Source organism: Streptomyces sp. NPDC041968, from assembly GCF_055589025.1.
On record NZ_JBVJCB010000012.1, the window covers coordinates 220,967 to 275,949 of the forward strand.

General features: G+C 72.7%; 50 protein-coding genes, 1 tRNA gene and 2 pseudogenes (2 of these 53 running past the window's edge). 28 read left to right on the forward strand and 25 right to left on the reverse strand.

Annotation, left to right across the window (positions count from 1 at the left end; all coding sequences use genetic code 11):
- Positions 1–186 carry the beginning of a sigma-70 family RNA polymerase sigma factor gene (locus tag ACZ6EG_RS27730; RefSeq protein ID WP_361015559.1) on the reverse strand. The gene continues 405 nt to the left of window position 1, outside the view, so only the first 186 of its 591 coding nucleotides appear in the window; the start codon lies at positions 184–186; its stop codon lies off the left edge, out of view.
- A 372-nt stretch (positions 187–558) separates the two neighbouring features.
- On the opposite strand from ACZ6EG_RS27730, the gene ACZ6EG_RS27735 reads away from it, so the two are divergent.
- The 3 genes from ACZ6EG_RS27735 (at position 559) to ACZ6EG_RS27745 (ending at position 2,553) form a co-directional block, all read left to right on the forward strand.
- Positions 559–939: an STAS domain-containing protein gene (locus ACZ6EG_RS27735; RefSeq protein ID WP_053132806.1), complete on the forward strand. Its 381-nt coding sequence runs from the start codon at positions 559–561 to the stop codon at positions 937–939.
- A gap of 134 nt (positions 940–1,073) precedes the next feature.
- Positions 1,074–1,586 carry an EF-hand domain-containing protein gene (locus tag ACZ6EG_RS27740; RefSeq protein ID WP_391971203.1) on the forward strand — a complete coding sequence of 171 codons (513 nt, stop codon included), beginning with the start codon at positions 1,074–1,076 and terminating at the stop codon, positions 1,584–1,586.
- A gap of 493 nt (positions 1,587–2,079) precedes the next feature.
- Positions 2,080–2,553 carry an ATP-binding protein gene (locus ACZ6EG_RS27745; protein WP_391971378.1) on the forward strand — a complete coding sequence of 158 codons (474 nt, stop codon included), beginning with the start codon at positions 2,080–2,082 and terminating at the stop codon, positions 2,551–2,553.
- A 375-nt stretch (positions 2,554–2,928) separates the two neighbouring features.
- Here the strand turns inward: ACZ6EG_RS27745 and ACZ6EG_RS27750 are convergent, their stop codons facing one another.
- Entirely contained in the window at positions 2,929–4,026 is a 1,098-nt protein-coding gene (locus ACZ6EG_RS27750) for a GlxA family transcriptional regulator (protein WP_469608491.1), read from the reverse strand.
- Positions 4,027–4,097: 71 nt separating this feature from the next.
- Here ACZ6EG_RS27750 and ACZ6EG_RS27755 point away from each other — a divergent pair, with 71 nt between their 5' ends.
- A complete protein-coding gene (locus ACZ6EG_RS27755; protein WP_469608494.1) occupies positions 4,098–5,414 on the forward strand; it encodes an MFS transporter in 1,317 nt (438 codons plus the stop codon).
- A gap of 52 nt (positions 5,415–5,466) precedes the next feature.
- On the opposite strand, the gene ACZ6EG_RS27760 is transcribed toward ACZ6EG_RS27755, so the two are convergent.
- Entirely contained in the window at positions 5,467–6,669 is a 1,203-nt protein-coding gene (locus tag ACZ6EG_RS27760) for a flavin-containing monooxygenase (protein WP_469608497.1), read from the reverse strand.
- A 113-nt stretch (positions 6,670–6,782) separates the two neighbouring features.
- On the opposite strand from ACZ6EG_RS27760, the gene ACZ6EG_RS27765 reads away from it, so the two are divergent.
- Complete coding sequence (locus ACZ6EG_RS27765; RefSeq protein ID WP_391971199.1) at positions 6,783–7,391, forward strand: GNAT family N-acetyltransferase; 609 nt, start codon at positions 6,783–6,785, stop codon at positions 7,389–7,391.
- A gap of 37 nt (positions 7,392–7,428) precedes the next feature.
- Here ACZ6EG_RS27765 and ACZ6EG_RS27770 read toward each other — a convergent pair whose 3' ends face one another.
- The 3 genes from ACZ6EG_RS27770 to ACZ6EG_RS27780 all read right to left on the reverse strand — a co-directional run bounded on the left by ACZ6EG_RS27770 (position 7,429) and on the right by ACZ6EG_RS27780 (position 9,349).
- Positions 7,429–8,100 (reverse strand): pyridoxine/pyridoxamine 5'-phosphate oxidase, encoded by a 672-nt coding sequence (locus tag ACZ6EG_RS27770; RefSeq protein ID WP_469608501.1) that lies wholly within the window; start codon positions 8,098–8,100, stop codon positions 7,429–7,431.
- 66 nt (positions 8,101–8,166) lie between these two features.
- Positions 8,167–8,592: a pyridoxamine 5'-phosphate oxidase family protein gene (locus ACZ6EG_RS27775; RefSeq protein WP_469608504.1), complete on the reverse strand. Its 426-nt coding sequence runs from the start codon at positions 8,590–8,592 to the stop codon at positions 8,167–8,169.
- Positions 8,593–8,713: 121 nt separating this feature from the next.
- Positions 8,714–9,349 (reverse strand): TetR family transcriptional regulator, encoded by a 636-nt coding sequence (locus ACZ6EG_RS27780; protein WP_356608703.1) that lies wholly within the window; start codon positions 9,347–9,349, stop codon positions 8,714–8,716.
- A 134-nt stretch (positions 9,350–9,483) separates the two neighbouring features.
- Here ACZ6EG_RS27780 and kbpA point away from each other — a divergent pair, with 134 nt between their 5' ends.
- Together kbpA and afsK are read left to right on the forward strand one after the other, a co-directional pair.
- Positions 9,484–10,263, forward strand: a complete 780-nt coding sequence (gene kbpA / locus ACZ6EG_RS27785) for an AfsK-binding protein KbpA (protein WP_391971196.1) — start codon at positions 9,484–9,486, stop codon at positions 10,261–10,263.
- A gap of 192 nt (positions 10,264–10,455) precedes the next feature.
- Positions 10,456–12,852, forward strand: coding sequence for a protein serine/threonine kinase AfsK (gene afsK, locus ACZ6EG_RS27790; RefSeq protein ID WP_391971195.1), 2,397 nt, complete (start codon positions 10,456–10,458; stop codon positions 12,850–12,852).
- A 101-nt stretch (positions 12,853–12,953) separates the two neighbouring features.
- Here the strand turns inward: afsK and afsS are convergent, their stop codons facing one another.
- The 3 genes from afsS to ACZ6EG_RS27805 all read right to left on the reverse strand — a co-directional run bounded on the left by afsS (position 12,954) and on the right by ACZ6EG_RS27805 (position 16,867).
- A complete protein-coding gene (gene afsS / locus ACZ6EG_RS27795) occupies positions 12,954–13,139 on the reverse strand; it encodes a regulatory protein AfsS (RefSeq protein WP_469608509.1) in 186 nt (61 codons plus the stop codon).
- A 233-nt stretch (positions 13,140–13,372) separates the two neighbouring features.
- On the reverse strand, positions 13,373–16,324 hold the full coding sequence (afsR, locus tag ACZ6EG_RS27800) for an SARP-family global regulator AfsR (RefSeq protein ID WP_391971193.1): 2,952 nt from the start codon (positions 16,322–16,324) through the stop codon (positions 13,373–13,375).
- A 102-nt stretch (positions 16,325–16,426) separates the two neighbouring features.
- Positions 16,427–16,867 carry a nitroreductase/quinone reductase family protein gene (locus tag ACZ6EG_RS27805; protein ID WP_391971192.1) on the reverse strand — a complete coding sequence of 147 codons (441 nt, stop codon included), beginning with the start codon at positions 16,865–16,867 and terminating at the stop codon, positions 16,427–16,429.
- A gap of 95 nt (positions 16,868–16,962) precedes the next feature.
- Here ACZ6EG_RS27805 and ACZ6EG_RS27810 point away from each other — a divergent pair, with 95 nt between their 5' ends.
- On the forward strand, positions 16,963–17,778 hold the full coding sequence (locus ACZ6EG_RS27810) for an endonuclease/exonuclease/phosphatase family protein (RefSeq protein WP_469608514.1): 816 nt from the start codon (positions 16,963–16,965) through the stop codon (positions 17,776–17,778).
- 30 nt (positions 17,779–17,808) lie between these two features.
- Here ACZ6EG_RS27810 and ACZ6EG_RS27815 read toward each other — a convergent pair whose 3' ends face one another.
- The gene (locus tag ACZ6EG_RS27815; protein ID WP_469608518.1) at positions 17,809–19,323 is read right to left on the reverse strand and encodes a CehA/McbA family metallohydrolase; all 1,515 of its coding nucleotides are present in this window, start codon (positions 19,321–19,323) and stop codon (positions 17,809–17,811) included.
- Positions 19,324–19,542: 219 nt separating this feature from the next.
- Here ACZ6EG_RS27815 and ACZ6EG_RS27820 point away from each other — a divergent pair, with 219 nt between their 5' ends.
- Positions 19,543–22,137 (forward strand): bifunctional FO biosynthesis protein CofGH, encoded by a 2,595-nt coding sequence (locus ACZ6EG_RS27820; protein WP_391971189.1) that lies wholly within the window; start codon positions 19,543–19,545, stop codon positions 22,135–22,137.
- Between the two features lie 96 nt (positions 22,138–22,233).
- The gene (locus ACZ6EG_RS27825) at positions 22,234–22,791 is read left to right on the forward strand and encodes a hypothetical protein (protein ID WP_391971188.1); all 558 of its coding nucleotides are present in this window, start codon (positions 22,234–22,236) and stop codon (positions 22,789–22,791) included.
- Here the strand turns inward: ACZ6EG_RS27825 and ACZ6EG_RS27830 are convergent.
- The 3 genes from ACZ6EG_RS27830 to ACZ6EG_RS27840 form a co-directional block, all read right to left on the reverse strand.
- Positions 22,775–23,287 (reverse strand): DUF2165 domain-containing protein, encoded by a 513-nt coding sequence (locus tag ACZ6EG_RS27830; protein WP_391971187.1) that lies wholly within the window; start codon positions 23,285–23,287, stop codon positions 22,775–22,777. The genes ACZ6EG_RS27825 and ACZ6EG_RS27830 overlap by 17 nt on opposite strands.
- Before the next feature lie 126 nt (positions 23,288–23,413).
- On the reverse strand, positions 23,414–23,614 hold the full coding sequence (locus ACZ6EG_RS27835) for a DUF397 domain-containing protein (RefSeq protein WP_469608523.1): 201 nt from the start codon (positions 23,612–23,614) through the stop codon (positions 23,414–23,416).
- Complete coding sequence (locus ACZ6EG_RS27840) at positions 23,611–24,423, reverse strand: helix-turn-helix domain-containing protein (RefSeq protein ID WP_469608526.1); 813 nt, start codon at positions 24,421–24,423, stop codon at positions 23,611–23,613. Before ACZ6EG_RS27840 ends, ACZ6EG_RS27835 begins: the two co-directional genes overlap by 4 nt.
- A 116-nt stretch (positions 24,424–24,539) precedes the next feature.
- Between ACZ6EG_RS27840 and ACZ6EG_RS27845 the strand changes: the two genes are divergently transcribed.
- The 5 genes from ACZ6EG_RS27845 to ACZ6EG_RS27865 all read left to right on the forward strand — a co-directional run bounded on the left by ACZ6EG_RS27845 (position 24,540) and on the right by ACZ6EG_RS27865 (position 28,346).
- The gene (locus ACZ6EG_RS27845) at positions 24,540–24,971 is read left to right on the forward strand and encodes an ATP-binding protein (RefSeq protein WP_391971376.1); all 432 of its coding nucleotides are present in this window, start codon (positions 24,540–24,542) and stop codon (positions 24,969–24,971) included.
- A gap of 225 nt (positions 24,972–25,196) precedes the next feature.
- Complete coding sequence (locus tag ACZ6EG_RS27850) at positions 25,197–26,030, forward strand: helix-turn-helix domain-containing protein (RefSeq protein ID WP_469608529.1); 834 nt, start codon at positions 25,197–25,199, stop codon at positions 26,028–26,030.
- Between the two features lie 156 nt (positions 26,031–26,186).
- Complete coding sequence (locus ACZ6EG_RS27855; protein ID WP_469608532.1) at positions 26,187–27,302, forward strand: ADP-ribosylglycohydrolase family protein; 1,116 nt, start codon at positions 26,187–26,189, stop codon at positions 27,300–27,302.
- A 150-nt stretch (positions 27,303–27,452) separates the two neighbouring features.
- Positions 27,453–27,578: a hypothetical protein gene (locus tag ACZ6EG_RS27860; protein ID WP_391971182.1), complete on the forward strand. Its 126-nt coding sequence runs from the start codon at positions 27,453–27,455 to the stop codon at positions 27,576–27,578.
- A 357-nt stretch (positions 27,579–27,935) separates the two neighbouring features.
- Positions 27,936–28,346, forward strand: a complete 411-nt coding sequence (locus ACZ6EG_RS27865; RefSeq protein ID WP_053132733.1) for a VOC family protein — start codon at positions 27,936–27,938, stop codon at positions 28,344–28,346.
- Between the two features lie 51 nt (positions 28,347–28,397).
- Here ACZ6EG_RS27865 and ACZ6EG_RS27870 read toward each other — a convergent pair whose 3' ends face one another.
- The 3 genes from ACZ6EG_RS27870 to ACZ6EG_RS27880 form a co-directional block, all read right to left on the reverse strand.
- Positions 28,398–29,981 (reverse strand): sodium:solute symporter family protein, encoded by a 1,584-nt coding sequence (locus tag ACZ6EG_RS27870; protein ID WP_391971181.1) that lies wholly within the window; start codon positions 29,979–29,981, stop codon positions 28,398–28,400.
- A gap of 202 nt (positions 29,982–30,183) precedes the next feature.
- Positions 30,184–32,046, reverse strand: coding sequence for an MFS transporter (locus ACZ6EG_RS27875; RefSeq protein WP_391971180.1), 1,863 nt, complete (start codon positions 32,044–32,046; stop codon positions 30,184–30,186).
- A gap of 195 nt (positions 32,047–32,241) precedes the next feature.
- A complete protein-coding gene (locus tag ACZ6EG_RS27880) occupies positions 32,242–34,719 on the reverse strand; it encodes a D-alanyl-D-alanine carboxypeptidase (protein WP_469608536.1) in 2,478 nt (825 codons plus the stop codon).
- A 178-nt stretch (positions 34,720–34,897) separates the two neighbouring features.
- On the opposite strand from ACZ6EG_RS27880, the gene ACZ6EG_RS27885 reads away from it, so the two are divergent.
- From ACZ6EG_RS27885 to ACZ6EG_RS27895, 3 genes are all read left to right on the forward strand, one after another.
- The gene (locus ACZ6EG_RS27885) at positions 34,898–35,659 is read left to right on the forward strand and encodes a GOLPH3/VPS74 family protein (protein ID WP_356608263.1); all 762 of its coding nucleotides are present in this window, start codon (positions 34,898–34,900) and stop codon (positions 35,657–35,659) included.
- 308 nt (positions 35,660–35,967) lie between these two features.
- Complete coding sequence (locus ACZ6EG_RS27890) at positions 35,968–36,825, forward strand: helix-turn-helix domain-containing protein (protein ID WP_356608261.1); 858 nt, start codon at positions 35,968–35,970, stop codon at positions 36,823–36,825.
- Positions 36,826–37,066: 241 nt separating this feature from the next.
- Positions 37,067–37,258, forward strand: coding sequence for a DUF397 domain-containing protein (locus ACZ6EG_RS27895; RefSeq protein ID WP_356608259.1), 192 nt, complete (start codon positions 37,067–37,069; stop codon positions 37,256–37,258).
- A gap of 92 nt (positions 37,259–37,350) precedes the next feature.
- Here the strand turns inward: ACZ6EG_RS27895 and ACZ6EG_RS27900 are convergent.
- The 3 genes and pseudogenes from ACZ6EG_RS27900 to ACZ6EG_RS27910 all read right to left on the reverse strand — a co-directional run.
- A pseudogene (locus tag ACZ6EG_RS27900) lies at positions 37,351–37,521 on the reverse strand (MerR family transcriptional regulator); the annotation flags it as partial.
- Between the two features lie 124 nt (positions 37,522–37,645).
- On the reverse strand, positions 37,646–38,167 hold the full coding sequence (locus ACZ6EG_RS27905) for a glutathione peroxidase (RefSeq protein ID WP_391971178.1): 522 nt from the start codon (positions 38,165–38,167) through the stop codon (positions 37,646–37,648).
- A 9-nt stretch (positions 38,168–38,176) separates the two neighbouring features.
- Positions 38,177–39,178, reverse strand: a complete 1,002-nt coding sequence (locus ACZ6EG_RS27910; RefSeq protein ID WP_391971177.1) for an ArsR/SmtB family transcription factor — start codon at positions 39,176–39,178, stop codon at positions 38,177–38,179.
- A gap of 144 nt (positions 39,179–39,322) precedes the next feature.
- On the opposite strand from ACZ6EG_RS27910, the gene ACZ6EG_RS27915 reads away from it, so the two are divergent.
- Complete coding sequence (locus ACZ6EG_RS27915) at positions 39,323–40,540, forward strand: MFS transporter (protein ID WP_391971176.1); 1,218 nt, start codon at positions 39,323–39,325, stop codon at positions 40,538–40,540.
- 25 nt (positions 40,541–40,565) lie between these two features.
- On the opposite strand, the gene ACZ6EG_RS27920 is transcribed toward ACZ6EG_RS27915, so the two are convergent.
- On the reverse strand, positions 40,566–41,318 hold the full coding sequence (locus ACZ6EG_RS27920; protein WP_469608587.1) for a DUF5701 family protein: 753 nt from the start codon (positions 41,316–41,318) through the stop codon (positions 40,566–40,568).
- A gap of 86 nt (positions 41,319–41,404) precedes the next feature.
- On the reverse strand, positions 41,405–42,301 hold the full coding sequence (locus ACZ6EG_RS27925) for a Vgb family protein (RefSeq protein WP_391971175.1): 897 nt from the start codon (positions 42,299–42,301) through the stop codon (positions 41,405–41,407).
- A 67-nt stretch (positions 42,302–42,368) separates the two neighbouring features.
- Here ACZ6EG_RS27925 and ACZ6EG_RS27930 point away from each other — a divergent pair, with 67 nt between their 5' ends.
- From ACZ6EG_RS27930 to ACZ6EG_RS27965, 8 genes and pseudogenes are all read left to right on the forward strand, one after another.
- Positions 42,369–43,013, forward strand: coding sequence for a TetR/AcrR family transcriptional regulator (locus ACZ6EG_RS27930; protein ID WP_469608545.1), 645 nt, complete (start codon positions 42,369–42,371; stop codon positions 43,011–43,013).
- 170 nt (positions 43,014–43,183) lie between these two features.
- Positions 43,184–44,713, forward strand: a complete 1,530-nt coding sequence (locus ACZ6EG_RS27935; protein WP_469608589.1) for an MFS transporter — start codon at positions 43,184–43,186, stop codon at positions 44,711–44,713.
- 112 nt (positions 44,714–44,825) lie between these two features.
- Entirely contained in the window at positions 44,826–45,185 is a 360-nt protein-coding gene (locus ACZ6EG_RS27940; protein ID WP_391971173.1) for a hypothetical protein, read from the forward strand.
- 536 nt (positions 45,186–45,721) lie between these two features.
- A complete protein-coding gene (gene kdpF, locus ACZ6EG_RS27945; RefSeq protein WP_037922167.1) occupies positions 45,722–45,811 on the forward strand; it encodes a K(+)-transporting ATPase subunit F in 90 nt (29 codons plus the stop codon).
- A gap of 8 nt (positions 45,812–45,819) precedes the next feature.
- Positions 45,820–47,520 carry a potassium-transporting ATPase subunit KdpA gene (kdpA, locus tag ACZ6EG_RS27950; RefSeq protein WP_469608548.1) on the forward strand — a complete coding sequence of 567 codons (1,701 nt, stop codon included), beginning with the start codon at positions 45,820–45,822 and terminating at the stop codon, positions 47,518–47,520.
- Positions 47,517–49,739, forward strand: coding sequence for a potassium-transporting ATPase subunit KdpB (kdpB, locus tag ACZ6EG_RS27955; protein ID WP_469608551.1), 2,223 nt, complete (start codon positions 47,517–47,519; stop codon positions 49,737–49,739). The genes kdpA and kdpB overlap by 4 nt, the downstream gene beginning before the upstream one ends.
- Positions 49,740–49,744: 5 nt before the next feature.
- The gene (locus ACZ6EG_RS27960) at positions 49,745–50,413 is read left to right on the forward strand and encodes a potassium-transporting ATPase subunit C (RefSeq protein WP_391971169.1); all 669 of its coding nucleotides are present in this window, start codon (positions 49,745–49,747) and stop codon (positions 50,411–50,413) included.
- Between the two features lie 44 nt (positions 50,414–50,457).
- Positions 50,458–50,761: pseudogene (locus ACZ6EG_RS27965) on the forward strand (hypothetical protein); the annotation flags it as partial.
- A 124-nt stretch (positions 50,762–50,885) separates the two neighbouring features.
- Here ACZ6EG_RS27965 and ACZ6EG_RS27970 read toward each other — a convergent pair.
- On the reverse strand, positions 50,886–51,953 hold the full coding sequence (locus tag ACZ6EG_RS27970) for a Gfo/Idh/MocA family protein (RefSeq protein ID WP_469608555.1): 1,068 nt from the start codon (positions 51,951–51,953) through the stop codon (positions 50,886–50,888).
- Positions 51,954–52,267: 314 nt separating this feature from the next.
- Between ACZ6EG_RS27970 and ACZ6EG_RS27975 the strand changes: the two genes are divergently transcribed.
- The gene (locus ACZ6EG_RS27975; protein WP_469608558.1) at positions 52,268–52,873 is read left to right on the forward strand and encodes a dihydrofolate reductase family protein; all 606 of its coding nucleotides are present in this window, start codon (positions 52,268–52,270) and stop codon (positions 52,871–52,873) included.
- A 292-nt stretch (positions 52,874–53,165) separates the two neighbouring features.
- On the opposite strand, the gene ACZ6EG_RS27980 is transcribed toward ACZ6EG_RS27975, so the two are convergent.
- From ACZ6EG_RS27980 to ACZ6EG_RS27990, 3 genes are all read right to left on the reverse strand, one after another.
- Positions 53,166–53,238 (reverse strand) — tRNA-Arg (locus ACZ6EG_RS27980).
- Between the two features lie 165 nt (positions 53,239–53,403).
- Positions 53,404–54,048: an NAD(P)H-binding protein gene (locus ACZ6EG_RS27985; RefSeq protein ID WP_469608561.1), complete on the reverse strand. Its 645-nt coding sequence runs from the start codon at positions 54,046–54,048 to the stop codon at positions 53,404–53,406.
- A gap of 47 nt (positions 54,049–54,095) precedes the next feature.
- Positions 54,096–54,983, reverse strand: partial view of an aldo/keto reductase gene (locus tag ACZ6EG_RS27990; protein ID WP_469608564.1) — the 3' portion only. The gene runs 93 nt beyond the window's last position; only the last 888 of its 981 coding nucleotides appear in the window; its start codon lies off the right edge, out of view — the gene reads right to left on this strand; the stop codon is at positions 54,096–54,098.

The following is a 54,983-nucleotide window of genomic DNA, read 5'->3' on the forward strand; positions in this document are numbered from 1 at the left end:
GACGTACGCGAAGACGTCGCGGGTGATGCGGTCGGCGGCCCTCTCGTCACCGAGCACCCGGTGCGCGAGACCGTGCACGAGGGAGGCGAACCGGTCGTACAGCTCCCCCAGGGCGGCGGCCTCGCCGCGCGCGAGGCGCTGCTGCATCTTGCGGTCCCAGCGCAGCGGTGCGTCGCTCTTCGCCATGCGGCCTCTCACCCCCAGTCCGTCGCCTGCTCGCGTCGTGCCCGTTCCGGTCTCCAGCCTGCGGCCGACGTCCCTCCGAATGTAGTCGGCACGTCCGACGTCGCACGCCCCTTTGTGCCAATGCGCGCCCCCGGCCGCCCGCAGGTGATAAGTGCCTCCCCTACCCTCTATCGTGCGACCGGATGCGATCGAACAGGATCGAAACGGTCTGGAACAAGCCGTTTTCGATCGACTCCCGTTTTCCGTGAGGCGTTTGCGGGAACGGCCGCTGGGCAGGTGCGCGCCCAAGAAGCGTAAGCACGGCTTCCGTTTCAGGAGCATGTGGTGGGATTCGGGTGATTCCGGACGTCCGTTGACCGGCGAATGAAGGGCATGGTGGTGACGCTCAATGTGACCGGCGGTGAGCAGGGCGAGTGGGCCGTGCTCCAGGTGTCGGGCGAACTGGACCTGGTGACGTCACCGGTGCTGCGGCAGCGTGTGCACGACGAGGTGGCCGAGGGGCGGCACAGCCTCGTCCTGGATCTCTCCGAGGTCCTGTTCTGCGACTCCAGCGGGGTCGGCGTGCTGATCGCCTCCCGGCGGCTCATCCGCTCCTGTCAGGGCCGGCTGCGCCTGATACTGCCCGCGCAGGGCGCCGTGGACGGTTCCCACGTCAACCGCGTCCTCGGCGCGCTCGGCGTGCGAAGGCTCTTCGACGTGCACCCGGACCTGGCCTCGGCGACCGGCGACGAACCGCGTCCGCTCTCCGCGTAGCGTCCGTCACGCGACCCCCACCACCCACCCGCCCGGCGCGCAGACACGCGGAACCCGCCCGCGCCCGCGCCCGGCGTCGTACGCTCCGAGCGAGACGCAGACCACCCACCGACGTGAGGCGGCCGGAGAGAACAATGGTCAACAGCGAGTACGAGCGCAGGATCGCCGCGCGGTTCACCACCTTCGACCAGGACGGCAACGGCTACATCGACCGCGCGGACTTCAACGCGGCGGCCAAGGCGCTGCTCGCCGAGTTCGGGACCGCCGCGCGGTCCGAGAAGGGGCAGGCCCTGTACGGCGGCGCGGAGGCGCTCTGGCAGGGCATGGCGGGCATCGCCGACCGGGACGGCGACCAGCGCATCACCCGTGAGGAGTTCGTCACGGCGGCGGTCAAGCGGCTGCGGGACAACCCGGACCGCTTCGCCGAGATCGCCCGCCCCTTCCTGCACGCGGCGCTGGCCGTCGCCGACACCGACGGCGACGGAGCCGCCACCGTCGAGGACGCCGCGCGCGTGCTCACGGCGCTCGGCGTGCCCGGGGACAGCGCCCGGTCGGTCGCCGCCGCGCTGGACACGGACGGCGACGGCACGGTGGGGGAGGCGGAGATCGTCCCGGCCTTCGCCCGCTACTTCACCGTGCCCGAGTAGCGCCCGCCGGGCCGACGACGCCCGGATGTCGCGGATCGTGGCGCGATCACGTCACTGAGCGTCGATACCGGGTCGTGTCCACCGCGTGACCCGTCACGGCCCGGAGTCGGCGCCACACTCCGGTACCTTGTGTGGGATGCGAGTGGTCCCGAGCGCCAGCCGTGCCGGAGTTGCCCCTGGGGCGGCTCCGGAAGCGGCGGTGTGCGCCTTGCCCCGCAGGGTGGAACGGCCGCCGGCCCCCGCCTGTTCGACTTCCCGTGACGGGCGTCGCACAGTATGCCGCACCCGTACTCCTTCGCGCTGGAATATGCCCGAAGCGCTTGTTGGCGTGACTGTACGTCAACCATGCTGTCCCGGAGGGGATTCACGTTCCGTGATTCCTGGCCCGGCCGTTGTTCTGGCCATGCAGAAAATGGCCACGATCGTGGCCCTCATGAGGCGCGAGCCTATGTGTCCGCCGGTTCGGATGGTGTGAGCGGTGCAGGTGCTTCAAGTGCAACTGGAGGTCCGGCCCGACCCCTCGGAAGTGGGGCGTGCCAGACGGTGGGCGCGCTCACGGCTCGCCGGTGCCGGGATACGGGCCGACGAACCACTCGCCGAGACGCTCGTCCTGCTCGTCTCCGAACTCGTCACCAACGCCGTGGTGCACACCGGCCGTTCGGCCGTGCTGCGACTGGTGCTGCCGGGTCCGGTGATCGAGGAGACGCAGGAGGCGACCGTCCGCCTGGAGGTGGACGACGCCAGCGAACGGGCCCCGGTGCCCCGTTGCGTGGACGGCGAGGCGACGGGGGGCCGGGGGCTCGCCCTCGTCGACGGCCTCGCCGACCGCTGGGGCTGGAGCCGGGAGGGCGCCGGCAAGCGCATCTGGTGCGAACTGGACCGCTGCGGCGGGCGCGAGGAGACCGCGCCGGCCTGCGGGGGCGACGGCACGGTGACGTACGAGGGATTCGCGTTCGAGGTGGTGTGACGGCGGCGGCGCGTGGGGCGCCGGGTGCACGGAGCCCCGCTTCTCGCCGGAGCGGTGCGGCGGTGCGCCGGGGTGTGCTTCCGTGCGCGTCCCGTACGAACAGGGCGTGGGTGAGGAACCCCCCTGCGCCGGTTGACGGATCGTGACCGCCTCCTCACGCTGGGAGGCAGCGATTCGCCGTGAGGGGACGACGAGGGCTCGGTGACGGAGCCCTCGACGAGTGTGGGTCGTGATTCGGCGGCGGTGTCCTTCGGGGGCGGGGGGAGCCGGGCGGGGGGCGCCGGAGTCGGGTGGCGGCGCGCGGTGCCATGCTCGGGGCGGACAGCGCCGCGCCGCCGGCCGACGAGTTCCGCGGAGGATGCCGCGGGGGCTCGCTCACTCTCCACAGGCTGTGGACGACTCCGCCCGGAAGGTCCGCCGGTAGGCGGTCGGCGTGACCCCGAGCGCCGCCTGCAGATGCTGCCGCATCGACTGGGCCGTGCCGAACCCCGCGTCCCGGGCCACCTGGTCGACGGAGAGGGCGGTGGACTCCAGCAACTGCCGGGCCCGTTCGACCCGCTGCCGGGTGAGCCACTGACCGGGGCTGACGCCGGCCTCCTCGCGGAACCGGCGGGTGAAGGTCCGCACGGACATGGACTCCCGCTCCGCCATGTCCCGCAGCTGGATCGGCTCCTGGAGCCGGCCGAGCGCCCAGGCGCGGGCGTTGGTCGTGGAGGACTGCTGCGGGTCGGGCACCGGCCGCGCGACGTACTGGGCCTGCCCGCCGTCGCGGTGGGGCGGCACGACGGTGCGCCGGGCCACCTCGTTGGCGACGGCGGCGCCGTGGTCCCGGCGCACGATGTGCACGCACAGGTCGATGCCGGCCGCGACCCCGGCCGAGGTGAGCACGTCGCCGTCGTCGACGAACAGCACGTCCGGGTCGACCCGCACCTTCGGGAACAGCCGCTGGAAGTGCTCGGCGGAGGCCCAGTGCGTGGTCGCCGGACGGCCGTCCAGATGACCGGCGGCGGCGAGGACGTGGCCGCCCGTGCAGATCGCGACGAGCCGGGTGCCGGGCCGGACGTGGGCCAGCGCGGCGGCCAGCTCCGCGGTCAGCACGCCCCGCTCGTGCACCGGGCCCAGCTCGTAGGAGGCGGGGACGACGACCGTGTCGGCGGTCGCCAGGGCCTCGGGGCCGTTCTCGACCATGACGGCGAAGTCCGCGTCGGTGGCGACGGGTCCCGGCGGGCGGACCGAGCAGGTGACCACCTCGTACAAGGGGTGCCGCCGCTCGTCCCGGGCGAGCCCGAAGATCCGCTGCGGAATGCCGAGTTCGAAGGGGAGCAGGCCGTCGAGGGCGAGGACCACGACGCGGTGCGGCCGGGGCGGGGCGGACGGGCCGGGCGCGGTGGGCGGGCCGGACGTGGCGGAAAGGCCGGGCGCGGTGGGCGGGCCGGGTGGGTCCGGTGGGCCGGGGCGGCGGTCGGACGTCATGGCCCGATCCTAGCGAACCATGACCTTCGGGCCACTCGATCGGACGGGTGGCGCCCCGGAAGCTCTATGACGTGACCGAGACAACCGCCGCCGCAGCGGCCGACGCCCACCAGCCGGAGCCCGCCCGACCGCGCCCCCGGTTCCGGGTGCACCGCGCCTGGTGGGTCGCCGCCGTCACCTTCGTGACGATCATCGGTGCCGCCGCCTTCCGCTCGCTGCCCGGCATCCTCATCGACCCGCTCCAGGACGACTTCGGCTGGTCGCGCGGCACGATCGGCGCCGCCGTCTCCGTGAACCTCGCGCTCTACGGCCTGACGGCCCCCTTCGCCGCCGCGCTCATGGACCGCTTCGGCATCCGCCGGGTGGTCGCCGTCGCCCTGACCGTCATCGCGCTGGGCTCGGGGGCGACGGTCTGGATGGAGTCGGCCTGGGAGCTCATCCTCTGCTGGGGCCTGCTGGTCGGTCTCGGCTCCGGCTCGATGGCACTGGCCTTCGCGGCCACGGTCACCAACCGCTGGTTCACCCAGCGGCGCGGCCTGGTCACCGGCGTCCTCACCGCCGCCTCCGCCTCCGGACAGCTGATCTTCCTGCCGCTGCTGTCCTGGATCGTCGAGACGTACGACTGGCGTCCCGCGGCCGTCACGGTGGCTCTGGCCGCCCTCGCCGTCGTCCCCTTCGTCTGGCTGCTCCTGCACGACCACCCCGCCGACGTCGGCCAGAAGCCCTACGGCGCCACGGAGTTCGTCCCCAAGCCGGCCCCCGTCCCGGGCGCCGCCCGCCGCGCCCTGCGGGTCCTCTTCTCCGCCGCCCGCACCGGCCCGTTCTGGCTGCTGGCCGGCACCTTCGCGATCTGCGGCGCCTCCACCAACGGCCTGATCCAGACCCACTTCATCCCCGCCGCGCACGACCACCACATGCCGCTGACGACCGCCGCCTCGCTGCTCGCCGTCATCGGGGTGTTCGACGTGGTCGGCACGATCGCCTCCGGCTGGTTCACCGACCGCTTCGAACCGCGCCGCCTGCTCGCCGTCTACTACGCCCTGCGCGGGGTCTCCCTCCTCTTCCTCCCCGTGTTGCTCGGGCCGAGCGTCCACCCGCCGATGCTCTTCTTCATCGTCTTCTACGGCCTCGACTGGGTCGCCACCGTCCCGCCCACCCTCGCCCTGTGCCGCGAGCAGTACGGCGAGGACAGTGCGATCGTCTTCGGCTGGGTCCTCGCCTCCCACCAGGTCGGCGCCGCCCTCGTGGCCTTCCTCGGCGGCGTCGCCCGCGACCGCTTCGGCTCCTACGACGTGGTCTGGGTCGCCTCCGGCGCCCTGTGCGCGGCGGCGGCGCTGATGGCGCTGGTCATCCGTCGGCGGACGGCACCGGTGGCCGCCCTGTCGTGAGCGCCGGCGCGGGTCCGTCCCCCGCGCCCGTGGACGCGGGGGCGGCCCGGGTTCAGCGCGGCAGCCGGGAGGCCCGGGCCCCGTCCCGGCGGGCGAGCGCCTTGGCGATCCGCTCCGCGTCGCGGGCCAGCTCGCGGAGCATGCCGCTGATCGGGTTGGTGAAGCCGGTGAAGTACAGGCCGGGTGCGTCGGCCGGGGTGCGGGGGCCGTGGACGACCGGTCGGCCCCGCGCGTCGAGCACGCCGAGATGGCCGACCAGCCCCTCCAGCCCGCGGAGGTAGCCGGTGGCGGCGATCACCGCGTCGGGGGCGATCCGGGTGCCGTCGGCGAGGACCGCCTTGCCGTCCTCGAAGCCCTCCAGGGCGGTCACGATCTCCACCCGCCCGCCGCGCACCGCGTCGATCAGCCCGACGTCCTGCACCGGGATCGCGCCCTCGGCGGCCCGGGTGAGGAGGCCGGTGTCCGGGCGCGGCAGCCCGTGCGCCGACAGGTCGGGCGTGCTGATCCTGGCCAGCGGCCGGGCGAGCCGGTCGACCAGGCGGGCCGGCAGCCGCCGCACGAGGACGCCGTTGTACTGGGCGGGCCAGCCGGCCGTGGAGCGGCGGACGATGTGCGGCGCGGTGCGCACGGACAGCCGCACCCGGGCCGCCCCGCCCTCCACCAGGTCGACGGCGATCTCGGCGCCCGTGTTGCCGACGCCGACGACCAGCACGTCCCGGCCGGTGTAGGGGACCGCGTCGCGGTACTCGGCGGCGTGCCGGAGCTCGCCGGTGTACGTGTCCCGGCCGGGCCACTGCGGCAGGCGCGGGGTGTGGTTGTAGCCGGTGGCGACCACGACCGCGGCGCCGGTCAGCTCGCGGCCCCCGGAGGCGTGCAGCAGCCAGCCGGTGCCGTCGGGCGCACGCTCGACGCGGAAGACCTCCACGCCGGTGACGATCTCCAGCTGGTGGTGCTCGGCGTACTTCTCCAGGTACCGCACCACGTCGTCCCGGGACACCCACCGTCCGAAGCTGCGCGGCATCGGCAGGCCGGGCAGCGCGGACAGGCGGCGGGTGGTGTGCAGGCGCAGCCGGTCGTAGTGGCGCCGCCAGGAGGCGCCGACCCGGTCCTCCCGTTCCAGGACGACGGCCCGGATGCCGCGGGCCCGCAGGGCGTGGGCGACGGCGAGACCACCGGGACCGGCGCCGATGACGTACACGGGGCGGTCCGCGGGGTGGGCGGGCTGCGGTTCAGCGGACGCTGTGGAGTCGGCCATGCCGCGAGCGTAATCAAGGCTCCGGTTGATGGGTCTCGGTCAAGACCGGAATCGGTTGCGGATCGGTCACGGCCCCCGTCCGGGTGTGCCCGGCGGTCGGCTTGAATGGCTCGATGGCTTCCTCACGCATGCTCACCGTAGACCCGTCCCTCGGTGAACCCCGCGGCCACGGCCTGCGCCTGGGGTCCTGGGACGCCGGCTCCGACGCCGACGCGCGGACCTGGCTGCGCGGTTTCCTGGACGCGGAGTTCCAGCGCTGGAACACCCCGCTCACTCTGTGGACCGACCTCGAGGGCGCCCGCGAGTCGCTGCGCGGACGGGCCCGGGACGCCCGGGAGGGCCGGTCGGCGTCGTTCCGGATCACCGACGAGGAGAACGGCGCGGTGCTGGGCCACATCGGGGTGAACGAGATCAACCTGCCGCTGAAGCTGGCCCGGATCGGCTACTGGGTGCTCCCCGAGGCCCGCGGCCGGGGCGTCGCCACCCGCGCCCTGCTCCTCGCCTCGCGCTGGGCCTTCGCCGAACTCGGCCTGCACCGCCTGGAACTGGGCCACGCCGTCGAGCACGCGGCCTCCTGCCGGATCGCCGAACGCGGCGGGTACGCCTACGAGGGCACGCTGCGCGGGGCGATGTTCGAGGCCGGCCGGCACGACACGTTCCGCGACGCGCACCTGCACGCCCGCCTCTCGACGGACGCGGAACCGGCGGCGGACGGCCGTTGAGAGGCGGTGGGCCGCAGGGGCTCAGGGCCGCAGGGGCTCAGGGCCAGAGGAGGCCCTTGGTCCAGTTCCCGTCCTCCGAGCGCCGGTAGGCGAGCCGGACGTGACGGCGGCGGGCCTCGCCCTGGAAGAACTCCACCTCGTCGGGGTGCAGCCGGTACAGCGTCCAGGACGGGACGGGGGCGTCCGGTTCCCGGGCGGCCCGGTCCCAGGCCGCCCGCGAGGCGCGGGCCAGTTCGTCCGTCGAGTCCAGGTCCTCGCTCTGCCGTCCGGTGAGGGCGGCGGCCAGGGCACCGGTCGACCGTGCGTGCAGATCCGCCTGCGCCTCCCCGGCCGGGGCGACGGCGACCGGGCCGCGCAGCCGCACCTGGCGTCCCAGCACCGGCCAGTAGAAGACGAGCGCCGCGTACGGGCGGGCGGCGAGGTGGCGGCCCTTGCGGCTGTCGGCGTGCGTGGCGAAGGACCAGCCGTCCGCGTCCGCGCCGTGCAGCATCACCACCCGCGCGTCCGGCAGGCCGTCCGCGTCCGCCGTCGCCAGCGACACCGTGTGCGGCTCGGTCTGGCCGGCAGCCACCGCGTCGGCGAACCACCGGGCGAACAGGGGCAGGGGCTCGCCGGGCGCGGTGTCCGGGTCGAAGGGCGGCAGCTCGGTGACCGCCGCGTCCCACACCCGCAGCGACCTCAGCGACTCGTGGAGATCGGTTCCGTCCATGCCCCGATTGTCACGCGCCCCGCCGCGCCCCGCTGCCGCGCCCAGGCGGGAACGGTCGGACAGGCCCTAGACCGAACCGAGGTCGGAGGAGACCCAGCGCTCGGGCCGCATGCGGACGACGACCTGCTCGCCGTGGTTGGCGGTGGCGAAGGCGACGTACCCGTCGACCTTCTCGGCCGGGAGGTAGCGGGCGGTGATCTCCCGCAGGTGCTCCTCCGTGGCGGTGACCGTCTCCACGACCGGGCCCTCCACGGACACATACCGGATGGTGGGCTCCAGGCGGTCGACCAGCAGGGAGAACCGGCCCGCCGTCTTGATCAGCTGGTTCTTGCGGCTGTCGAGCCCGGTCATGATCCACACGTCGCCGCCGGGTGCGTACTGGTACCAGATCGGCACGCTCAGGGGGGCGCGGCCCGCCTCCGCGTCGACCGCGAGTGCGGCGACATGGGGTTCGGCCAGGAACTTCTCACGCTCTTCGCGGGTCAATGCCATCGCGGTCTCCTCCAGCGGGTGCAGCGGACACGGGCGTCGGTCGTCGAGCACAACACCGGCCGGGCGGGCGGCTGTTCCCCGGAGGATGACAGGACGGGGCGCCGCGCGACTGCCCGGCGTGCTACTTGGCGGGCTTCTTGCCCGTGACGCCCAGGTGCAGCAACAGGGCGAGGGTGGGCTTGAGTTCCGCCTGCTTGACGCCCCAGGAGGAGAATCCCTTCTGGTGCGAGGCGGCGGCCGCGAGCATGACGACGAGGGAACCGGCGATCGCCGCGGGGTTCACGTCCTTGTCGATCTTTCCCTTGGCCTGCAGTTCGGCGACGGAATCCGCGAGGGAGGAGTTCACCGAGTTCAGGATCTTCATGCGGATCTTGGCGAACCGTTTGTCGCCCTCCGCGGCACCCAGGTCGACGACCCGGAGAATGGCGTCGTTCTTCCGCCAGAACTCCAGGAATCCGTCGACGAGTTCCTGCGCCGTCTGCCAGCCGGCCTTGCCGACCCACGAGCGTCCGGCCGTCGACTCGGCCAGTCCGGCGCTGTCGGCGGCCATGTGCTCGGCGATCTCCAGGACGGCGCCTTCGACGTCCGGGAAGTACTGGTAGAAGGTGGCGGGCGAGGTGCCCGCCTTGCGGGCGACATCGATGACCTTGACATCGCGATAGGGGGAGGAGCTGAGCATTTCGCTGAGGCAGTCGAGCAGTTTCTGCCGGGTCGCCTGCCCACGTCGACCGGCCACGCGGCCGTCGACGGTACGCACTTGTCCTGTCATGCCGTCAGCTTACCGACGGGTGATCTGAGCGCGATTCGGCCGACTGCAAATGGGGTGCACGGGCGGCGCGAGGCTGGTGTGCCTGGTCTGCGCGGTGCGGGCCGCGCGGTTACTTTGACGGCATGGCCGAAAATGGGGCATCCGCGAAGCGGACATCCAGCGACCCGTCGTCGTCTCCCTCCCCGCGGCGGGAGGGCGTCCCCTGCTGGGTGGACGCGCAGCTTTCGGACGTCGAGGCGGGCAGGCGTTTCTACGGCGAACTCTTCGGGTGGACCTTCGAGGCGGCCGGGGACGCCGGGGAAGCGGGGGAGGGCCTCGTGTGGGCCCGCCTCGACGGCGAGCCCGTCGCCGCGCTGGTCCGCAAGACGGACGGGCGGATGCCCACGGTGTGGTCCGTGTTCTTCCACACCCCGGACGCCGGCGCGCTGGCCGGGCGCATCCGCGCGGCCGGGGGCCAGATCGTCGTCCCGCCCCACCCGCTCGGCACCCTGGGCACCACCGCCCTCGCCGCCGACCCCGAGGGCGCCGTCTTCGCCCTCTGGCAGCCGGACGACCACCCCGGCTTCGGACGCCGGCGCGTGCCGGGCGCCTTCGCCTGGGCCGAGCTGTACACCCGGGACACCGAGGCCGCCAACACCTTCTACGGCGACCTGTTCCACGACGCCCTCTTCGGCCCGGACGCCACCCCCGACTTCGGCCGCGCCCCGGTCACGGACGTCTTCGCCGCCGAGATGCCGCCGCACTTCCTCGTCCACTTCCTGGTCGAGGACGCCGAGGCCGCGCTCGGCGCGGTGACCCGGCTCGGCGGGCGGGTGCGCGTCCCGCCGTTCGAGACGTCCTACGGCGGGGTGGCCGTGGTCTCGGACGACCAGGGAGCGTCGTTCGCGCTGCTGCAACGCTGAACGGCGCCGCGCGTAGCACGTCCGTCTGCCCGGGATGGGATGAGACACCCTGATTGTCCTCAGGTTCGCCACCAGCGCTCCGGACAGGAAGAATCGGGGTGCGTGGCGCCACGGAGGTGCGGTGGTGAGACGCTGCACTTCGGTCGCGTACATATGTGGATGGCGCGGCCCGTACGGGGAGGTGGCAGGCAAGTGGTGGATCAGCTGACGCAGCACGATCCGCGGCGGATCGGGCCGTTCGAGGTGCTGGGGCGGCTCGGCGCCGGCGGCATGGGGCTGGTCTATCTCGCGCGCTCGGCGTCCGGCCGGCGCGTGGCGATCAAGACGGTCCGGACGGAGCTGGCGGAGGACCAGCTGTTCCGTGTCCGCTTCACGCGCGAGGTGGAGGCAGCCCGCGCGGTCTCCGGCTTCTACACGGCGGCCGTGGTCGACGCCGACCCGCGCGCGGCGGTCCCGTGGCTGGCCACCGCGTACGTCCCCGCGCCCTCCCTCGAGGAGATAGTGAACGAGTGCGGGCCGCTCCCGGCCCAGGCGGTGCGCTGGCTGGCGGCGGGCGTCGCGGAGGCGCTCCAGTCGATCCACGGCGCCGGACTGGTCCACCGCGACCTGAAGCCCTCCAACGTCCTGGTCGTCGAGGACGGGCCCCGGGTGATCGACTTCGGCATCGCGTCCGGCGTCTCCAACACCCGCCTGACCATGACGAACGTGGCCGTCGGCACCCCCGCCTACATGTCGCCCGAGCAGGCGAAGGACTCCCGCAGCGTCACCGGCGCCAGCGACGTGTTCTCGCTCGGCTCGATGCTGGTCTTCGCCGCCACCGGGCACCCGCCCTTCCACGGCGCCAACCCGGTCGAGACGGTCTTCATGCTGCTGCGCGAGGGCCCCGACCTGGAGGGCCTCCCGGACGAGCTGCGCCCGCTCATCGAGTCCTGTATGCAGATGGAGGCCACGGCCCGCCCCAACCCGGCCGACCTCCAGTCGCAGCTCGCCCCGCACCTGTTCGGTTCCGGCTCCGACGACAGCGGTACGGCGTCGGCGTGGCTGCCGGAGCGGGCGGTGGGCCTGATCGAGGGCCGCCGGGGCGGACGTCCCCCGGTCAAACTCGCCACGACGGCCGGTGGCCGTGGCCCGGCCGGCGCCCATCCCGTCGTACCGGCGCCGCCGCTCCCGCCGCCGCCCTCCCACGACCCGGTCGTCCCGGCGCCGCCGGTGCACGCCCCGCCGGTGCCCGCGCCGGCCGGCGCCCCCGACACCGGCCCGGTCCGGCTGGCCGGCGCCGCGGTGCCCATCGGCCCCGGCCCGCGCGTCGCCGACATGCGGGCCGCCGCCGTGGCGGCACCCCCGCCGGAGTCCGCCCTGGCCGCGTCCTGGTCCCGGGCCCGCCCCGGCGTGAACGGCGCCGACCCGGCCGTGACGGCCGCGCCGCCCGCCCCCGCCGCACCGCCCGAGGCGTCACCGGCCGGCTGGCGTCCGTGGCGCTTCCGCATGTCCAACGACGTGTGGGGTACCCCGTCCGTCGCCGGGGATCTCGTCTACGTCACCTCCTTCGAGGTGCACGCCCTCGACGTGGCCACCGGGCGCCGTCGCTTCAAGACCCGGGACGTCGCCTGGTCGATGGCGGTCGCGGACGGCCGTATCCACGCCTCCGACGGCCCGACCCTCTTCGCCCTGGACGCCCGCGAGGGGGGCGACCTGTGGCGGGTCCAGACCGACGCCTGGGTGTACTCCCTGCAGGCCGACCGGGGCACGGTCGTCACCGCCACCCGCGGCGGCGGCGTCCAGGCCTGGGAGGCCTCGGGCGGCCAGAAGCTGTGGGAGATCACCGGCTGCCAGAGCGACTTCGAGTCCCCGGAGGCGGGAGCCGCGGTCCACGAGGGCACGGTGTACGTCTGGCAGGACGCCCGGCTGCGCGCCCTGGACGCCCGTACCGGCGACGAGAGATGGTCGTACCCGATCGGCGACGCCGCCTCCTGCGGCGGGGTCCCGGTCCGGGTCGCCCCCGCCCCCGACGGCTACGTCTACGTCTCGGCCGGCACCCGGGTCCTCGCCCTGGAGGTCACGTCCGGTCACGTCCGCTGGCACTTCGAGGCCCCGGCGGTCTTCCTCGCCCCGCCGGCCTTCGTGCCGGGCCCGGCGGTGACCGGCGGCGGGGTCTACCTGGCCGACTACCTGGGCACCGTCTACGCCCTCGACGCCACCGACGGCCGCGACCGCTGGCGCATCGCCACCGAGGCACGGTCCTCGACCGACCCGGTCCTGGTCGCCGCCGGGCACGTCCACGTGGGCAGCGGCAAGGGCCTCTACACCCTGGACGCGGTGACGGGGACTCCCAAGTGGCGCTTCCAGGCGGGCGGCGACATCGTGGGCGCCCCCGCGGTCGCCGAGGGCCGGATCCACTTCGGCTCCACGGACCACCTGCTCTACACCCTGAAGGCCGACGACGGCCGCCTGCGCTGGAAACTGGCGACCGGCGGCGAGATCACCGGCTCCCCGGTCGTCCGCGACGGCATCGTGTACGCGTGCAGCAAGGACCGCTGCGTGTACGCGCTGGACGCGGAGAAGGGAACGGGGACGGCCCGCACGACCTGAGGCCGTGCGGGCCGTGCGGGCCGGCGGGAGCTTCGGGACACACGTCGGCCGCGGCGGCTCCCCTCCGCGCCGCCGCGGCCGATCCCCGTGGGGAGGAAGGTCTACCTGCCGTCCAGGTCCAGGGCGGGCGGGGCCGGCATGGCGTTGTCCATCGTCGTGATCGCGTCCCGCGCGGGCCCGCTCGGCATGGCGTTGTCGAGCGTGGTGACGGTCTCGTCGTTCGCCGGCGGAGCCGGCATCGCGTTGTCCTGCGGCGTGGCCGCGGCGTCCTTGTTCGGGTCGCTCATGTCTTCAGTCCTTTGCTGCGGAGTCGGCGAGTGGGCAACGCCCGCCCGGTGGCTCCCCCGTGGGCCGCCGGACGGGCGTTCGGAGCCGCACGATACTTCCCGGGCTCCCGGCCACCCCGTCTGCCCCCCGACGCGACGGTGTGACGGGTACGACTCTGCCGCAGGGCGATAAACGAACGCTGAACGCCGTCGTCGGCCCCCCCGGCCGGCCCCCCGGGCCGGGCCGGGCCGGTTCAGGCGGCGGTGGCCGGCGCGAGGAGGGCCTGCACCTCGGCGGCCTGCGGGGCGCCGCACTGCTGGAAGAGGCTGAGCGCCTCCTGCCAGCAGGCCTTGGCCCGGTCGGCCTGTCCCAGCCCGGCCAGTGAACGCCCCAGCAGTGTCAGCACGTTGCCCCGCATCCGGTCGCCGCCGATGCAGCCCAGCGCCAGCGCCTGCTCCGCGTGCCGGGCGGCCTGCGCCGGGCGGTGGGCCGCCAGGTGCACCTCGGCGATACGGAAGTTGGTCGTCCCCTGCCAGAGGCGCTGCCGGTGGACCTCGAAGATGCGCAGGGCGTCGGCGAACTGCTCCAGGGCCTCGCCGTGGCGGTCGGCCGCGGTCAGCGCGATGCCGAGGGTGAAGTGCCCGTTGGCCAGGCGCATCGTCCTGCCGATGTCGAGCTGGGCGGTCAGTCCGCGGTGCGCGATGGCCACCGCCTTCGCGGTGTTGCCCATCCCCAGGTGGGCGCGGGACAGGTTGCACAGGCTGAGCGCCTCGCCGGCGCGGTTGCCCGCCGCGCGGTAGCCCTCGATGGCCTGCTCCAGGAAGGTCCTGCCGTCCGCGTACCGGCCCTGGTGCAGCGAGATCAGCCCCCGGTCGTTGGCGACCCAGCTGACGGCGGTCGTGTCCTGCTCGGACTCCGCCAGCGACATGGCCGTCTCCGCCTGCTCGGCGGCCTGCTGGATACGGCCGGAGACCAGGAGGACGTTGGTGAGGGTCGTGCGGGCCCTGCCCTGCGCGCGCCGGTCACCGGCGGCTTCCGTGGCCTCGCACATCGCCCTGGCCGTCGTCTCGTACTGGCGCGAGTCGGCGCCGGACTCCGCCAGGTCCTTCGCCGCCCACAGCAGGTCCACCGCCCGCCGTAGCCGGTCCGTCCCGGCGGACTGCCGCACGCAGGCCAGCAGGGGCGACGCCTCGCTGTACAGCCAGTCCCGCGCCGCCGGTCCCTCGGTGAAGACGAGCCCGGGGTACGCCGTCGGCTCCAGGCCGTCCACCAGCCGGTCCCCGGGCCGCTCGATCGCGTAGACCGCCGCCGCCGTGGCCAGGTAGAAGTCCAGCAACCGCGACAGCGCGGCCCCCCGTTCGCCCGGCGGGTGCTCGTCCCGCTCGGCGCACGCACGCGCGTAGAGGCGGACCAGGTCGTGCAGCCGGTAGCGGCCCGGCGCCGCCGACTCCAGCAGCGAGGTGTCCACCAGGGACTCCAGCAGGTCCTCGGTGTCCTCGGCGGGCAGGTCCAGTACCGCCGCCGCGGCGGCCAGGGAGATGTCCGGGCCGTCGGCCAGGCCCAGCAGGCGGAAGGCGCGGGCCTGGGCCGGTTCCAGTTGGCCGTAGCCCAGTTCGAAGGTGGCCTTGACGGCCAGGTCCCCGGCCTGGAGTTCGTCCAGGCGGCGGCGTTCGTCGGCCAGCTTCGCGGCGAGGACGGACACCGTCCAGGTGCGGCGGGCCGCCAGCCGGGACGCGGCGATGCGGATGGCCAGGGGCAGGAAACCGCACGCCCCGACCACGTCCAGTGCCGCCTCCCGCTCCGAGGACACCCGCTCCTCGCCCACGATCCTGGTGAAGAGCGCCAGCGCCTCGTCCGGCGACATCACGTCCAGGTCGACCAGGTGCGCCCCGGCGAGGTCCACCATCCGCACCCGCGAGGTCACCAGCGCCGCGCAGCCCTCCGTGCCGGGCAGCAGCGGGCGCACCTGGGCGGCGTCCCGGGCGTTGTCGAGGAGGACGAGGACGCGGCGGCCGTCCAGGACGGACCGGTAGAGCGCGGCCCGTTCCGCGAGGGAGTCGGGGACGGCGGAGTCGGCCGTGCCGAGGGCACGCAGGAAGGAGCCCAGCACCGTCTCCGGTTCCGCGGAGCGCCCGCCCGCCCCCTGGAGGTCGACGTAGAGCTGCCCGTCGGGGAAGGCGGCCCGCGCCCGGTGGGCGACGTGCACCGCGAGGGTGGTCTTGCCGACGCCGCCGATCCCGGCCAGCGCCGAGACCGCCATCACCCGGCCCGCCGCCCCGTGCCCGGAGGCCGAGGCCAGTACGTCGCTCAGCTCGCGGACCAAGGACGCGCGTCCGGTGAAGTCGGGCACCGTGGCGGGGAGCTGGGCCGGGCGGACCGGGGCCGTCGTCGTCTCGGCGGCCGGTGCCGACGGTTCGGCCAGGTCCGGGTCGGCCCGGAGGATGCGCTGCTGGAGTCCCTGGAGGCCGGGGCGCGGGTCGACGCCCAGTTCGTCGGCGAGCAGGCGCCGGGTGTCGGCGTAGACGGCGAGGGCCTCGGCCTGGCGTCCGCTGCGGTAGAGGGCCAGCATCAGCAGCTCGCGCAGGCGTTCCCGCAGCGGGTGCGCCGCGGTGAGCGCCGTCAGCTCCGAGACGGCCTCCGCGTGGCAGCCCTGTTCCAGGTCCATGTCGAGGCAGGTTTCGAGGAGTTGGAGCCGCCACTCCTCCAGGCGGACGCGCTGGGCCTCGGCGTAGGGGCCCGGTACGCCGGCCAGCGCCTCGCCGTCCCACAGCGCCAGCGCGCGGCGCAGCACGTCGCGGGCGTGGCACAGGTCCCCGGCGCCGCGCGCCTTCTCCGCGGCGGCGGCCAGGTCCTGGGCCCGCGCGAGGTCCGACGCCCCCTCGGCCAGGCCCCGCACCGCGTACCCGCCGGACTCGCTCACCAGGACGCCGGGGTCCAGAACCTTCCGCAGCCGGGACGCGTACGTCCGCACCGCCGCCAGCGCCTGCGAGGGCGGTTCCTCGCCCCACAGGGCGTCGATCAGCTCGGCGGCCGTGGCCGTGCGGCCCTCGCGCAGCAGCAGGGCGGCCAGCAGGGCCCGCTGCTGCGGGGAGCCCGTGGCCAGCGGTTCCTCGCCGCGCCAGGCGCGCACCGGCCCGAGCACACCGAAGCGCAGCGCGGCCGGGTCGGGACGCCGCTGCTCCGGGACCTGCGGTACACCGTCCATGCAGTCCCCCTAGACATCCTGAGCAACTACGTCAGTTTGCCTTGTTCATGCCGACCTCGTCAGCCGTGGGAGACGCCGATCACAGGTCCCTCACCTGCTCCCTCACCCCTCCAGGTCCACCCGTACCGTCAGCAGCCCCGGTCCGACCCCCATGGCCCGCACCGCCAGGCTGTTGAACCGGGGGAGGAGCCGCAGCCGCGCCACCGGGTCGTCGTCGGGCAGGACGTGGGCCGTCCCGGCGTACCAGCGGCCGCGTACGCGGACCCGGACCCGCGGGTCGGCGCGGATGTTGCGGACGTACTGGGACCGCTCACCGAACTCCGACACCAGCCAGAAGGAGCCGCCCACCCGCCGCCCGCCGACCGGCGTGCGGCGGGGGAGGCCGGAGACGCGGCCGGTGGTCTCCAGCAGGGTCTGGGTCGGCAGCCGGCGCAGGAGGGCGTTGAGGCGGCGCTGGACGGCCGTGACCGTCCGGTACTTCCGCTCGGCGTACGTCGGCCGGGGGGTGCCGGCGGGCTCGGGGGTGCTGGAGGATCTCGTCATCGCGCGTTCACGCTCCCGTCTCGTGTGCCTCCATGTTCCCCGGAAAACCTGAAGGGGAAGGTAGGTGGCTGGGCCAAGAGACGGGCGGTACGGTCGTGCGGGTCGTGACCTGGAATCTGTGGTGGCGGTTCGGGCCGTGGGCCGACCGGCAGAAGGCGATCCTCGCCGTGCTGCGGGAGCTGCGGCCGGATGTCGTCGGTCTCCAGGAGGTGTGGGCCGCCGACGACGGCTCGAACCTCGCGCAGTGGCTGGCCGGTGAACTCGGCCTGCACTGGGCCTTCGCCGCGTCCGAGGCCCCCGGGCGGTGGCAGCGGCGGATCGGGGACGACACGGTGGGCATCGGCAACGCCGTGCTCAGCCGCTGGCCGGTGACGCGGCGGGCGGCGCTGCGGCTGCCCGCTCCCGAGGAGTTCGACGACGGGCGCCTCGCGTTCCACGCGCTGCTGGACGCGCCCGGCCACCCCGTCCCCTTCTTCACCACCCACCTGAACTCGGGCGCCCACGCGGCGGCGGTGCGCCGCGAACAGGGCGCGGCGCTGGCGGAGTTCGTCGCCCGTCACCGGGACGGGCCCGGCTTCTTCCCACCCGTCGTCACCGGCGACTTCAACGCGACCCCGGACTCCGCGGAGGTCCGGCTCCTCACCGGGGCCGCCGTCCCCGCGGGGGCCGCCCTGCTCGACGCCTGGGAGCACGCCGACCCGTCGGCGCCGTCCGCCACCTGGGACGGCGCCAACCCGTACATCCCGGGCGGGTCGGGGCCGGGCGCCCGGATCGACCACGTCCACGTGGGTCCGCCGGGGCCGGGCGGGCTCGGCCGGGTCCGTGCCGCGCGCCGGGCCGGCGACGGCCCCGTGGACGGCGTCTGGCCCTCCGACCACGCGGCGGTCGTCGTGGACCTGGAAGGGCCCTGACTCCCACCCGGACGCCCCGCCGCCCCCGGGCTACCGCCCCAGGAAAATCGGATTCGTGAACGCCGCCAGCGCCCCCGGCACCGGTCCCGCCGCCGCCTCGTGGCGCAGTTCGGCACGGACGTACGCCGCGTAGGAGGCGGTCGTCCGCCATTCCACGGTGCCGGTGCCGGACACCGGCAGCGGGGCGCTGGTGAAGAGCACGCCCTGGTCGGTGACGAGGCGGACCGTGCAGCGCGGGGCGCCCGTCGCCTCCAGGCGGACGGTGACCGGGGTCTCGTCGTCCACGCGCAGCCGCTCGCCGATGCCGGCGTGCTCGCCCCGGCCGCCCGAGGCGGTGAAGGCCAGCGACACCTTCGAGGACTCGGCGACGTACGAACGCCCCGCCCGCAGGCCCTCCTGGACGGCCTCCCGGGTCAGGTCGTCGGCGAGGACGACGGTCTGCGGGCGGCCGATCACGTCCGGGGCGCGGTGGGAGTCACTGCTGCCCATCGCGGGCAGCCACCCCCTGCCGTCCCGCCCGTCCCGCACGGAGGCGACCAGCATGCCGTCCCAGTCGGCCAGCGCCACCTCGTCGTCGGGTGTGTAGGCCCCGTTCCACACCTCGACCACGTCGGCCTCCCCGAAGCCGAACTTCCAGTTGCAGCCGATGCAGGTGGCGTGCGGGTGGGCCGGCACCACCAGGCCGCCGGCCCGGCGGATCTGACGCGCGAACCGGCCGAAGCGGTTGTCGCGGGCCCGGTAGCGCCAGTCGACGAAGGTGCCGGGGTCGGTGCCGACGGCGACGACGTGCCCGTTGCGGGTCGTCACCTCCTCGCCCAGCATGACCAGCAGGTCGTCACCGGCCACCTCCGCCCAGTGGGCGTGCGCCGAGTGCGTGTTGTGTTCCGAGGAGTTGATGAAGTCCAGCCCCGCCGCCCGCGCCAGCTCCGCGATCTCGGCGAGGGTGTAGCGGCCGTCGGAGTACACGGAGTGCAGGTGGCAGTCGCCCCGGTACCAGGCCCGCCCCCGCCCCTTGGCGCGCTCGGGCGGGTACACCGGCCGCACGGCCTCGCCCTGCTCGCCGTAGGTCAGCGTGATCGTGATCTCGTACGACAGCCCCTGCGGAGCCACCGTGTACGGGCCGAGCGCGATGTGCCACCTGCCCGGCCGCACCGGTCCCGGGAGGTACCCGGGGGTCGCCTCGTCCGCCCGCACGAAGAACTCCGTGCGCGCCCCGCCCGACCAGCCCCGGAAGCCCCGGCCGCCCAGGTCGGTGCCCCGCTCGTCGAAGAGGCCGATGTCGAGGGCGTTGCCCGCGGTGCCCGCCGGGACGGCGGGGCGGTCGTAGGTGTAGGCGACGTGGATCTCCCGGACCCCGGCCGGGACGTCGACGGGTACGTACACGAAGTCGGGGGAGCCGGTGGGCAGGGTGCCGCGCACCGTTCTGCTCCGCCGCTCCCGGGGTGCCGCCGACGCGAAGCTCACGCTTCCCCACGTAAGCGCTGCGGCGGCTCCCGTCGCGAACACCGCGCGCCTGCCGATCCCGCTGTGGTCGTCCTCGCACATGCTGCTGCTCCCAGGGTGTCGTGAGTGACCTGACGTGGGTGGTGCAGGGTGGTGCGTGCAACCCTCGTATTGAGCCGTGAACTCCCGTGCAAGGAAAGGGGTTCGGGGCATGGAGAGCGAGAAACCGCCCGGTGGGGAGAGGCGCGGGGCGGGGCGGGGCGGCCGGGCGGCGGCGGGCGGGCCCCCGCGTCTCGATCACCCCGCTCGTATGCTCGAAGGATGACGACTTCCGCGACCCCCGGAACCGGCCCCGCAGGCCCCACCGAGAACGCCCTGCGCCGCGCCCTCAAACGCGCGCGGGACGGTGTCGCCCTCGACGTGTCCGAGGCCGCGGTGCTGCTCCAGGCCCGCGGCGAGCACCTCGCCGACCTCACCGCGTCCGCCGCCCGGGTCCGGGACGCGGGCCTCCAGGCCGCGGGCCGCCCCGGCGTCATCACGTACTCCAAGAGCGTCTTCATCCCCCTGACCCGGCTGTGCCGGGACAAGTGCCACTACTGCACCTTCGTCACCGTCCCCGGCAAGCTGCGCCGCGCGGGGCACGGGATGTTCATGTCCCCCGACGAGGTGCTCGACATCGCCCGGCGCGGTGCCGCCCTCGGCTGCAAGGAAGCGCTGATCACCCTCGGTGACAAGCCCGAGGACCGCTGGCCCGAGGCCCGCGAGTGGCTCGACGCGCACGGCTACGACGACACGATCGCCTACGTCCGCGCCATCTCGATCCGCGTCCTGGAGGAGACGGGCCTCCTGCCACACCTCAACCCGGGCGTCCTGACCTGGACGGACTTCCAGCGCCTCAAGCCGGTCGCCCCCTCCATGGGCATGATGCTGGAGACCACCGCGACCCGCCTGTGGTCCGAGCCCGGCGGCCCCCACCACGGCTCCCCGGACAAGGAGCCCGCGGTGCGCCTGCGCGTCCTGGAGGACGCCGGCCGCTCCTCGGTGCCCTTCACCTCCGGTGTCCTGATCGGCATCGGCGAGACGTACGAGGAGCGCGCCGAGTCGCTCTTCGCGCTGCGCAAGGTCTCCCGCGCCTACCACGGCATCCAGGAACTGATCATCCAGAACTTCCGCGCCAAGCCGGACACCGCGATGCGCGGCATGCCCGACGCGGAGCTGGACGAACTGGTCGCCACGGTGGCCGTCGCCCGGCACATCATGGGTCCCTCGGCCTGCCTCCAGGCGCCCCCGAACCTGGTCGACGCCGAGTACGAGCGGCTGATCGGCGCGGGCATCGACGACTGGGGCGGGGTCTCCCCCCTCACCATCGACCACGTCAACCCCGAGCGTCCCTGGCCGCAGATCGACGAACTCGCCGAGAAGTCCCGCACGGCCGGCTTCGAGCTGCGCGAACGCCTCTGCGTGTACCCGGAGTTCGTCCGGCGCGGCGAGCCCTGGCTGGACCCGCGGCTGCGTCCGCACGTGGCGGCCCTCGCCGACCCCGCCACCGGCCTGGCCCGCGAGGATGCGACCGTCGAGGGCCATCCGTGGCAGGAGCCGGACGAGGCGTTCACCGCCTCCGGCCGCACCGACCTGCACACCACGATCGACACCGAGGGCCGTACCTCGGACCGCCGCGACGACTTCGACGAGGTGTACGGCGACTGGGGCGCCCTGCGCGAGGCCGCCGCCCCCGGCATGGCACCCGAGCGCATCGACACCGACGTGCGCCAGGCGCTGGCCACGGCGGCCGACGACCCCACGAGGCTGACCGACGACGAGGCCCTCGCCCTGCTGCACGCCGACGGCCCGGCGCTGGACGCCCTGTGCCGGGTAGCCGACGACGTCCGGAAGTCCGTCAACGGCGACGACGTGACCTACATCGTCACCCGCAACATCAACTTCACCAACGTCTGCTACACCGGCTGCCGTTTCTGCGCCTTCGCCCAGCGCCGCACCGACGCCGACGCGTACACGCTCTCCCTGGAGCAGGTCGCCGACCGTGCCCAGCAGGCCTGGGACGTGGGCGCGGTCGAGGTCTGCATGCAGGGCGGCATCCACCCCGACCTGCCCGGCACGGCGTACTTCGACATCGCGCGGGCGGTCAAGGAACGCGTCCCCGGCATGCACGTGCACGCCTTCTCGCCCATGGAGGTCGTCAACGGCGCGACCCGTACCGGCCTGTCGATCCGCGAGTGGCTGAGCGCCGCCAAGGAGGCGGGGCTCGACTCGATCCCCGGCACGGCGGCGGAGATCCTCGACGACGAGGTCCGCTGGATCCTCACCAAGGGCAAGCTGCCGACGGCCACCTGGATCGAGGTCGTCGAGACCGCCCACGAGCTGGGCATCCGTTCCAGCTCCACGATGATGTACGGCCACGTCGACCAGCCCCGCCACTGGCTGGGCCACCTGCGCACCCTCGCCGGCATCCAGCAGCGCACGGGCGGCTTCACGGAGTTCGTGACGCTGCCGTTCATCCACACCAACGCGCCGGTGTACCTGGCGGGCATCGCGCGGCCCGGCCCCTCCGTGCGCGACAACCGCGCGGTGACGGCGATGGCCCGCCTCCTCCTGCACCCGCACATCCCCAACATCCAGACAAGCTGGGTGAAACTGGGCACCGAGGGTGCGGCGGAGATGCTCCGCTCCGGCGCCAACGACCTCGGCGGCACACTCATGGAGGAGACGATCTCCCGCATGGCCGGCTCGTCGTACGGCTCGTACAAGTCGGTCAAGGACCTGGTCGCGGTCGCGGAGGCGGCGGGCCGCCCGGCGAAGCCCCGCACGACGCTGTACGGGCCGGTACCGCAGGAGCGGCAGCGGGCGGCGACGGAGTCGGACGGGCACCTGCCGGAGCTGCTGCCGGTGCTGGACTGACGGGTGCGCCTCCCGGGCCGGGGCACGGGCCGCCCGCAGTACGATGATCGGGCCCCCGGTGTGTCGGGGTTCTCGTAGCTGAGGAGATGCGTGCCCGTGCCAGCCCGACTTCCCTCATGGGCCTGGGTCTCCGGTCTGACCGTGGGGGCGATCGCGGCGGTGAGCGTCCTGGCCGTGCAGGCGGACCAGGGCCCCCACCCCACCGCCGCCGCCACGAAGCCCCGCCCCTCGGTCTCGGCGCAGCCGACGCCGAAGGAGACGGCACCGGCCCGGGTGCCGGACGGTTCCGGCACCGGGCGGCGCATCGTCTACTCGGTCGGCCAGGACCGGGTGTGGCTGGTGGACGCCAGCGACGCCACCCGCCGCTCCTTCGCGGTGTGGCCCGGGACGGTCGACCCGGACCCGGGCACGTACAGCGTCGGGACCCGCCGTGAGGAGCCCACGACCGGCTCCGACGGGGTGCGGATCGAGCAGATCGTGTACTTCGTCCAGGAGGACGGCGTCTGGGTCGCCTTCTCCAACGCCGTGGACGGCTCCTCGCCCCCTCCGTCGGCCGCGGGTGTGAAGACGGGCGGCATACGCCTGCCGAAGGCGGACGGCGACGCGCTCTGGGAGTTCGGGACCTCGGGTACGCCGGTCACCGTGGTCGCGTAGCCTCCGCCTCCGCCTGCGGGAACGGCAGGTGCGCGACGATCAGCACGACCCCGCTCAGCAGGAACACCCGGGTCGCCGCGTCCAGCCCGTTCCAGTCCGCCGACTGCCACATCGAGAACCACTCCCCGCCGATCGCGATGAACCCGGCGCCGAAGAGCAGCATCAGCATGAGCGTGCCGTACGTGGTCATGCGCCGTGCGGTGGTGTGGTCGCGGCGTATCCACAGCCAGGTCGCCCAGAGCAGCACGAGCGCGGCCACCGTCTCCCACACGATGATCGCGACGTACGCGGCGTCCTGGACGCCCTTGTTCGTGATGGCCCGCCACATCAGGTCGTCGTCCTTGAAGGTCGTGTCCATCGCGAGCACGTGACGCACGAACTGCTGGTTGGTGCCGAAGTCGGTGATGTTCCCGAAGGCGACGAGCGCGATGTAGAGGGCCAGGACGCCGGTGAGGGCCGTGGCGGCCAGGGAGAGAGTGTGTCTGCTGGTGGTCATGGACACACCCTTCCCCATGTCGATCTCGGTCAGCCAACCAGGAGGTCGGCCTTCAGCCGCCGCACCTCGCGGGCGTCGGCCGGATCGTTCTGCGTCCGGACGGGCGCCCCGTCAACGGATCATGAACTACGCCGGTCGGTCGGCTGTCGCGACGGTGTGCACGAACGCGGTCCAGGAGGCGCCGGTGAAGGTGAGGCGTGCGGCTTCGGGGTTCTTCGAGTCGCGGACATGGACGGCGGAGTGGAAGGAGGCTATGGCGACCTCCACGCAATCAGGGCCGTCGTTGCTGCTGTAGCTGCTTTTGAACCACTCCAGGGTGGAGGTCATGTCTCTTCTCCCATGACTTTTTCGATGAAGGCCAGTGACTCCCGGGGCGAGAGAGCCTGCGCCCGGATCATTCCATAGCGCATTTCCAGGATCTGGACGTCCCGAGGATCGCTGACGAGACGACTGTGCAGCTGGGCCTCCAAGTGCCCGAGCGACTTGCCGTCCCGGAGCTTCAGCAGCCGGAGCGAACCGGCCATCCCCGCGTGGTCCTCGCGGTCCGTCGGCATCACCTGGATCTCGACGTGCCTCAACCCGCCGATTTCCAGCAAGTGTTCGAGCTGTTTCCGCAGCACCATTCTGCCTCCGAGCGGCCGTCGGAGCGTCACCTCTTCCTGGACAAAAGTGAGCTGCGCGCGGGGGACGCGGTCGAAGACGGCTTTGCGGGCCATGCGCGCGGCAACGTAGCGGTCGACCTCCTCCTCGGTGAAGGCCGGGCGCCGCATCGCGTACAGGGCGCGAGCGTACTCGGGAGTCTGGAGCAGGCCGTGAATGTGGTGGCCCGCGTAGGCACCGAGGTCGACCGCCTCGTCCTCCAGTTTGGCCAGGTCCCGCACCTTCTTCGGATAGCGGGCCTTCTCCACGTCCTCCTTCATGGTCGAGAGCATCCCGCCCGCGCCCAGCACCTCGTCTGCCTTGTCCAGGAAGTCGGGCTTCGGGACTCGTCGCCCGCGCTCGACCGACGAGACCATGTCCTCGCCGTACCCGATGGCGGCCCCCAGTTCCGCCTGGCGGAGGCCGGCGGACTCGCGCCACATCTTGATCTGTCGTCCGACCGCCCTGAGCACAGCCGCGGTCTCCTCGTCCTCCATGTCTTCCCCTCCCGGCGTACGAGCCGTACGACCACGGTGGACACCCGGACAGTCACGCTCGGTACCGAGGTCGGTGCTGTTCAGGGTAGGGACGGACGGCCACGCTGGGTGACGTGATGCAGAAAATGGACCTGTCCGTCGCCCCGAACGCACCGCACTTCGCGGTCCAGTTGTCCGCGACGCGCAGAGGTGCCCGGCTCGCGCGCCTGCTCGCGGAGCGCCAACTGGACGACTGGGGCGTGCCGTCGGGAGCCGTGTTGCAGGTCGTGGCGGAGCTGGCGGCGAACGCGGTGCTCCACGGTCGCGTGCCGGGGCGCGACTTCCGGCTCGCGCTGCGGCTGCGCCCCGACGGTGTCCTCCGCGTCGAGGTGACCGACGCCCGGGGTGACCGGGTCCCGCATGCCCACGCCCCGGTGACCGAGGACGCGGAACACGGACGAGGACTGCTCATCGTCGCGGCGTACGCGGACCGCTGGGGGGTGGTGGAAGGGCCCGCACCCGCCAAGACCGTGTGGGCCGAATGGTCACCGGGTCGCGGGCGGACGTGACCCGGTCGGACGCGACGCCAAAAACCAAAGAACCCGGGAAAGAACCCACCCCACCCCTGCCGTCCCCGTCGGTCACTCTCCGGAGTGAATATCACCAACTCGGCTGGCGCCGCGCGGCGTTCATGGTGCAGCGTCAGCCGCGAACACCCCAGACATGAATCGGCCCCCGCCGGGACTGCCATCCCACTGCGAGGGCCTAACCACCTAGGAAGAAGACGCTTCCCGATGACTGAGCAGCACCCTAGCGCGCACGCGCGCCCCGCGTCCGGCCGTCGCCCCGGCGGTGTCGAGCACGAGAACCGCCCCCACGACGACCACTTCACCGTGGTCGGGAACCACCTCCTCCAGCACCCCGAGCTGTCCCTGACGGCGATCGGCCTGGCCGTGCACATCCAGTCGCTGCCCGCCGGGGCGCCGGTCGGGATCAAGACGCTGGCGGGCAAGTTCCCCGAGGGCGAGATCCGGATCGCCGCCGCCCTGCGGGAGCTGGAGGAGCACGGCTACCTCGCACGCACCAAGGAGCGTCTTCCATCGGGCCGAGTCGTGACCCGGACGGTCTCCCGCAACAAGCCCCGCGCGTTCCTGGCCGCCGCGGGCGCAGCGGCAGCCGTCGTACCCGCACACGCACCGGCACCCGTACCGGCGGAGGCCGATCCGGCCCCGGCGGCGAGGGCGCCGCTTCGGACACCGGCGACCGATCTGCTCACCCGCCTCCGCGTGCACGACCCCCGGCTGCTGCTGACCGAACGGGACGTCCGCCGCCTCGCCCCCTGCGTGACGGTCTGGCTGGAGCGGGGCGTGCCCGCCTCCGCCGTGGAACGGACCCTGACGGCCGGCCTCCCCCAGGAACCGATCCGCCACCCGGCGGCGTTCCTGGAGCGCCGTCTCACCGCCGACCTCCCCCCGGCCCTGCCCGCGCACCTGCCGCACATCCCCGGCCCGCGCGCCGCCGACCCCTTCCAGACCTGCGACGGCTGTGAACGCGCCTTCCGTGCCCCACGGCCGGGCCGCTGCCGCGACTGCCGGGCAGATCACGCGGGCGCACACCGGGCCGCCTAGAACGCACTCGCCCGGCGGTCAGGGACCCGCCCCGCACCCGGACCGTCACGTGAACGTTTCCACACGGTTCCAGCCCTGACCGACCAGTCCCGTTCGAATACAGTGCTGGACGTCGTACGTACGGACAGCGTGTGGAGAGGTCGAGGGGAGGTCCGGGTGAGCGGGACAGCCGGTGCCGTCTGGGGGCGCGCCGAGCAGCAGGACTTCCGCAGCCGGGTGCGCGGGACGCTGCTCGGGGCCGCCGTCGGCGACGCCCTCGGCGCACCCGTCGACGGGCTCGCCCTCGACGCCATCCAGGAGGCGCACGGCCCGGACGGCCTCGCCGACCTCGCCCCCGCGCACGGCCGACGCGGCGCCGTCACCCATCTCACGCAGCTCACCCTGTTCTCCGTCGACGGGCTGATCCGGGCCCAGGTCCGGCGGGACACCGGCGCCTGGCACCCGCCCACCGACCTGCACCGGGCCTACCGGCGCTGGGCGGCCACCCAACGCGACTGGGGGCCCGACCTGCGGCGCAAGGACGACGGGTGGCTGGCCCACGAGGAGTGGCTGTACGCCCGCCGGAACGCGACGCGCGCCCTGCTGCTCGGACTGGGCGACGAGACCATGGGCACCCCGGAGGCGCCCAAGAACCCCGGTGAGCGCGGACCCGAGGCCGCCGCCCGCTCGGCGCCCTTCGGGCTGCTGGTCGGCTGGGAGCCGCAACTGGTCACCCAGCTCGCCGTCGAGTGCGCGGCCCAGACCCACGGCCACCCCACCGCCGGTCTGGCGGCGGGCGCCTACGCCGTCGTCGTGCACGGGCTGGCCCGGGGGGAGAGTCTGGACGCCGCCGTGCAGCGGGCCCTCGCGCTGCTGGCCCCCCGCCCGGGGCACGAGCCCGTCGTGGACGCCCTCCAGCACGCACTGGGCGCCGTCCGGCAGGGGCTGCCGGGCCCGGCACGGGTGACCGGGCTCATCGGCGCGGGGACGGCGGAGGGCCTGGTCGCCGCCGCGGTGTACTGCGCCCTCGTCGGCGAGGACATACGGCACGGGCTGCGGCTCGCCGTCAACCACGACGGGCCCTCCGCCGCGACCGGCGCCCTGACGGGCGGACTGCTCGGTGCCCTGCACGGGGAGACGGCGCTCCCGCCGGCCTGGCTCGCCGAACTGGAAGGCCGCCCCACGATCCTGGAACTCGCCGACGACTTCGCCATGGAGATGACCCAGGGCCCCGCCCTGCACGGCCCGGCGGGCTCGTCCCCGGGCTGGCTGACGCGCTACCCGCGCGCCTAGGCCCCGCGGTCCACCGTCCCGACGGCACGGATTACAACACCGGTCGTCACGTCAGAAAAACAGGCCTGGGGGTTGGCCTCGGATACACCGCATTGGGTTACTTCGGCGGTGCAGGAATAACGGGCGGATGGCTCTGAGAGGTGAAAGCAAATGGACCTAGCGGTAGTGGGCATCGGGTTCGAGGGCAACGCGGCAGCCACCGTCATCCTCGGAGCGATGGTCATGGTGGTGGCATTCGCCCTGCTCTACTGGCGCCTCAAGCGTGAAAAGAAGTGACAGACGCTCTGACTGGACCTCTTTGATCCTGTTCCCGGCCGGGATGGGATGGGCTGGGCTCGGTGACGACACGGGCTTCTCCGGCGACGGAGACGCCAGCGAGGTGTGGTGGTAACCGTGGCCACATGGGCGGCCTTCTTTCGAGACCAGAAGCGGAGGACGAGAGGAAAGGGCGGCAAGTTACGGCAGTTGGCTCATACCCTCCACAGGCAGCGGCGATAACTGACAACTGGCCCGCAACAATCGGAGCAGGAAGAAATAGAGAGCGCCAAGAAGGATGCCCGCAACTTCTGCTCGCCTGGTGCCGCGCCCCCGCCACCAGGGCACACCACCCCCCGCCCCGCTAGCGTGGGCCGTATGGGTATCAGCATTCACACCACCGTCCTCCCGCACGACGACCCGGACGCGTCGCTGGTGTTCTACCGCGACGTCCTCGGGTTCGAGGTCCGCCAGGACGTGGGGCAGGGCGCGATGCGCTGGATCACCGTGGGCCCGGCCGACCAGCCGGACGTCTCCCTGCTGCTGTCACCGCCCGCCGCCGACCCCGGTATCACCGAGGCCGAGCGCCGTACCGTCGCCGAGATGATGGCCAAGGGCACCTACGGGTGGCTCCTGCTGGCCACGAAGGACCTCGACGGAACCTTCGAGAAGCTGCGCGCCGGGAACGCCGAGATCGTGCAGGAGCCGACCGAGCAGCCGTACGGCATCCGCGACTGCGCCTTCCGCGACCCGGCCGGCAACCAGATCCGCATCCAGGAAGTGCGCTGAACGGACCGACCGGTGCCCGGGAGGGCACCGGTCGGAGGGCGTTCGCCCCGGCTAGTCGCTCACCTTGCCGCCCGTCCTCGCGTCGCCCACTCCGCCCGCCGGCGCCGGGATCGCCGCCGCCGCGCCGGACAGGTCGCCGTCGTCGTCGGTGTTGACCCGCTCGATGATCGCCAGGCGCTCGGGAGTGTCCTCCGGCTTCAGGAAGCCGACCAGGACGTAGAGGACCAGCGACACCGCCAGCGGGATCGACACCTGGTACTCCAGCGGCACACCGCCGTCCACGCTCCAGTTGATCGGGTAGTTGACCAGCCAGAAGGCGAGCAGACCCATCGACCAGCTGGTGAGCGCGGCCGTCGGGCCCGACCGGCGGAAGGGCCGCAGCAGACCGAGCATCATCGGGATCGCGATCGGGCCCATCAGTCCGGCCACCCACTTGATCACGACGGTGATGATGTCCTTGAAGGTCGGCGAGTCGACCTGGGTCGCCACCGCCATCGACAGCCCGAGGAACACGACCGTCGCCAGTCGCGCCGCCAGCAGCCCGGCCCGCTCGCCCCACGTCCGCGCCCGCTTCGACAGCACCGGCGCCACGTCGCGGGTGAAGACGGCCGCGATGGCGTTGGCGTCCGAGGAGCACATGGCCATGGTGTGCGAGAAGAACCCGACGATGACCAGGCCCAGCAGGCCGTGCGGCAGCAGTTGCTCGGTCATCAGCGCGTAGGAGTCGGAGCCGTCCGGCTTCTGGGACTCCACCAGCAGCGGTGACATCCACATCGGGAAGAACAGCACCAGCGGCCAGACCAGCCACAGCACCGCCGACAGCCGCGCCGACCGCTCGGCCTCACGGGCGTTGGGCGTGGCCATGTAGCGCTGCGCCTGGTTGAGCATGCCGCCGTTGTACTCGAAGAGCTTGATGAAGAGGAAGGCGAGCAGGAACACCGTGCCGTACGGGCCGACCAGCGGTTTGCCGTGTCCCTGGAGGGCGGGCTCGTCCCAGACGCCGAAGAAGCCGCCGTAGTCGCCGAGTTTCGCGACGACGGCCACGAACATCGCGATGCCGGCCAGCAGCTGGATGATGAACTGGCCCAGCTCGGTCAGCGCGTCCGCCCACAGGCCGCCGATCGTGCAGTAGATGCCCGTGATGACGCCGGTGATCAGGATGCCCTGGTTGAGGCTGATGCCGGTGAAGACCGAGAGCAGGGTGGCGATCGCCGCCCACTTCGCGGCCACGTCCACGATCTTCAGCAGCATGCCGGACCAGGCCAGCGCCTGCTGGGTGGGCAGGTTGTACCGGTTCTTCAGGTACTCCAGGGGAGAGGCCACGTGCAGCCGTGAGCGCAGCCGGTTGATGCGGGGCGCGAACAGCTTCGAGCCGATGGCGATGCCGAGGGCGATGGGGAAGGACCAGGTGACGAAGGACGTGACGCCGTAGGTGTAGGCGATCCCCGCATACCCGGTGAACATCACCGCGCTGTAACCCGACATGTGGTGCGAGATGCCCGACAGCCACCAGGGCATCTTGCCGCCGGCCGTGAAGAAGTCGCTGACGTTGTCCACGCGTTTGTGCGACCACACGCCGATCGCCACCATGATGGCGAAGTAGCCGATGAGCACGGACCAGTCGAGACCGTTCATGTGCCCCCTTCCGGGGTCCGCCTTGTGAACTCCGCTCAGCTGGCTGGCACTTCGCACGAGCGGGGTAGGGGCGAGGCAGGGCGCGAAGTGCCCGCTCATCGTGGTTGCGACGACGCGGGCACGACAAGGAAGCGGAAGGTCAAGAGCAAGTAAAAATGTTCGGCTTGCTGACCTCCGTTCACCTACATGAACGGCCGGCGCTCTACTTCAGCTCGTCCGGGCAAGGGGTGCCGCGCGGCACGTCGTAGGGCGCCGACAGCCGGTACGTACCGGCCTCGGGGGCGATCAGCATCGTCCACTTGTCGCCCTCGGCGGTCTCCTCCGTCTCCATCAGGCAGCCGTTGACGTTGTCGTACGTCTTCGGCGTGCCCTCCGGGGCGTTCTTGGAGGCCTCCGTCTCCTGCGGCGCCTCCAGCTTCTTGCCCTCGGCGTCGACGAGGCTCAGCCACGGCGAGTACGGAATCCGGACCAGGATGCGGCCCGGCCGGCGCACGTCGATGGTCCACTCGCCCTGCTCGGCCCGCTGGACGAACGCGTCGGGCTCCGCCAGCGGCGAGGGGTTGGTCACCTGGAACAGCTGCCAGTTGGCGTCGCCCCAGATCTGCTTCAGGTAGGGCAGACCCCGCTGCACCAGCTCCCGCTCGCGCTCACCGCCGTCGCCGTCCGGCTCGCCCTTGGGCAGCACCACGTAGTGCACGGCCCAGCGCTTCAGCCACTCGTGGTAGTTCGCCGAGTTGAGCGTGTCGTCGTAGAAGAGCGGGTTGCGTTCCATGTCGGCCTGGCGGAGCCAGCCACGGGCCAGGTTCACGTACGGCGCGAGGGCCGAGGCCTCCCGGTGGGAGCGGGCGGGCACGACCTCCACCCGGCCCTTCTCGGCACCGACCTCCTGCAACTCGTTCACCAGCGGAGCCAGCTCACGGGCCCAGGAGGCGGCGGGCGTGGTGTGCACGATGTCGTCGGCCGACTTGAAGCCGATCCAGCCGACGAAGCCGGCGATCGCGAGCACGAGCGCGTACCACTTGCGGGTCCGCTCCACCGTGAACGGCAGCGCGGCCACCAGCGCCACCCCCGCGAAGAGCATCGCGAGGCGCGTGATGTTGGAGCCGATCTGGGAGCTGATCGCCCAGACCAGCAGCACGGACAGCCCGTAGACCGCCGAGGTGATCCGCACGGTCGTCCAGGTGCGCGGCACGAACACGTACACCAGACCCGCGTACACCACCGGCAGGACCGCCGAGCCGAAGCCCATCGGCTGCGTACCGGAGAAGGGGAACAGCCAGGTCGACAGCGCGACCACCACGGTCGGTGCCACCCCCAGCGCCCAGGCGCCCGGGCGACGCTTCTGCAGGAACAGCGCCACCGCCACCAGACCCACGAACAGGCCCGCGACCGGCGAGGACATCGTGGCCAGCGCGGCCAGCGGCGCCGCGCACAGGCCCTTCGCCCAGCGCTCGTACCGCCAGCGGTACGGCCAGCAGAACACCACGGCGACCGCGCCCAGACCGAACATCGTGCCCAGTCCGAACGTCACCCGCCCCGACGCGGCGTTGGCCAGCAGGCCGAAGAGGCCCGCCAGCGACGCCCACAACGGATTGCGGACCGCCCGGCTGCGGATCAGGAGCATGGTCAGCAGCCCGGCCGACAGCGTCCCGGCGATCATCATCGTCGTGCGCACGCCGAGCACCGACATCAGATACGGCGAGACCATGCTGTACGACACCGGATGCGTGCCGCCGTACCAGGCGAGGTTGTACGCCGAGCCGGGGTGCCGGCCCACGAACTCCGCCCAGGCGTCCTGCGCCGCGAGGTCGCCGCCACTGTTCGCGAAGGTGAAGAACCAGGCGATGTGCAGCACCGCGGCCAGGGCGGTGACGGAGAGCACGGGGTGGCGCAGCATGCGCTCACGCAGGGCCAGGAAGGCGGCCTTCACCGCGGACGGCGCTTCCCGCTCGGCACGGCCGGGATCATGGTCGCCGTCCGGGCGCGGTGCGGGTACGCGCGGTCGCGGACCGGCTCCCGAACCCGTGTCGGCGTTCTCGGCGCGTGTCGGCTCCGCAGTGGCCACCTGAAGGCACTCCCCGTGTCCTGTTCTTCTGCTTTCGGCCGTGTCCCGTTTGCCGCGACCGGCGACCTGCCCCGTCTCGCGACGCTAGCACGCGCTCCCGCGCCGTCGCTTCCTCGCGTCGGACACGCGAAAGCCCCCGCGACCGGGTGGCCGCGGGGGCTCTGTGAGCTGGGTAACGCCCGGCGGGGCCGGCGGTCAGCCCAGCCGGGTCAGCTTGTCCGTCAGCGCGGGCTCCACGAGATCCTCCTGGAGCGCGACCGGTACCTTCACGGCCCCGGCGGCGCCCCCGTCGCCCACCGTGAGGGCGCCGACCTTCGTGCCGGCCGGGGCCGTGTGCGGCACCTCGTCCGCCGTGAACGTGAGCTTGACGGTCAGGCCCGGCCAGCCCACGGCCTTGACGTCCTGCGTGGCGACGACCGGCGTACGGCCGCCGAGACCGTCGTCGACGTACCCGACGACGCTCCCCTTCTTCAGGATCGTCGACGACTCCAGCGTGTCCTGCGCGGCCCGGATCAGCTTGTCGCTGGAGTCCAGGGCGGCACCGAGGATGGTGTTGTCCTTGCCGCCCGCGGGCTGGCGCACCACGGCCCCGACGATGGTCCGGGTCTCGCCGCCGACCTCCTTCTTCGCGGCGAAGACGAGGTTGCCGAGGGCGGAGGTGGTGGTGCCGGTCTTGATGCCGACGACGTCGTTGTGGCCGACCAGGTGGTTCCAGTTGGAGTGGTTGACGCCCTTGTAGTCGTCGTACGACATCATGGCGGCGACCTCGCGGAACGCGGGCTCCTTCATCGCCGCCTTGCCCAGCTTCACCTGGTCGACGGCCGTGCTCACCGTCGTGTTGTTCAGGCCCGACGGGTCGGTGTACGTCGTGTTCTTCATGCCGAGGTCCTCGGCGGCGGCGTTCATCTTCTCCACGAACGCCTTCTCGGACCCCGCGTCCCAGCGGGCGAGCAGCCTCGCAACGTTGTTCGCGGACGCGATCAGGATGCTCTCCAGGGCCTCGCGCTGGGAGATCGAGTCGCCCTCGTAGACGTTGACGGTCGACTCCTGGCCCGCCTGCGACTGGTCCTCGGCGGCCTGGTCGATCTTGATCTTCGGGCCCTCGGCGCCGCTCTTGAGGGGGTGGTCGCGCAGGATCACGTACGCGGTCATGACCTTGGCGACGCTGGCGATCGGCACGGGCTTCTGGTCGCCGGACGAGCCGAACGTGCCGATGCCCTGCACGTCCAGCGCGGCCTGCCCGCTGGACGGCCACGGGATCTCCGGCTTGCCGCCCTCGAAGGTGAAGCTGTCCTGAGCGGTGAGGTCGAGCTGGGGTGCCGGCAGGGCCCGCATCGACTGCACGACCCCGAGGACGATCAGCAGCAGCAGGACCAGCGGCGTCCAGATCTTGACCCGGCGGACCGTCGTCCGCAGCGGCGTCTCCGGGGGCGGCGGGGTGTTCGTCAGCTCCGCCAGCAGGTCCAGCGGCGGCTTCGGCGGCAGCGGCTGCTGCGTGGTCCGCTCGGGCCCGGCCTGCGGCACGGCGGCGGTGACCCCGGCACGGGGTGCCTGCGGCGCGCGGGGTGCCTCGGGCGGGGGCTTGCGCGTGGCGGGGTCGTCAGGATGCCGCAGCGCGACGAACTTGCTGGTCCGCTCGGCGTCCCGCTCGGCCGGGGCGGCCGCGCCCCCGCCCTTGCCGGTTTTCCCGGCTTGGTCGGCTTGGTCGGCTTCCTTGGCTTCCTTGGCCTTGCCGGCCGTAGCGGCGGCGTCGCCCAGCTTCAGCATCGTCGTCGGCTGGTCCACGGCGGGCGCGGAGGGGCGTACGGCCTTGAAGACGGCGGTGGGCTGATCGACGGCCCGCTCCCCGCCCTCGGCCTCTCCTGCGCCCTTCTCGGGCCCCTCGGCGGTCGCGCCGGCGCCCGTCGCGGCGACCGGTTCGTCACCGGTGCCGTCGGCCACCTCGCCGTCGGCGGGCTCCTCGGGACCGTCGGCGGCCCCCGTCGCGCCCCCGGCCTGACCGTCCGCGTCCGCTTCGGTGTCCGCGTCGGCGTCGGTGTCCGTCACGGTGCCGGCGTCCGCGTCGGTGTCCGCCCCGCGGGGGGCGTCAGCGGGCGCGTCCGGGTCCTTGCCGTCCTCCTCGGCGGCAGCCACGCCCTCCGCCGGTTCCGCGTCCGCGGTCCGCGCGTTCGCGGCGGCACGCTCGTCCGCGGTCGCCACCCAGGCCGCGACGGCGTGCCGCAGCCGGCCGTCGCCGCCCGTGGCGGGCTCGGCGCCGGAAGCGTCGGACATATCACCGGAATCGGACGAAGCGGGTGAAGTAGTTGAAGTGGATGAAGGGTTCGAATCGGATGAAGCAGGCGTGTCGGACGTCTCAGGAGTGTCCTCCTCGACGGCGCCCTCCGGTTCGGCGTCCTCGCCCTCGCTCCGGGCGTCCGTCTCGCGGACGGACAGCACCCGGGTCGCCGTATCGACGCCACCCCGGGACGCGCCCGACCCGGCGGACTCCGCGGACCCGGCGGACGCCGAGGGCTTCGCGGTCTCCCGCGTCACCGCCAGCCGCGGATCGGGCGTCTCGTTCGCCTCGGTCCGCGCTTCGGGAACCGGACCCGCGCTCCCCGACGTCGGTTCTTCCGACGACTCGCGCTGCTTCGACCTGTCGGGGGACTCGCCCGCCACCGATGCCTCCTCCATGCGCCGCACGTCCTGTGTGCGCTACCGAAACCATGTACCAGTGTCCTGTGTACGGGTAGGACCCACGCGGTAGACGAGAACGACATACCTACTGGTTCCACTACGAACCGGTCACGCACCCTCGACAGACCAATGTGAGAGGGGTCACCCTGTCTGTCATCCACGCGGGGAGGCATGGATGGGCAGGAGCCGCAGAACACTTCCGGAGGAGCTTCTGCTGCTGGCGTTGGACCCGACCACGGGCACCACCGCACAGCCGCAGTCGCTCGACCTCGGTCTGGCCGGAGCACAGCTGGTGGAGCTGGCGCTGGCCGGACGGATAGCCCCAGACGGGGATCGTATCGCCGTGGTGGCACCACGGCCGACTGGAGATCCAACACTGGACTGCGCGTTGGAGTTGCTGCGAAGGCGTGGCGCTCCCGTACGGGCGGTCAACTGGATTGGCGGGCCCCGCCTGGGGCTGCGCCAGACCTACCTCTCGCATCTGGAGCGATGCGGCATGGTGCATGCCGTGGAGGGCCAGATGTGCGGGGTGCTGCCGACGACTCGCTATCAGGCGACGGACACGGCGATCAGCAGGGAGATCAAGACCCGGCTGGACTCGGCGATCCGCACCGGCGTACCGCCGGACCCGCGGACCGCGGCGCTCGCCGCGCTGGCCCACGCGGTCGGTCTCGGCAAGCACCTCTACCCGGGCAACGAAGGACGCTCGTCACGGTCCCGCCTGCGGGACCTCATCAGACACGACCCGATGGGCGGTCTGGTGGCGCACGCGGTGATGGACGTCCAGAACGGCGCGGTGGCCCAGCCACGCCGCGCTCCGGCACCGGCCGGCCGCCAGGCCGCCGCCGGACCGGGGGCCAGGCCGGCCCCGGAACCCGCACGCGGCGTTCCGGCGCAACCGCGCCACGGATCCATGGCACGCGCCGTGGCCCACTGAACCGCACCTTCGCAGCACCGCACCTTCGCAGCACCGCCGCACCGCCGCACCACAGTCCCCTAGACCCGGTCACGGGAGCCGCGGGTCCGCGCGGGGCGGCGGGACAGCCGAACGTCCGGCACGTCCGGACACCGGCACGGTCCCGCCGTCCCGCGCGCGGCCATGTGTACGGGTGGCGCCCCGAACTGGCGTGTACGCGGCGCATATCGACCGTTTCCCAGCGGTAGAAAGCACCTTGGTGGCAGTCTGCTCAGCAGCAGATACGCAAAGTGGCACACATGAGTCACGCAGCCGGAGGTGCACGTCCCGTGGCGTCCAATGTCAATCCCACCGTCAGGCGGCGCCGGCTCGGCCAGGAGCTGCGTCGGCTGCGCGAAGTCAAGGGCATGACGGCCGAGGAGGTGGCGGAGCGGCTGCTGGTCTCGCAGTCGAAGATCAGCCGCCTGGAGAACGGCCGGCGCAGCATCAGCCAGCGGGACGTCCGCGACCTGTGCGGGGTCTACGAGGTCGAGGACCAGCGGATCGTCGACTCGCTGATGCAGATGGCCAAGGACTCCCGGCAGCAGGGCTGGTGGCACGCCTTCGGGGACATCCCGTACAGCGTCTACATCGGCCTGGAGACCGACGCGGAGTCGCTGCGGACCTACGAACCCCAGATCATCACCGGCCTGTTGCAGACCCGCCCCTACGCGGAGGCGCTCATCCAGGGCGCCTTGCCCGAGACCTCCGTCGCCGACATCGAGAAACGGGTCCAGGTCCGCATACGGCGACAGGAGCGCATCTCCGCCGACAGCAACCCGCTGCGCCTGTGGGTGGTCCTCGACGAGGCCTGCCTGCACCGGACGGTGGGCAGCAGGCAGGTGATGCGCGAGCAGTTGGAGCACGTCGCCGAGATGTCGCAGCTCCCGCACATCACCGTGCAGGTGCTGCCCTTCGACGTCGGCGCGCACCCCGGCATCAACGGGCAGTACTCCATCCTGGAGTTCGCCGACACCGCGGACTCCAGCGTCGTGTACATCGAGGGCGTGACCAGCGACCTGTACCTGGAGAAGGCGCAGGACGTGCAGAAGTACACGGTGATGTACGAACACCTGCGGGCACAGGCCCTGAACGTGGAGCAGTCCCGGCAGCGCATCGAGGACGTGGCGAAGGAGTACGCGCGCTGAGGCCGGAGGCCTGACGGGGCTTCCCGGCTGGTGAGGGCGGGATGTTACACCCCGGCCGGGGCGCACTGGAAGACTCACCTGGAATATGCCATCCGGTCGGGTGAATGGCGGCTCCGGGGGGAGGGGTCAGCGAGTAGCGTCGATCACGCCAAAGATCAAGCGTCATTGGCGTGAACCGCGCAGCGGCCCCATGGGGCCGAGGCGCGGTGACACCACTCAGCGACTCGCCATCGGAGCAGACATGGCAATTCTTCAGGGCGCCCAGGAATCGTGGATCAAGTCCTCCTACTCCGGAGGAAACGGCGCGTGCGTCGAGGTCAAGTCACCGGTCGTGGCGGCGCTCGCCGTCCGCGACTCCAAGGTCCTCGAGGGCCCGGTCCTGGCTTTCCCCGCCGACGCGTGGAACGCCTTCGTGACCTCGGTCAAGGAGTAACGGCTCCACGCGCCACCAGCCGACGGAGCCCTCTCGACCAGTTCGCCGACCTTGCCGAGAGGGCTCTGTTCAGTTCCGGACCCGAGGCCGGCTCACCTCACGGGGAACGCCACGTCGCACACCGGGTCCTCGGGACCCGCCGCCTCCCGGTCGGCGAAGTACACCTCCCCGCACGGCCCCGCCACCGTCAGGCCCCGAGCGGCGATCCACCCCTCCACCGCCTCGAAGGCGGCCAGGATCTGCGGATGGCCCACCTGCGCCTTCCTCCTCCAGCCGCCCCAGCGAGGCACCGATCCACGTCGGCAACTCGGTCGCCGGACGGCCCGTCCGCCCGGCGACGACGAGGCTCGGGCCTGACCCAGGGGCAGGGTCGACCGACGCGTCCGCTCAGCCCGCCAGCCGCTCCTCCACGGCCGCCACGACCTCGGCCGACTCCGGCTCGGTCTGCGGCGAGAACCGGGCGGCGACCTTGCCGTCCCGGCCGATCAGGAACTTCTCGAAGTTCCAGCGGATGTCCCCGCTGTGCCCCTCGGCGTCGGCGAAGCCGGTCAGCCGGTCGTACAGCGGATGCCGGCCCTCCCCGTTGACCTCCACCTTCTCGGTCATCGGGAAGGTCACGCCGTACGTCGCCGAACAGAACTCGGCGATCTCGCCGGCGGTGCCCGGCTCCTGGCCCATGAACTGGTTGCACGGCACGCCGAGGACCGTGAGGCCCTGCTCCGCGTACCGCTCGTGCAGCCGCTCCAGGCCGGCGTACTGCGGGGTCAGTCCGCACTTGGAGGCCACGTTGACCACCAGCACGACCCGGCCCGCGTACTGGGAGAGGTCGGCGGAGCCGCCCTGGAGGGAGCCGATCTCGACGTCGAGGGGAAGGCTGTCGTTGTTGCGCGCGTTCTCTGCGGTCGTCATGAGCGGATGCTAGCCCCGCACCACGTCACCCCCGCCGCCGCCCGCCCCGCCGGAGCCCGCCTCGACGAGGACCTCCCCGGCCGCCGAGCGCGAGTACAGCACCGACCGGCCCGCGCGCCGCCGCTCCACCAGCCCGGCGTCCAGCAGCACCCGCAGGTGCCGCCCCACCGAACCGAGGCCCTGCCCGGTCACGCCGACGAGCTGGCTGGTGCTCATGGGGGAGCCGAGCAGCACCAGGACCCCCGCGCGCGCCGGCCCGAGCAACGCGCCCAGGGCCGCGGGCACGGTCCGGGCGCCCGCGTCCGCGAGCGCGCCGACACAGGGGTAGACCACCGCGTACCGCTCGGTCCCCTCCCACGACACCCAGCCGTGCCGTTGCACGGTGATCGGCACTAGGACCAGCTCGGCGCCGGCGAGCGCCCGCGGCGGGTACGGGTGCGCGTTGACCTGGAGACGGCTGTCCCCGAGCCAGCGCGTGCCGGGCCGCAGCGCGTCCAGCACCGCCGCCCAGCCGCCCCGGCTCACCTGTGCCGTCCGCGCGGCCACATCCGCCTCCAGCACCCGGCGGCGCCGCTCCCAGTCCGGCCGTACGGTCTCGGCCCACACGTACTCCAGCAGGGCGGCGGCCCGCTCGGGCAGGTCGTCGCGGTCCAGGGTGGAGGGGAGCGGACCGGCGAGGGACAGGCGCAGGTCCGCGCGGGCCTCGTCGCCGCGGACCGCGCGGACGCGCCCGACCCCCTCCTCGAAGGACTCGTCCTCGCGCGGGGCGGGTGTGAGGAAGTCGGCGATCCACCGCCGGCCGAGCCCGGAACGGACGAGCAGCGCGGTCACCGGGTCGTCCGCCAGCCGGCGCCGGTAGCCGGGCAGGTGGGTGTCGAGCCAGGCCTGCTCTCCCGGGTGCGCGGCCGCCCCGGCGTGCAGCAGCTTCAGGGCGGCGAAGGCCTCGGCGAGGGGCGAGAGCACGAACCGGCTGCGGGCGAGCGTGTCGGCGCTGATCCGCCACCAGCCCATGCGACCCGCCCCCCGTCCGGTGTCCCGGCCACTCGTCCTCGGCGCCCCGGCGCCCCGGCGCCCCGGCGCTCCGGCGCCCCGACGAAGTTTCGCCGGCACGCGAAACAGTAACGGCCGGGTTCCGCACCGGCCCAGACTCCCCGCATGCCAGACACGACCCGCCGCCAGAGCTACACGGACCTGTTCCGCACCCCGGAGTTCGCTCCCCTCTTCCTCTCCTCCTCGGCCAACATCGCCGCCCAGACGCTGAGCGGACTGGCGCTCGGCATCCTGGTGTTCCGGGCGACGGACTCACCGCTGCTGTCCGCGCTGAGCATGTTCGGCCCCGCCCTCGCCCAGGTCCTCGGCGCCACGCTCTTCCTCTCCGGCGCGGACCGGCTGGCGCCGCGCACGACGCTGGCGGGGCTCTCGCTCGCCTTCGCCGCCGCCACCGCCGCCCTCGCCCTGCCCGGGCTGCCGGTCTGGGCGATGCTCGTCATCGTCCTCGCCGAGGGGCTGATCGCCTCGCTGGGCGGCGGGGTCCGCTGGGGGCTGCTCACCGAGATCCTGTCCAAGGACGGCTACCTGGCCGGGCGTTCGCTCTTCAACATGACGAGCGGCCTCATGCAGATCGCCGGTTACGCGACCGGCGGTCTCCTGGTGGCCGTGCTGTCGCCGCGCCTGTGCCTGCTGCTCGCCGCCGGCCTGTACGGCACGGCGGCCGGCCTCGCGCTGCGGCTGACCCGGCGGCCACCGCGCGCCACCGGCCGCCCCTCCGTACGGGCGACCTGGCGCGCCAACTCCCGGCTCTGGTCCTCCCGTCCACGCCGCCACCTCTACCTGGCGCTGTGGATCCCCAACGGCCTCGTCGTCGGCTGTGAGTCCCTGTTCGTCTCCTACGACCCCCGCGCCGCGGGCACGCTCTTCGCCTGCGCTGCGTTCGGCATGCTGGCCGGGGACGTGACGGTGGGGCGGCTGCTGCCCGCCCGGATGCGCCCGCGTCTGGGCGTACCGCTGCTGGTGCTGCTGGCCGCCCCCTACCTCGTCCTCTTCCTGCGCCCCCCGCTGCCGCTGACGGCCGTGCTGGTCGCGCTGGCCTCGGTCGGCTTCGGCGCGAGTCTGGTCCAGCAGGAGCGGCTGGTCGCCCTCACCCCCGAGGACCTCTCCGGGCACGCCCTCGGCCTGCACTCCGCCGGGATGCTGACCATGCAGGGGCTCGCCGCACTGCTGGCCGGCACGGTGGCGCAGTTCAGCTCCCCGGCGACGGCGATGTCCGTGACGGCGGCCGGCTCGCTCGCGGTGACGCTGGTGCTGACGGTGCGGAGCCGCCGGGGGGCGGCCGACGGGGGGCTGCTGCCGGTGCGCGTGGCGCGCGCCGGTTGAGACCCCGCGGGCCGGGGCCGCGGTCTCAGGGCCGGGCGGCGCCGCGGGCGCCGGCGGACGCCATGCCGAGCCAGGTGTGCGGATTGCCCGCCCAGCACCAGCCGAGCTTCGGTGCCCTCTTGCTGATCCAGATCGCCGGGACACGGCGGTCGCCGGACCGTGAACCGCCCAGCGAGAAGCACTTGTTCTTCACCAGGAGCTGGGGTGTGTGCGTCATCAGCGCGATGCCCTCCTCGATGGTGAGCAGGCTGCGGCCCCGCTCGGCGAGGGCGGCCATGGCGTCGTTGGGCACGACCCCGCAGAACTCCTCCCCACGCTCGACGTCGAACAGCAGGTGGACCCCGTTGCCGCCGGGCGGCTCGGCCTCCTCGGTGGCGACGAACCGTTCCAGGGAGCCCGGTTCGAAGGTGCGGTCGACGAAGCCGGGCAGCCGGCCGCCGTGGAGCGTGGTCAGCGGCATGGTCCGCTCGATCGCGGCGAGTTCGCGGGTGACGACCAGGACGAAGGGCACGCGGCCGGTGGCGGCGGGGTCGTACTTCCCACCGTCGCCGTCGCCGTCGCCGTCGTCGTCCCTGGCGCCGACATGGGCCACGGCCTCGGCGCGCAGCGGGGCCACCAGCTCGGCGAACTGCTCCGGGGTGCGGCCGGAGAGCGCCGGGTAGCCGAGCGCGACGAGCGTACGGACCTGCCGGTCGAACTCGGCGGCGGCGTCGAGGGAGGGGGCGGAGGCGGTGGAGGTGGCGGGGGAGGCGGCGGGGGAGTGCGTCCGGTCGGTCAAGCGGGTTCCTTCCGTGGGGGCCTGGGGGTGCGGGGCGGGCTGGGCGTCCTGCGCGAGCGGGTGCGGGACGCCGGCGTCGGGAGCGGTCATGCCGGGACCTCGATCCGGGCGAGGGCGCCGGTCTCCAGCGCGCACCACAGCGCGCCGTCGTGCACGGCGATCCCGTGCGGTTCGCTGTCGGGGCGGGACAGCGCGTACGAGGTGATGGCGCCGTCGACGGTGATCCGGCCGACCCGGCCGCTGCCCCACTCGGTGAACCACAGGGCACCGTCGGGCCCGGCCGTGACCGCGTGCGGCCGGGCCGCCGGGTCGGGCAGCGGGTACTCGGTGATGTCGCCGTCCACCGTGATCCGGCCGATCCGCCCGGCCCCGATCTCGGTGAACCACAGCGCGCCGTCGGGCCCCGCGGCCATGCCCACCGGCGCGGCGCCCTCGGTCGGCAGGGGGTGGGCCGTGCCGCGGCCGTCGACGGTGAGCCGTCCCACGGCGTTCTGCTGGTTGAGGGTGCACCACAGGGCCCCGTCGGGGCCGGTCGCGAGGGCGGACGGGAAGGCGCCGGGCGCCGGGTGCTCGGTGACCTCACCGTCCACGGTGACGCGGCCGACCCGGTCGACCGAGGAGAGCGTGAACCACATCGCCCCGTCCGGCCCGGCGACGATCCCGAACGGTCCGCCGTCGGGCGTCAGCGGCGCGTGGGAGGAGTAGGTGCCGTCGGGCGCGATCCGCCCGATGCGGTGCGCCCGGTACTCGGTGAACCACATCGCCCCGTCCGGTCCGGGCGCGATGACGGTCGGCCCGGCCCCCACCGGGTGGACGGTGACGCTGCCGTCCCGCGGGTCACGGCGGGCGACGGCGTCCTGGTGGACGAGGGTGAACCAGAGGGCGCCGTCCGGTCCTTCGGCGAGCGCGTAGGGGCCGGCCTCGGGGCCGCTGACGGTGAACTCCTGTACGGGCTCGGTGCCCGGCTCGATAAATTCGTTCATCGGTAGTAACTTTACTTAGGGGGAAGATAGCCGTCAACCTAAAATTACGACAGAGGTAAGATTTTTTATGGACCCGACCGGCGCCGCGCCCCTGGGCCTGCGCGAGACCAAGAAGCGCGAGACGCGACAGCTCATCTCCGACCGGGCGACCGGGCTCTTCATCGAGCAGGGCTTCGAGCACACGACGATCGCCGAGATCGCCGACGCCGCCCGCGTCGCCAAGAAGACGGTGACCAACTACTTCCCTCGCAAGGAGGACCTGGCCCTCGACCACCAGGAGGAGTTCGTCGCCGCCCTGGCCGGCACGGTGGACGCGCGCGAGCCGGGGGAGGCCCCCCTGTCGGCCCTGCGCCGCGCCTTCCTGGCGGCGGTGGCGGCCCAGGACCCCGTCGCGGGGTTCGCCGGCCCCGCCTTCACCCGCATGATCGCCGACAGCCCCACCCTCACCTCCTGCCTGCGCGGGCTGCACGACCGGCGGGAGGACGCCCTCGCCGAGGCACTGGCCAGGGCCACGGCCGCCTCGCCCGAGGACATCACCCCCCGCACCGCCGCGGCCCTGCTGGGCGGGGTCCACCGCGTCCTGTTCACCCGCATCCAGGAACTGACGCTGGCCGGCCGCACCAACCCGGAGATCGCCGAGCTGCTCGGTCAGGAGGCCCCGCGCGCCTTCGACCTGCTGGCGCCGGCCCTGGCGGAGTACGGGCGCGGCTGAGCCCCCGCGCCCGCGCCCGGCAGGGCGTCCGTACGGCGGGCACCCGCCTTCCGCATGCGCCGTCACCTGGCCGGACGCACACTGGCCGGGTGAGCAGAACGCACCCGGGGCGGGACGTGAAGACGTCCGGAGCCGGTCACGCCGCCTCCCAGTCGCTGGCCCTCGCCGCCATGATGTTCGCGGTGGCGATGACCTTCATCGACCAGACGATCGTCTCGATCGCGGCCCCCGACATCGTCGCCGAACTCGGCCTCTCCAGCTCCGGCATGCAGTGGGTGATCAACGCCTACCTGCTCTCCCTGGCGGCGTTCTTCGCCCTCGGCGGACGCCTGGCCGACCTGTGGGGGCCGCGCCGCGTGGTCGTGACGGGCACCCTGATCTTCGTCATCTCCTCGGTCCTGTGCGGCTGCGTACCGGCCGGGGACTCCGCGCTGACCTGGCTCATCGTCTTCCGGACCACCCAGGGCCTGGGCGCCGCGCTGCTCTTCCCGGCCGCGCTCGCCGTGGTCGTGGCGGTCTTCCCCGTCGAACGCCGGGGCCGTGCCCTCGCCCTCTTCTTCGGCCTCACCGGCGCCCTCACCGCCGTGGGCCCGCTGCTCGGCGGCTGGCTGACGGCGTGGACCTGGCGGTCCATCTTCTGGGTCAACGTCCCCGTGGCGATCATCGCCCTCGTCCTCACCGCGCTCGCCCGCATCGCCGACCACCGCCGCGACGAGTCGCTGGACGTCAAGGGCGCCCTGCTGATCGTCGCCGGCATGGGCCTGAGCGTGCTCGGCTTCCAGCAGGCCTCGTCCTGGGGCTGGGACAGCGCGGCGACCTGGGCCTGCATCGCGGCGGGCCTCGCCCTCCTCTACGTCTTCTGCCGCTACGAACTCCGCGTCACCGGCCACCCCCTGATCAACCTCGCGGTCTTCCGCGACCGCGCCTTCACCGTGGACGCGCTGGTGCTCTTCTTCGCGATGCTGGCGTTCGTCCCCGTGTTCTTCTTCGCCTCGGTCTACGCCCAGGTCTCCCTCAGCGCCTCGCCCAACCAGGCGGCCCTGTACCTGCTGTACTTCTTCGTCGGGTTCGCCCTCGCCTCCCAGTGGGGCGGCCGCATCCTGGACAAGCGGGGCGCCCGGCCGGCACTGAGGACGGGCTGCGTGCTCGGCGCCGTCGGCTTCGCCCTCTGGGCCGGCAAGCTCACCGACCTGTCGATGCACGACCAGTGGCCCTATGTCGCGCTCGCCGGCGCGGGCATCGGCCTCATCCTGGCGCCGGCCTCCACGGACGCGGTCAACCGGGCCCTCCACGCCTCCTACGGCGAGGTCACCGGCATCACCCAGACCGTCCGCAACTACGCGGCGAGCGTGGGCCTCGCCGTCTTCGGCACGATCCTGACGCACACCATGACCGACAGGGTCACGGAGACGCTCCGCTCGCGCGGGGTGCCCCCGGACGCCGAGCACGCCGCCGCCCGCGACGTGACGGAGGCGATCACCGGCAACGCGGACACCCGCGCGCCCACGGGAGACGGCGCCCTGGCCACGACGGTGCGGGAGGCGATGCCCGACATCCGCATGGACTTCGCCGAGGCCAACCAGTGGGTCTTCTACGGCATGGCCCTCGCCCTCGCCGTCGGCTACTTCTGCGCCCTGCGCCACCCCGGCGGACGGGCGGCGGAGCCGACGACGCGGGCCGCCGGCGACGACCGCGCCTGACGGGGCGCGCGGGCGCGGGCGCTCGTGCGGAGCGCCGCCGCGCACGCCCCTCCCGCCCGCCGGCACCACCGGCCGGACCGCCCGGCCGGGCCGGGGCATAGAATCCGTCGTCATGCCGAAGCCTGACGAGCTGATCGTTGACATCGCTGCCCTTGTGGAGTCCGGGCAGAGCAACCAGATGTCCCTGACCGTGGTCACCGGTGGTGCTGTCATCACCGGTCGCCTTGCTCCCGAAGCCGTGTGGAGGCAGCGGGTGTCCGAGGTGCTGGCGGACTCCGCCCGCCTCGGTGACTTCGCCGCCGTCTTCGACACCCCCGTGAAGAGGGACGGACCGCCCACGCACCTCCACTTCCACGTCGCCCGCATCCTCCAGGGCACGGTGGGGATCCCGGAGACGGGCGGCATGTACCGCATCGCCATCGAGGACGTCAGCGCCTGGACCGTGGGCGACTTCAGCTACTCCAACCGCTGACCCACCGCGCCGGAAGCGGCACCGCACGTCAGCACGTCAGCCCTGTCGGCACCCGCCGGCAGGGCTGACGCGTCCGCCGTAGCGGCCGCGTACGACGGCGACGACCAGCCGGTCCGCCGCCGGACCCGGCATCCCCGGGCCGCCTCCCAGCGCACGCGGCCTCCCGGCGGCCGCCGCTTCCCAGCGAGGCGGCCTCCCAGCCAACGCCGCCTCCCAGCCAACGCCGCCTCGTGCCGAACACGGCCGCGGCGCCCGCGACCAGCGCTCCGGCAGGACACGCGCCGAGATAGGGCGTCGGGTGGGGCAGGCTCCTTCGCCGTCACGCCAGCTCCGTAAGAGAAGCGTCAAAGCCGTTCAGGCCACCGTAAGGAAGCCATCAACGGCGAACGAATCCGGCCAGAGAGGGGCTTCCCTCTTCTTGTCAGACTCCCGTTCGAACCTCACTAGGAGCTCGCGATGGCCGACGTGGCCTTCGTCGTCACCATGATCGCGGTGTTCGCGCTCGTGGCTCTCGTCGCCAAGGGGGTGACGAAGCTGTGACCGCCGAGAACATCGTCGGCCTGATCGTGGCCGTCGCCCTGCTCGGGTACCTCGTCCTCGCCCTGATCCACCCGGAGAGGTTCTGAGCACCCCCATGAGCCCCGTCCTCGCCGGCCTGCTCCAGACGCTCGCCCTCGTGGCCGCGCTGGCGCTCGCCTGCGTCCCCCTCGGCGACCACCTGGCCAGGGTCTACTCCTCCGGCACGCACTGGCGTGTGGAGAAGTGGATCTACAAGGGCATCGGTGCCGACCCGGACACCGAGATGCGCTGGCCCGCCTACCTGCGCGGCGTCCTCGCCTTCTCCCTCGCCGGAGTCCTCCTCCTCTACCTGCTCCAGCGGCTCCAGGGCGTCCTGCCCGGCTCCCTCGGCTTCGCCTCCATCGACCCGGACCAGGCGTTCAACACCGCCGCGTCCTTCGTGGCCAACACCAACTGGCAGTCGTACTACGGCGAACAGGCCATGGGCCACGTCGTGCAGACCGCCGGTCTGGCCGTGCAGAACTTCGTCTCCGCGGCGGTCGGCATCGCCGTCGCCGTCGCCCTGGTGCGCGGGTTCGCCCTCCCCCACTCTCGGCTTCGCTCGAGCGGGGGGACCCCCATCCGCACCGGCGAGCTGGGCAACTTCTGGGCCGACCTGGTGCGCGGCGTCGTGCGGGTCCTGGTGCCGCTGGCCGTCGTGGGCGCGGTGGTCCTGGTGGCCTGCGGAGTGATCCAGAACTTCGCCGGCATCCACGAGGTCGGCCAGTTCACCGGCGGCACGCAGCAGTGGAACGGCGGTGCGGTCGCCTCGCAGGAGGTCATCAAGGAGCTGGGCACCAACGGCGGCGGCTACTTCAACGCCAACAGCGCCCACCCCTTCGAGAACCCCACCCCGTTCACCAACCTCTTCGAGATCTTCCTGATCCTGCTCATCCCGGTCGCCCTGACCCGCACCTTCGGCGTCATGGTCGGCTCGGTGCGCCAGGGCTGGGCGATCCTCGGCACCATGGCCGGCATCTGGGCCGGCTTCGTCGCCCTGATGATGTGGACGGAGTTCGCCCACCACGGCCCGGCCCTCCAGGCGGCGGGCGGCGCGATGGAGGGCAAGGAGCTGCGCTTCGGCATCGGCGGCTCGTCGCTCTTCGCGGTGTCCACCACCCTCACCTCGACCGGCGCGGTGGACTCCTTCCACTCCTCGTTCACCGGTCTCGGCGGCGGCATCACGATGCTCGGCATGATGCTGGGCGAGATCGCGCCCGGCGGTGTCGGCTCCGGGCTCTACGGCATGCTGATCATGGCGGTCATCGCGGTGTTCATCGCGGGGCTCATGGTCGGGCGCACCCCGGAGTACCTCGGCAAGAAGATCGGCAGCCGTGAGATCAAGTTCGCGGCCTGCTACCTCCTCGTCACCCCCACGCTGGTCCTGACCTTCACCGCTGCGGCGATGGCCCTGCCCACCCCCGGCGACTCGATGACCCACAGCGGGGCGCACGGCTTCTCCGAGATCCTCTACGCCTACACCTCGGCCTCGAACAACAACGGTTCGGCCTTCGCCGGTCTGAACGCCGACACCCAGTGGTTCAACACCACCCTGGGCCTGGCCATGCTGCTCGGCCGCTTCCTGCCGATGGTGTTCGTCCTGGCGCTGGCCGGGTCGCTCGCCGGACAACGACCCGTCCCGGCCACCGCGGGCACCCTGCGCACCGAGAAGCCGCTGTTCACCGGCCTGCTCGCGGGCGCCGTCCTGATCATCACCGGTCTGACCTACTTTCCGGCACTCGCCCTGGGTCCGTTGGCCGAAGGGCTGGCGTCATGACCACCGACACGCAGAAGCACGAGGACGCCATGTCCACAGCCACCCCGACCCGGGCGCCGCACGGCGACGCACGCATGGGTCACCAGGCCGGGGAGGGCCGCGTCGGCGCGGGCCTCTTCGACCCGAAGCAGCTGCTCACGTCGCTGCCCGACGCCTTCCGCAAGCTCGACCCACGGGTGATGGTGAAGTCGCCCGTCATGTTCGTGGTCCTCGTCGGCTCCGTCCTGACCACCGTCTTCTCCTTCCAGACCCCCGACGACTGGTTCGGCTGGACCATCAGCGCCTGGCTCTGGCTGACCGTGGTCTTCGCCAATCTCGCGGAGGCGGTCGCCGAGGGCCGCGGCAGGGCCCAGGCCGACACCCTGCGCAGGGCCAAGACCGACACCGTCGCCCGCCGTCTCGTCGACGGACGTCTTGTCGACGGGCGTCCTGCCGACGGTGATCCTGCCGGCGGGCGTCTCGTCGACGGGCGTCTCGTCGACGGGCGTCTCGTCGGCGGGCGCGAGGAGCCGGTGCCCGGCACCGGGCTGCGCGTCGGCGACCTGGTCGTCTGCGAGGCCGGCGACATCATCCCCGGCGACGGCGACGTCGTCGAGGGTGTCGCCTCCGTCGACGAGTCGGCGATCACCGGCGAGTCGGCACCCGTGATCCGCGAGTCGGGCGGTGACCGGTCCGCGGTGACCGGAGGCACGAAGGTGCTCTCCGACCGGGTCGTCGTCAAGATCACGACGAAGCCGGGGGAGACCTTCATCGACCGCATGATCAACCTGGTCGAGGGCGCCGCCCGGCAGAAGACGCCGAACGAGATCGCGCTGAACATCCTGCTCGCCTCACTGACCGTCGTCTTCCTGCTGGTCTGCGCCACCCTCCCGCCCTTCGCCGCCTCCGCGGGCTCCGACCTGCCGATGGTCGTGCTCGTGGCGCTGCTGGTCTGCCTCATCCCGACCACGATCGGCGCCCTGCTCTCCGCGATCGGTATCGCCGGCATGGACCGCCTGGTCCAGCGCAACGTGCTGGCCCTGTCCGGCCGCGCCGTCGAGGCCGCCGGTGACGTCTCCACCCTGCTGCTCGACAAGACCGGCACCATCACCCTCGGCAACCGGCGGGCCGCCGAGTTCGTGCCGGTGCGCGGCACCACCGGGCCGGAGGTCGCGGACGCCGCCCAGCTCTCCTCACTGGCCGACGAGACGCCCGAAGGCCGCTCCGTCGTCGTCCTCGCCAAGGAGAGGTACGGCCTGCGCGAACGCCACCGGGACGAACTCGCCGGTGCCGCGTGGATCCCGTTCACCGCGCAGACCCGCATGTCCGGCGTGGACGTCGACGGGCGCAGGGTCCGCAAGGGCGCCGCCGGCTCCGTCGTCGCCTGGGTCCTCGAGTGCGGCGGCACGGTGGCCGAGGACGCGGAGGCCGTCGTCGAGCGCATCTCCGCGGCAGGCGGCACACCGCTGCTCGTCGCCGTCGAGGACGAAGACGGCGCCCGCGTCCTCGGGGTCGTCCACCTCAAGGACGTCGTCAAGCAGGGCATGCGCGAGCGGTTCGAGGAACTGCGGCGCATGGGCATCAAGACCGTCATGATCACGGGCGACAACCCGCTGACGGCCAAGGCCATCGCCGACGAGGCCGGTGTCGACGACTTCCTCGCGGAGGCCACGCCCGAGGACAAGATGGCCCTCATCAAGCGGGAGCAGGCCGGCGGCAAGCTCGTCGCCATGACCGGCGACGGCACCAACGACGCCCCCGCGCTCGCGCAGGCCGACGTCGGCGTGGCGATGAACACCGGCACGTCGGCCGCCAAGGAGGCCGGCAACATGGTCGACCTCGACTCCGACCCGACCAAGCTCATCGAGATCGTCGAGATCGGCAAGCAGCTCCTGATCACCCGCGGCGCGCTCACCACGTTCTCCATCGCCAACGACGTCGCCAAGTACTTCGCGGTCATCCCGGCCCTGTTCGCCGCGGTCCACCCCGGCCTGGACAAGCTCGACATCATGGGCCTGTCCTCGCCCGACTCCGCGATCCTGTCCGCGGTGATCTTCAACGCCCTGGTCATCGTCGCGCTGGTCCCGCTCGCCCTCAAGGGAGTCCGCTACCGACCGGTCAGCGCCGACCGGCTGCTCCGCCGCAACCTCGCCGTCTACGGCCTGGGCGGCCTGATCGCGCCGTTCATCGGCATCAAGATCATCAACCTGCTCGTCTCGCTCATCCCCGGAATCGGTTGACCGCCATGAACACCTCCGTCATCAACACCGCCCGGCTGCTCGGCGCCGGCCTGCGCGCCCTGCTCGTCCTGACCGTGGTCACCGGCATCGTCTACCCCCTCGTGGTCACCGGCATCGCCCAGGGCCTCTTCCCCGGCAGGGCGAACGGCTCCCAGATCGAGGCGGACGGCAAGGTCGTCGGCTCCTCCCTGATCGGCCAGTCGTACAACCTGCCGCTGAAGGAGGGCCAGGAGACCCCGGAACCCGACCTGAAGTGGTTCCAGGGCCGCCCGGCGAACGGCCTAGGGACCAACACCGTCAACACCCGGTACGACCTCATCCTGTCCGGCGCCACCAACCGCTCCGCCGACAACCCGGAACTCGTCCGGTGGGTGAAGGACGCCAAGGCCGCCGTCGTCGCGGACAACTCCGTACGCGGCTACACCGTCGACCCCGCCGACGTGCCCGCCGACGCGGTCACCTCCTCCGGCTCCGGCCTGGACCCGGACATCTCCCCCGCGTACGCGGACATCCAGGTCCACCGGGTCGCCGAGAAGAACGGTCTGCCCGTCGACCGGGTCCGGCACCTGGTCGACGAGCACACCGAGAACCGCACCCTCGGCTTCATCGGGGAACCCCGGGTCAACGTCCTCGAACTGAACATCGCACTCAAGGAACTCGTTGCCGGGAGGTGACGGGTCGACGCCGACCCCCCGGGGGCCGGCCCTGACGGCACGTCATGACAACGGGCCAGCGTCGAAGACGTGACCCGGTCAGCCTCCCCACGCCCGGGCCCTCTGCCGCCCCTCCACACCCCCAGGCGCCCGCACCCGCACGCCCACGCACCACCGCAGGATGCCGGGAGCACGTCTACGTCCTCGACGAGGCAGAGGTCCGCGAACGCTGCCGCACGTACCGCGACGCGTTCCCCGACGCCGACGTCCTCTACGCCGCGAAGGCGTTCCTGTGCCGGGCCACGGCCCACTGGATCGACGAGGAGGGCCTCGGCCTCGACGTCTGCTCCGCCGGCGAACTGGAGTTCTGTCTACGCCCTCCCCTGGTGCCGTCGTCGGCGGGTCCGGTGACCGTCCGGGGGCGCTGGCTTACGTCCCCGTCCCGCGTGTTGATGTCGGACGTCGATGTACAGGAACCGTCCGAGTGGCTCTCTCAGTCGGTCGTTGAGTCGGCCGTCACCACAGGCACCGGGACCGGACGGGAACCGTTGGCCAGGGACTCCGCGCCGGCCACGCCGACCAGTGACGCGGCCACGGCGGACCGCACCGGTACCAGCGGTGGCTCTCCGCGCTCCATCGAGGCCCGGAAGGCGCGCAGTACTCGTACGGTGCCCTCGGCCCCGCGTGCCACGGGCTCCCCACCGAGGGTGAAGGGCGCGGGGGTGCGTTCCTCCTCGTGGGCGTGGCCCTCCGGGGTCGCCCAGCCCTCCGTTCTGACCCGCACCGACCAGGACCGTTCGCCGGTGGCTCGGACGGACTCGGCCAGCGCCCTGGTGCCGCGTACGGAGATCCAGCTCCAGTGGCTGTCGGGCTCGCCCTGGAGGAAGCCGTGCCGGGTGAGGGCCAGTGCCCCGGTGGACAGCCGTACCGCCATGACGACCGCGGCGCGTGGGTCCGCCTCGTCCACCTGGAACGCCGACACCTCCACCGGCCAGGCGTCCGTGAGAGCCAGCACCGGGGAGAGGGTGTGCGTGCAGTAGGCCGTGGGAGCGATGCGCCCGCGCCAGTGCGTCGGATCACCGATCAGGCCCGCGACGTCGGCCGGGGACATGCCGTGCAGGTAGTCCGCTTCGATCAGGCTGATCCGGCCCAGCTCACCGGCCTCGATCGCCTGGCGGATGAGACGGACGTGCGGATGGGCCACGTAGTTCTCGGCGAAGGAGTAGGTCGCGGACGACCGGTCCGCCGCCGCGATGAGCCGCTCGCCTTCCGCGGCGTCCACGCAAGCCGCCGACTCGGACAGCACGTGCACCCCGCGGTCCAGGAACGCGATGGCCAACGGTGCGTGCTCGTGGAAGTCGTTGGCCAGGAGGACCCCGTCGAGACGGTGCTCCAGCAGCTCCTGCCAGCGTTCCACCAGCACCGCACCGGGCAGCTGCGCCTGTGCCACGGCACGGCGTTCGGGATCGCGGTCACATGCCGCCACGACCTCCATACCCACCTTGCGGCACCAGTCCGCCAGGTGCAGCCCCATCCTGAGTCCGACCACTCCGATCCGCATACGGGCATCCTCGTCCGACTCCCCTCCCTTCTCAATCTGGTTTCCCACCACGGAAAAGCACCAGACAGCAGGACTGACCGGGGCGTGCGTCCCGGACATGATCGAAGGAGCAACAAGCGGGCCCGACCACCACCTCAGGAGACGGTCGCGGCACGATTCCGCTCACCAGGAGCAGACCGCTTCATGCGCCGCAGTCCGCTTCGCCGCAGTCCGCCGGGTCGGCGAAGGCGGGCTCGTCACTCCCGCGGCGCGGCCGATGAGTTTGTGGCTCCCGGCCGGTCCAATCTCATGACACCCCAGGAAAGGACAAGGCCATGTCGGAACTTCTCGTCGACTTCATCACCTCCCTCGACGGCTACGCATCGGGAGAGGGATGGCCCGGGTTCTGGGGCCTCGAGGGCCCGGAGTACCTCGCATGGCTGGGCGAGCAGCCCGAGGTCACCTACCTGATGGGAGCGAACACCTACCGGTTGATGTCGGGCTTCGCCGCGGGCGAGGTCCCGAAGGGCCAAGACGAGTTCAGGCCCGAGGAAGAGGCATCCGTGGACGAGCTCACGCAAGCGGCCAAGGTCGTGTTCTCCTCCTCCCTCGAGGAGCCACTGACGTGGGCCAACTCCACGCTGGTCCGCGACGACGCCGTCGAGGCGGTCCGCGCCATGAAGACGAGCGGCTCGGGTCTCCTCAGTACGATCGGCAGCCTCAGCCTGTGCCGGTCCCTGCTGCGAGCCGGACTCGTCGACCGCTTCCGGGTCGTGATGTTCCCGGTGATCACCGGGGCCACGGGCGCAGAACGCATCTACGACGGCTATCCGGACGTTGCCCTCGAGATGATCGAGCACCGCACCTTCGACGGCCGCATCCAGCTGGTCGAGTACAAGCCCCGCGTGCTCGAGCACCCCCCGCTCGGCGCTCCCGGGTGACGTCTCCCCGTCCGCCGGTCTGGACGGCCGCCAAGCCGGCGCGGCCGGGCGCGGAGCGAGATCTGACAGTGGCGGCCAGCCGACGTCAGGACGCCCGGCCCCTCGTCGCTGTGCCGCGGGAGTTGAGGTGAGCGAACGGTTCTCCGGTGGCCCGGGCGTACGGGCTCGACCGATTTCCCGCGCGCTGCCCAGGCTCTCGGCGCCTTTTCTTCAGGCTCGTCGCATGTGTGCCGCGAGGACGAAGGCCCTCCCGCCCGATGGGCGGAAGGGCCTCTGACCTGGCATTCCTCTGTGCCCCCGGCAGGATTCGAACCTGCGACACCCGCTTTAGGAGAGCGGTGCTCTATCCCCTGAGCTACGAAGGCGGGGCTTGGGTGGAAGTCTGTCAAGCCCTGAGCGTCCGGGGCCGGCGGCTGCGGCAGGTGTCGCAGCGCCCGCCTGGGCGCTCGATCCACAGGGTACCGGATCGAGGCACGGGCAGGTGCTGCGTTGTGGGGGTGGGGGCCGGGTGTGGGGGAGAGGTGAACGGGTCAGGTCAGCGAGGTCAGGGCGTCGGGGATCGGGCGGCCTCCTCCGGTGACCTCGAAGAGCCGGTCGTGCGTCGCGGCCGTGTCCAGGCAGGCGACGGTGACCGCGGCGAGGTCGGCGCGGCTCAGGGAGCCCTCCGGGACCTGCTCGCCGACGGTGATCAGGTGGGTGGCGGCGCCGTCGGTGAGCCACGGCGGGCGGATGACCGTCCAGGTCATGCCGGAGTCCGAGAGGTGGACGTCGGCCGTGTGCTTGGCATGGCCGGTGGCCCGCAGGTAGCCCGGCAGTCGCGTCGGGTCGCCGGAGCCCATCATGGACACCTGGATCCAGCGCTTCACGCCCGCGGCGGACGCGGCGTCGATGGCCGCGACGATGCCCTGCCGGTCGATCAGGTCGGCCTGCTTCTTGGTCATGCTGCGGGTGGCGGCGGCGTTGATGACGACGTCGGTCTCCGCGAAGACCTCCGCGAAACGGTCACGGCCCGGGGTCGCCAGGTCGAGTGCCACGTACTCCACCGCGCCGGGGGCCGACTTCGCGGACTTGCCCGGCTTGCGGACGGCGCCGCGCACCGGGTGGCCCAGGGAGGTGAGGCGCTCGACGATGAGGCGCCCGGTGGATCCGTTCGCGCCGAGGACGGTGATGGTCATGGGGTGGTTCCTTCGGGTCGGGGGGGGGGAGGGGCGGGGCGTGGGTCTCACAGGTTCAGCGTGGCCATGCGGGCGGGGTCGTAGCGCTCGCCGACCACGGCGTCGGCGGCCACCGCCTGCGCCACGGTGCGGACGAGGTCGTCGGTGAGGGGCAGGGCGGCGGCCCGCAGGTTCTCGTCGAGGTGGCCGCGTCGTCTGGTACCGGGGATCGGCACGATGTCGGTTCCCTGGTGCAGCAGCCAGGCGAGGGCGAGCTGGGCGGGGGTGGCCTCGACGGTGGCGGCGAGGGCGCGCAGCCGCTCGACGAGGGTGAGGTTGGTGACGAGGCTGGCCTGCTGGAAGCGCGGCGCCAGTCGGCGGACGTCCCCCTCGGGGAACTGGCCTGGGCTCGTCACGGTGCCGGTGAGCAGACCGCGTCCCATGGGGGAGTAGGCGACCAGGCCGATGCCCAGTTCCCGCAGGACGGGCAGGTGCTCCGCCTCGATGCCCCGGCTGAACAGGGAGTACTCGTACTGGCCGGCGGTGATCGGGTGGACCGCGTGGGCCCGCCGAACGGTCGTCGGGGCGGCTTCCGAGATGCCCAGGTGCCGCACCTTGCCCGCCGCGACCAACTCCGAGAGCGCCCCCCAGGTCTCCTCGACGGGGACCTGCGGGTCGATGCGGTGCTGGTAGTACAGGTCGATGTGGTCGACGCCGAGACGCTGGAGGGAGGCGTCGCAGGCCGATCGTACGTAGTCGGGGCGGCCGTTGACGCCCTTCACGGTGCCGTCCGGCAGGCGCTCGACGCCGAACTTGGTCGCCAGGACGACCTCGTCCCGGCGGTCCGCGATCGCCCGGCCGATGAGCCGCTCGTTGGTGAACGGCCCGTACATGTCGGCGGTGTCGAGCAGCGTGACGCCCTGGTCCAGGGCGTGGTGGACGGTGGCGATCGACTC

What these genes read in the sequence shown, in the direction of transcription:
- ACZ6EG_RS27770 (WP_469608501.1), bottom strand. Translation starts at nt 8,100, where the DNA reads ATGGACGGAACCGATCTCCACGAGTCGCTGAGGTCGCTGCGGGTGTGG.
- ACZ6EG_RS27910 (WP_391971177.1), bottom strand. Translation starts at nt 39,178, where the DNA reads ATGGGCTGGTGGCGGATCAGCGCCGACACGCTCGCCCGCAGCCGGTTC.
- kbpA (WP_391971196.1), top strand. Translation starts at nt 9,484, where the DNA reads ATGGCCGAAAATGGGGCATCCGCGAAGCGGACATCCAGCGACCCGTCG.
- ACZ6EG_RS27835 (WP_469608523.1), bottom strand. Translation starts at nt 23,614, where the DNA reads ATGACCTCCACCCTGGAGTGGTTCAAAAGCAGCTACAGCAGCAACGAC.
- ACZ6EG_RS27840 (WP_469608526.1), bottom strand. Translation starts at nt 24,423, where the DNA reads ATGGAGGACGAGGAGACCGCGGCTGTGCTCAGGGCGGTCGGACGACAG.
- afsS (WP_469608509.1), bottom strand. Translation starts at nt 13,139, where the DNA reads ATGAGCGACCCGAACAAGGACGCCGCGGCCACGCCGCAGGACAACGCG.
- ACZ6EG_RS27775 (WP_469608504.1), bottom strand. Translation starts at nt 8,592, where the DNA reads ATGGCATTGACCCGCGAAGAGCGTGAGAAGTTCCTGGCCGAACCCCAT.
- ACZ6EG_RS27925 (WP_391971175.1), bottom strand. Translation starts at nt 42,301, where the DNA reads ATGAACGAATTTATCGAGCCGGGCACCGAGCCCGTACAGGAGTTCACC.
- ACZ6EG_RS27865 (WP_053132733.1), top strand. Translation starts at nt 27,936, where the DNA reads ATGGGTATCAGCATTCACACCACCGTCCTCCCGCACGACGACCCGGAC.
- ACZ6EG_RS27760 (WP_469608497.1), bottom strand. Translation starts at nt 6,669, where the DNA reads ATGGCCGACTCCACAGCGTCCGCTGAACCGCAGCCCGCCCACCCCGCG.
- ACZ6EG_RS27895 (WP_356608259.1), top strand. Translation starts at nt 37,067, where the DNA reads ATGGCAATTCTTCAGGGCGCCCAGGAATCGTGGATCAAGTCCTCCTAC.
- ACZ6EG_RS27805 (WP_391971192.1), bottom strand. Translation starts at nt 16,867, where the DNA reads ATGACGAGATCCTCCAGCACCCCCGAGCCCGCCGGCACCCCCCGGCCG.
- ACZ6EG_RS27750 (WP_469608491.1), bottom strand. Translation starts at nt 4,026, where the DNA reads ATGACGTCCGACCGCCGCCCCGGCCCACCGGACCCACCCGGCCCGCCC.
- ACZ6EG_RS27735 (WP_053132806.1), top strand. Translation starts at nt 559, where the DNA reads ATGGTGGTGACGCTCAATGTGACCGGCGGTGAGCAGGGCGAGTGGGCC.
- ACZ6EG_RS27765 (WP_391971199.1), top strand. Translation starts at nt 6,783, where the DNA reads ATGGCTTCCTCACGCATGCTCACCGTAGACCCGTCCCTCGGTGAACCC.
- ACZ6EG_RS27860 (WP_391971182.1), top strand. Translation starts at nt 27,453, where the DNA reads ATGGACCTAGCGGTAGTGGGCATCGGGTTCGAGGGCAACGCGGCAGCC.
- ACZ6EG_RS27880 (WP_469608536.1), bottom strand. Translation starts at nt 34,719, where the DNA reads ATGGAGGAGGCATCGGTGGCGGGCGAGTCCCCCGACAGGTCGAAGCAG.
- ACZ6EG_RS27815 (WP_469608518.1), bottom strand. Translation starts at nt 19,323, where the DNA reads ATGTGCGAGGACGACCACAGCGGGATCGGCAGGCGCGCGGTGTTCGCG.
- ACZ6EG_RS27820 (WP_391971189.1), top strand. Translation starts at nt 19,543, where the DNA reads ATGACGACTTCCGCGACCCCCGGAACCGGCCCCGCAGGCCCCACCGAG.
- ACZ6EG_RS27870 (WP_391971181.1), bottom strand. Translation starts at nt 29,981, where the DNA reads ATGAACGGTCTCGACTGGTCCGTGCTCATCGGCTACTTCGCCATCATG.
- ACZ6EG_RS27885 (WP_356608263.1), top strand. Translation starts at nt 34,898, where the DNA reads ATGGGCAGGAGCCGCAGAACACTTCCGGAGGAGCTTCTGCTGCTGGCG.
- kdpB (WP_469608551.1), top strand. Translation starts at nt 47,517, where the DNA reads ATGACCACCGACACGCAGAAGCACGAGGACGCCATGTCCACAGCCACC.
- ACZ6EG_RS27850 (WP_469608529.1), top strand. Translation starts at nt 25,197, where the DNA reads ATGACTGAGCAGCACCCTAGCGCGCACGCGCGCCCCGCGTCCGGCCGT.
- afsR (WP_391971193.1), bottom strand. Translation starts at nt 16,324, where the DNA reads ATGGACGGTGTACCGCAGGTCCCGGAGCAGCGGCGTCCCGACCCGGCC.
- ACZ6EG_RS27830 (WP_391971187.1), bottom strand. Translation starts at nt 23,287, where the DNA reads ATGACCACCAGCAGACACACTCTCTCCCTGGCCGCCACGGCCCTCACC.
- ACZ6EG_RS27930 (WP_469608545.1), top strand. Translation starts at nt 42,369, where the DNA reads ATGGACCCGACCGGCGCCGCGCCCCTGGGCCTGCGCGAGACCAAGAAG.
- ACZ6EG_RS27935 (WP_469608589.1), top strand. Translation starts at nt 43,184, where the DNA reads ATGATGTTCGCGGTGGCGATGACCTTCATCGACCAGACGATCGTCTCG.
- ACZ6EG_RS27905 (WP_391971178.1), bottom strand. Translation starts at nt 38,167, where the DNA reads ATGACGACCGCAGAGAACGCGCGCAACAACGACAGCCTTCCCCTCGAC.
- ACZ6EG_RS27960 (WP_391971169.1), top strand. Translation starts at nt 49,745, where the DNA reads ATGAACACCTCCGTCATCAACACCGCCCGGCTGCTCGGCGCCGGCCTG.
- ACZ6EG_RS27845 (WP_391971376.1), top strand. Translation starts at nt 24,540, where the DNA reads ATGCAGAAAATGGACCTGTCCGTCGCCCCGAACGCACCGCACTTCGCG.
- kdpA (WP_469608548.1), top strand. Translation starts at nt 45,820, where the DNA reads ATGAGCCCCGTCCTCGCCGGCCTGCTCCAGACGCTCGCCCTCGTGGCC.
- ACZ6EG_RS27985 (WP_469608561.1), bottom strand. Translation starts at nt 54,048, where the DNA reads ATGACCATCACCGTCCTCGGCGCGAACGGATCCACCGGGCGCCTCATC.
- ACZ6EG_RS27975 (WP_469608558.1), top strand. Translation starts at nt 52,268, where the DNA reads ATGTCGGAACTTCTCGTCGACTTCATCACCTCCCTCGACGGCTACGCA.
- ACZ6EG_RS27915 (WP_391971176.1), top strand. Translation starts at nt 39,323, where the DNA reads ATGCCAGACACGACCCGCCGCCAGAGCTACACGGACCTGTTCCGCACC.
- ACZ6EG_RS27970 (WP_469608555.1), bottom strand. Translation starts at nt 51,953, where the DNA reads ATGCGGATCGGAGTGGTCGGACTCAGGATGGGGCTGCACCTGGCGGAC.
- ACZ6EG_RS27940 (WP_391971173.1), top strand. Translation starts at nt 44,826, where the DNA reads ATGCCGAAGCCTGACGAGCTGATCGTTGACATCGCTGCCCTTGTGGAG.
- ACZ6EG_RS27740 (WP_391971203.1), top strand. Translation starts at nt 1,074, where the DNA reads ATGGTCAACAGCGAGTACGAGCGCAGGATCGCCGCGCGGTTCACCACC.